At 35.7% G+C, this 57671-nt stretch carries 45 protein-coding genes, 1 pseudogene and 1 riboswitch (2 of these 47 running past the window's edge); of the genes and pseudogenes, 22 read left to right on the top strand and 24 right to left on the bottom strand.

The genetic code is table 11. The features are described from left to right. The 4 genes from FFM71_RS03135 to FFM71_RS03120 all read right to left on the bottom strand — a co-directional run. Window positions 1-1131, bottom strand: the 5' portion of a protein-coding gene (locus tag FFM71_RS03135) for an ABC transporter substrate-binding protein (protein ID WP_137610736.1). Its footprint begins 324 nt before the window's first position; the window shows 1131 of its 1455 coding nt (coding positions 1-1131); it begins with the start codon at window positions 1129-1131; its stop codon lies off the left edge, out of view. 32 nt (window positions 1132-1163) lie between these two features. Beyond that, window positions 1164-2090: a carbohydrate ABC transporter permease gene (locus FFM71_RS03130; protein WP_137610742.1), complete on the bottom strand. Its 927-nt coding sequence runs from the start codon at window positions 2088-2090 to the stop codon at window positions 1164-1166. A gap of 18 nt (window positions 2091-2108) precedes the next feature. Then, window positions 2109-3083 (bottom strand): ABC transporter permease, encoded by a 975-nt coding sequence (locus FFM71_RS03125; RefSeq protein ID WP_137610735.1) that lies wholly within the window; start codon window positions 3081-3083, stop codon window positions 2109-2111. A gap of 912 nt (window positions 3084-3995) precedes the next feature. Beyond that, window positions 3996-6734, bottom strand: a complete 2739-nt coding sequence (locus FFM71_RS03120) for an endo-beta-N-acetylglucosaminidase (protein WP_137610734.1) — start codon at window positions 6732-6734, stop codon at window positions 3996-3998. A 430-nt stretch (window positions 6735-7164) separates the two neighbouring features. Next, window positions 7165-7244, top strand: a riboswitch (ZMP/ZTP riboswitch). Between the two features lie 51 nt (window positions 7245-7295). Here FFM71_RS03120 and FFM71_RS03115 point away from each other — a divergent pair. The 11 genes and pseudogenes from FFM71_RS03115 (at window position 7296) to FFM71_RS13780 (ending at window position 15712) form a co-directional block, all read left to right on the top strand. Further along, window positions 7296-8288 (top strand): ABC transporter ATP-binding protein, encoded by a 993-nt coding sequence (locus tag FFM71_RS03115; RefSeq protein ID WP_137610733.1) that lies wholly within the window; start codon window positions 7296-7298, stop codon window positions 8286-8288. Window positions 8289-8311: 23 nt separating this feature from the next. Next, on the top strand, window positions 8312-9103 hold the full coding sequence (locus FFM71_RS03110) for a hypothetical protein (RefSeq protein WP_137610732.1): 792 nt from the start codon (window positions 8312-8314) through the stop codon (window positions 9101-9103). 18 nt (window positions 9104-9121) lie between these two features. Further along, the gene (locus FFM71_RS03105) at window positions 9122-9883 is read left to right on the top strand and encodes an ABC transporter permease (protein WP_137610731.1); all 762 of its coding nucleotides are present in this window, start codon (window positions 9122-9124) and stop codon (window positions 9881-9883) included. A 9-nt stretch (window positions 9884-9892) separates the two neighbouring features. Then, window positions 9893-10252: a dihydroneopterin aldolase gene (gene folB / locus FFM71_RS03100; RefSeq protein WP_137610730.1), complete on the top strand. Its 360-nt coding sequence runs from the start codon at window positions 9893-9895 to the stop codon at window positions 10250-10252. Continuing rightward, window positions 10249-11309: pseudogene (gene folE / locus FFM71_RS13845) on the top strand (GTP cyclohydrolase I FolE). The gene folB and the pseudogene folE overlap by 4 nt, the downstream one beginning before the upstream one ends. A 19-nt stretch (window positions 11310-11328) precedes the next feature. Continuing rightward, entirely contained in the window at window positions 11329-12627 is a 1299-nt protein-coding gene (locus tag FFM71_RS03085) for a bifunctional folylpolyglutamate synthase/dihydrofolate synthase (RefSeq protein ID WP_137610727.1), read from the top strand. Beyond that, on the top strand, window positions 12628-13728 hold the full coding sequence (gene folP, locus FFM71_RS03080) for a dihydropteroate synthase (RefSeq protein WP_137610726.1): 1101 nt from the start codon (window positions 12628-12630) through the stop codon (window positions 13726-13728). Further along, complete coding sequence (locus FFM71_RS03075) at window positions 13712-14254, top strand: NUDIX domain-containing protein (protein WP_171000454.1); 543 nt, start codon at window positions 13712-13714, stop codon at window positions 14252-14254. Before folP ends, FFM71_RS03075 begins: the two co-directional genes overlap by 17 nt. Before the next feature lie 275 nt (window positions 14255-14529). Next, the gene (tnpB, locus tag FFM71_RS03070) at window positions 14530-14856 is read left to right on the top strand and encodes an IS66 family insertion sequence element accessory protein TnpB (protein ID WP_137610724.1); all 327 of its coding nucleotides are present in this window, start codon (window positions 14530-14532) and stop codon (window positions 14854-14856) included. Beyond that, window positions 14784-15497 carry an IS66 family transposase gene (locus FFM71_RS03065; protein ID WP_137610723.1) on the top strand — a complete coding sequence of 238 codons (714 nt, stop codon included), beginning with the start codon at window positions 14784-14786 and terminating at the stop codon, window positions 15495-15497. The genes tnpB and FFM71_RS03065 overlap by 73 nt, the downstream gene beginning before the upstream one ends. Continuing rightward, entirely contained in the window at window positions 15494-15712 is a 219-nt protein-coding gene (locus FFM71_RS13780; protein WP_137610722.1) for an IS66 family transposase, read from the top strand. The genes FFM71_RS03065 and FFM71_RS13780 overlap by 4 nt, the downstream gene beginning before the upstream one ends. A gap of 916 nt (window positions 15713-16628) precedes the next feature. Here the strand turns inward: FFM71_RS13780 and FFM71_RS03055 are convergent. The 4 genes from FFM71_RS03055 to FFM71_RS03040 all read right to left on the bottom strand — a co-directional run bounded on the left by FFM71_RS03055 (window position 16629) and on the right by FFM71_RS03040 (window position 24058). Further along, complete coding sequence (locus tag FFM71_RS03055) at window positions 16629-17486, bottom strand: helix-turn-helix domain-containing protein (RefSeq protein ID WP_171000453.1); 858 nt, start codon at window positions 17484-17486, stop codon at window positions 16629-16631. 727 nt (window positions 17487-18213) lie between these two features. Next, the gene (locus FFM71_RS03050) at window positions 18214-19323 is read right to left on the bottom strand and encodes an ABC transporter ATP-binding protein (protein WP_137610720.1); all 1110 of its coding nucleotides are present in this window, start codon (window positions 19321-19323) and stop codon (window positions 18214-18216) included. A 737-nt stretch (window positions 19324-20060) separates the two neighbouring features. Then, window positions 20061-22754, bottom strand: coding sequence for an alpha-mannosidase (locus tag FFM71_RS03045; protein ID WP_137610719.1), 2694 nt, complete (start codon window positions 22752-22754; stop codon window positions 20061-20063). A gap of 11 nt (window positions 22755-22765) precedes the next feature. Continuing rightward, entirely contained in the window at window positions 22766-24058 is a 1293-nt protein-coding gene (locus FFM71_RS03040) for a glycoside hydrolase family 125 protein (protein ID WP_373278783.1), read from the bottom strand. 121 nt (window positions 24059-24179) lie between these two features. On the opposite strand from FFM71_RS03040, the gene FFM71_RS03035 reads away from it, so the two are divergent. From FFM71_RS03035 to FFM71_RS13770, 3 genes are read left to right on the top strand one after another with little or no spacing between them, the layout of a single operon-like run. Further along, window positions 24180-25223: a GntR family transcriptional regulator gene (locus FFM71_RS03035; protein ID WP_137610717.1), complete on the top strand. Its 1044-nt coding sequence runs from the start codon at window positions 24180-24182 to the stop codon at window positions 25221-25223. Between the two features lie 2 nt (window positions 25224-25225). Next, a complete protein-coding gene (locus FFM71_RS13775; RefSeq protein ID WP_263390685.1) occupies window positions 25226-26299 on the top strand; it encodes a glycoside hydrolase domain-containing protein in 1074 nt (357 codons plus the stop codon). 10 nt (window positions 26300-26309) lie between these two features. Beyond that, entirely contained in the window at window positions 26310-27383 is a 1074-nt protein-coding gene (locus tag FFM71_RS13770) for a GH92 family glycosyl hydrolase (RefSeq protein ID WP_263390684.1), read from the top strand. A 107-nt stretch (window positions 27384-27490) separates the two neighbouring features. Here FFM71_RS13770 and FFM71_RS03025 read toward each other — a convergent pair whose 3' ends face one another. The 3 genes from FFM71_RS03025 to FFM71_RS03015 all read right to left on the bottom strand — a co-directional run bounded on the left by FFM71_RS03025 (window position 27491) and on the right by FFM71_RS03015 (window position 30775). Then, window positions 27491-28108: a L,D-transpeptidase gene (locus FFM71_RS03025; protein ID WP_137610716.1), complete on the bottom strand. Its 618-nt coding sequence runs from the start codon at window positions 28106-28108 to the stop codon at window positions 27491-27493. Between the two features lie 650 nt (window positions 28109-28758). Then, window positions 28759-30099: a glucose-6-phosphate isomerase gene (locus tag FFM71_RS03020; protein ID WP_137610715.1), complete on the bottom strand. Its 1341-nt coding sequence runs from the start codon at window positions 30097-30099 to the stop codon at window positions 28759-28761. Window positions 30100-30154: 55 nt separating this feature from the next. After that, the gene (locus FFM71_RS03015) at window positions 30155-30775 is read right to left on the bottom strand and encodes a VanZ family protein (RefSeq protein ID WP_171000456.1); all 621 of its coding nucleotides are present in this window, start codon (window positions 30773-30775) and stop codon (window positions 30155-30157) included. Between the two features lie 112 nt (window positions 30776-30887). On the opposite strand from FFM71_RS03015, the gene FFM71_RS03010 reads away from it, so the two are divergent. Continuing rightward, the gene (locus FFM71_RS03010; protein ID WP_137610713.1) at window positions 30888-33038 is read left to right on the top strand and encodes an LTA synthase family protein; all 2151 of its coding nucleotides are present in this window, start codon (window positions 30888-30890) and stop codon (window positions 33036-33038) included. A 637-nt stretch (window positions 33039-33675) separates the two neighbouring features. Then, complete coding sequence (locus FFM71_RS03005; protein WP_137610712.1) at window positions 33676-35817, top strand: LTA synthase family protein; 2142 nt, start codon at window positions 33676-33678, stop codon at window positions 35815-35817. Window positions 35818-36189: 372 nt separating this feature from the next. Here FFM71_RS03005 and FFM71_RS03000 read toward each other — a convergent pair whose 3' ends face one another. From FFM71_RS03000 to FFM71_RS02985, 4 genes are all read right to left on the bottom strand, one after another. Beyond that, entirely contained in the window at window positions 36190-36813 is a 624-nt protein-coding gene (locus tag FFM71_RS03000; protein ID WP_137610711.1) for a GyrI-like domain-containing protein, read from the bottom strand. Window positions 36814-37161: 348 nt separating this feature from the next. Then, window positions 37162-39030 carry a BspA family leucine-rich repeat surface protein gene (locus tag FFM71_RS02995; protein ID WP_137610710.1) on the bottom strand — a complete coding sequence of 623 codons (1869 nt, stop codon included), beginning with the start codon at window positions 39028-39030 and terminating at the stop codon, window positions 37162-37164. 127 nt (window positions 39031-39157) lie between these two features. Continuing rightward, the gene (locus FFM71_RS02990) at window positions 39158-40648 is read right to left on the bottom strand and encodes an ATP-binding protein (RefSeq protein WP_137610709.1); all 1491 of its coding nucleotides are present in this window, start codon (window positions 40646-40648) and stop codon (window positions 39158-39160) included. Next, a complete protein-coding gene (locus tag FFM71_RS02985) occupies window positions 40648-41397 on the bottom strand; it encodes a winged helix-turn-helix domain-containing protein (RefSeq protein ID WP_137610708.1) in 750 nt (249 codons plus the stop codon). Before FFM71_RS02985 ends, FFM71_RS02990 begins: the two co-directional genes overlap by 1 nt. Window positions 41398-41495: 98 nt before the next feature. Here FFM71_RS02985 and FFM71_RS02980 point away from each other — a divergent pair, with 98 nt between their 5' ends. Next, window positions 41496-42272, top strand: a complete 777-nt coding sequence (locus FFM71_RS02980; protein ID WP_137610707.1) for a Cof-type HAD-IIB family hydrolase — start codon at window positions 41496-41498, stop codon at window positions 42270-42272. Between the two features lie 122 nt (window positions 42273-42394). Here the strand turns inward: FFM71_RS02980 and FFM71_RS02975 are convergent, their stop codons facing one another. The 5 genes from FFM71_RS02975 to rpe form a co-directional block, all read right to left on the bottom strand. Next, window positions 42395-43354, bottom strand: a complete 960-nt coding sequence (locus FFM71_RS02975; protein WP_137610706.1) for a 2-hydroxyacid dehydrogenase family protein — start codon at window positions 43352-43354, stop codon at window positions 42395-42397. Between the two features lie 119 nt (window positions 43355-43473). Then, the gene (locus FFM71_RS02970; protein ID WP_137610705.1) at window positions 43474-43785 is read right to left on the bottom strand and encodes a PTS sugar transporter subunit IIB; all 312 of its coding nucleotides are present in this window, start codon (window positions 43783-43785) and stop codon (window positions 43474-43476) included. 17 nt (window positions 43786-43802) lie between these two features. After that, window positions 43803-44774, bottom strand: a complete 972-nt coding sequence (locus tag FFM71_RS02965; protein WP_137610704.1) for a DUF7916 family protein — start codon at window positions 44772-44774, stop codon at window positions 43803-43805. 2 nt (window positions 44775-44776) lie between these two features. Continuing rightward, window positions 44777-45286, bottom strand: coding sequence for a ribose 5-phosphate isomerase B (rpiB, locus tag FFM71_RS02960; RefSeq protein ID WP_137610703.1), 510 nt, complete (start codon window positions 45284-45286; stop codon window positions 44777-44779). Beyond that, window positions 45286-45942, bottom strand: a complete 657-nt coding sequence (gene rpe / locus FFM71_RS02955; protein WP_137610702.1) for a ribulose-phosphate 3-epimerase — start codon at window positions 45940-45942, stop codon at window positions 45286-45288. The genes rpiB and rpe overlap by 1 nt, the downstream gene beginning before the upstream one ends. 277 nt (window positions 45943-46219) lie before the next feature. On the opposite strand from rpe, the gene FFM71_RS02950 reads away from it, so the two are divergent. Next, the gene (locus FFM71_RS02950; RefSeq protein ID WP_137610701.1) at window positions 46220-47539 is read left to right on the top strand and encodes a PTS sugar transporter subunit IIC; all 1320 of its coding nucleotides are present in this window, start codon (window positions 46220-46222) and stop codon (window positions 47537-47539) included. A gap of 18 nt (window positions 47540-47557) precedes the next feature. Then, window positions 47558-48961 carry a glycoside hydrolase family 1 protein gene (locus FFM71_RS02945; RefSeq protein ID WP_223876462.1) on the top strand — a complete coding sequence of 468 codons (1404 nt, stop codon included), beginning with the start codon at window positions 47558-47560 and terminating at the stop codon, window positions 48959-48961. Between the two features lie 81 nt (window positions 48962-49042). Here FFM71_RS02945 and FFM71_RS02940 read toward each other — a convergent pair whose 3' ends face one another. The 3 genes from FFM71_RS02940 to FFM71_RS02930 all read right to left on the bottom strand — a co-directional run bounded on the left by FFM71_RS02940 (window position 49043) and on the right by FFM71_RS02930 (window position 52039). Then, window positions 49043-50062: a LacI family DNA-binding transcriptional regulator gene (locus FFM71_RS02940; RefSeq protein WP_137610699.1), complete on the bottom strand. Its 1020-nt coding sequence runs from the start codon at window positions 50060-50062 to the stop codon at window positions 49043-49045. A gap of 158 nt (window positions 50063-50220) precedes the next feature. Then, entirely contained in the window at window positions 50221-51216 is a 996-nt protein-coding gene (locus FFM71_RS02935) for a zinc-binding alcohol dehydrogenase family protein (protein ID WP_137610698.1), read from the bottom strand. A gap of 70 nt (window positions 51217-51286) precedes the next feature. After that, the gene (locus FFM71_RS02930) at window positions 51287-52039 is read right to left on the bottom strand and encodes a MurR/RpiR family transcriptional regulator (protein WP_137610697.1); all 753 of its coding nucleotides are present in this window, start codon (window positions 52037-52039) and stop codon (window positions 51287-51289) included. Window positions 52040-52208: 169 nt separating this feature from the next. Here FFM71_RS02930 and FFM71_RS02925 point away from each other — a divergent pair, with 169 nt between their 5' ends. Further along, entirely contained in the window at window positions 52209-54059 is a 1851-nt protein-coding gene (locus tag FFM71_RS02925; RefSeq protein ID WP_137610696.1) for a glucose PTS transporter subunit IIA, read from the top strand. 19 nt (window positions 54060-54078) lie between these two features. Then, window positions 54079-55548, top strand: coding sequence for a glycoside hydrolase family 1 protein (locus FFM71_RS02920; RefSeq protein WP_137610695.1), 1470 nt, complete (start codon window positions 54079-54081; stop codon window positions 55546-55548). A gap of 673 nt (window positions 55549-56221) precedes the next feature. Here FFM71_RS02920 and FFM71_RS02915 read toward each other — a convergent pair. Next, complete coding sequence (locus FFM71_RS02915) at window positions 56222-56800, bottom strand: TetR family transcriptional regulator (protein ID WP_137610694.1); 579 nt, start codon at window positions 56798-56800, stop codon at window positions 56222-56224. A 498-nt stretch (window positions 56801-57298) separates the two neighbouring features. Here FFM71_RS02915 and FFM71_RS02910 point away from each other — a divergent pair, with 498 nt between their 5' ends. After that, window positions 57299-57671, top strand: partial view of an ABC transporter ATP-binding protein/permease gene (locus tag FFM71_RS02910; protein WP_137610693.1) — the 5' end (the start) only. Its footprint extends 1538 nt past the window's final position; the window shows 373 of its 1911 coding nt (coding positions 1-373); the start codon lies at window positions 57299-57301; its stop codon lies beyond the right edge, outside the window.

Below are 57671 nucleotides of genomic sequence, written 5' to 3'. Positions count from 1 at the left end.
TGAATGATAATTTTCTTTGTAGCCTTTAAGTAGTTCAACACGTTTGTCGTCTTCAACATACTTCCAAGCCTTACCTTTTTCACCATAAACCAAACCGTTTAGAACTTCAGGGTCACTGTTCATAACACCAAGAACTTTAACAGCTTTTTCTTTATTGTCAGAATTGTTACTTACAACATAGTTGTACATTTGTGCTTGAGCTGTTGACTTGATTGCAGGACTAACTGCTCTTGAAACAATTTCTTGTCCAGCTGTTTGTGATAATTGATGGTCACCGTAATCAAATGGTCCTTGTGTTTCTTGTCTTGCAAACCATGTGTCACCACTCAAAGGACGATCTGTGTTGTCAGTTGCTGCATCTTTAGCAATGTAGCCCTTCTTGTAATATTCGTGGAACTTCTTCAATGTTGCTAGGTAGGCTGGATCATCATAGGGGTTAATGATCTTTTTACCACTATCGACTGCATTAACTGCAAATGGATAGTTTTGGTCGATTGCAAAATCAAGGTTGGAACCGATACGTAAATTAGGTCCAGTTGAGAATGTTAAAACTTTCTTATTTTGAGAATGGAATTGGTTAAATGCGCTCTCTAAATCATCATATGAATTGATGTTATCAACATTAATATTGTATTTGTCTAAGTATTTTTTATTAAATGAGATAACTTGTGTCGAATAGATATTGGAATTGATAGGCATTGTATATAGCTTGCCGTCAATCTTGTTACCTTTGATATAAGCCGGATCTAAATCATCATAAGCTGACTTAGCATACTTAGGTAATAATGAAGTTAAATCTGTATAAGCACCCTTTTGAGCATTAACGGCATAGTTATCAGCTTTGGCAATATCGTACTTTTCACCAGATGAAACGATAACTGACATCTTTTGCTTGTAATCGCCCCAGCCGATATATTGAATCTTCAGTTTAGCTCCAGCTTTCTTTTCAAGGACCTTATTAGTATTAGCAATTAACTTATCATAATTTTTTGGTTTATCACCAATTTGATACATTAACAATGTTGGTGTGCCATTGTCACTAGCTGATTTCTTTGATCCACAAGCCGTTAATCCTACAGCTGTGATAGCTAAAAGTGACAACCCTACGGCACGTTTAACCCATTTTTTCATTTCGTATCCCCCGATACTGATTTTTTATAAAGTTACTCTTTAACACCACCGATGGTTAGACCACGGACGAAGTATTTTTGGAAGAATGGATAGCTGACTGCAATTGGTAATGTAGCAATAACAACCATGGCCATTCTTGTTGCTTCTTTCGGAATTGCTAGTAAACTGCCACCGAATTGTGAACCCATACCAGAACTTGCTGAAAGCATTTCGATATTTGCTTGAATCTTCATCAATAAGTATTGCAATGGAATCAAGTTGTCACTTTGAATATATAGCAAAGCGTTAAACCAGTCATTCCAATAACCTAATGCTGCGAATAAACTGATTGTAGCAATACCAGGTACTGCAAGTGGAATAACGATTTGTGTAAAGATTCTTAACTCACTTGCACCATCAATTCGGGCGGATTCAATAATTGACTCTGAAACCTGTCGTTTGAAAAAGGTCCGCATAACGATGATATTGAATGGACTAACAGCCATTGGCAAAATCAAAGCCCAAAGTGTATCTTTCAAGTGCAAGAAGTTAGTTACAACGATATAGTTAGCAACCATACCTGGTGAGAACAGCATTGTGATCAGACAGAAAACTGTAAAGAAACGACGATACTTAAATGTGTTTCTTGAAATTGCATAGGCATAAGTTGATGTGAATGTTGAATTTATCAACGTACCAACAACCGTAACTAAGATTGAAATCCAAAGTGATCTTAGTAGTTCTCCACCCATAGTTGCAAGATATCTGTAACCGGCAAAACTCCAAACCTTAGGCCAAAGTCTGTAACCATATGTTGCTAAAGCATTTTCATCCGTTAATGAAATGACAACAACGAAGAACAACGGAATCAAACATGATATGGCAAATATTGCTACGACTATGTTGAAGAATAAGTCAGCACCTTTACTAAAGGAGTGAACTGAAACACTATCTATTTTCTTTTTCTTCTTTTTATTAATCAATTTCAATTCTCCTTCCTAAAATAGTGCTGACTCGCCATCAAGTTTTCTAACAAGCGCATTTGTTGAAACTAAGAGGACACATCCTACAACTGATTGGTAAAGACTGGCAGCACTAGACATACCAATATCACCAGTGGATGTTAAACCGTTAAAGATATATGTATCAAGAACTGAGGTTACATTATATAAGGCACCTGAATTCTGTGGGACTTGATAGAACAATCCAAAATCGGCACGGAAGATATTACCAACTGCTAAGATCGACATCAAAGTCATAAGTGGAACTAATTGTGGAATTGTAATGTTCTTAATTTGTTGCCACTTATTCGCGCCATCAACTGTAGCTGCTTCATAGTATGTCGGATCAATTCCCATAACAGTTGCAAAGTATAGAATACTGTTATAGCCAATACCTTTCCACGTTCCGATGAAGAGTAAGATAAATGGCCAATACTTAGGTTCCGCGTACCAGTTAATATCTGTGTGTAGCATCATGTTCAACAAACCTTTATCTGGGTTCAAGAATGCCATTACAAAGTATCCAATGATAACCCATGATAAGAAATAAGGCAGAAGCATCGATGTTTGGTAAACCTTAACCAATCTCTTGTGCCTTAATTCACTCATAATAATAGCGAAGAACACCGAGATGATTAGGTTTAAGGAAATAAATCCTAAGTTATACAATAATGTATTCTTAGTTATCAACCAGGCAGCATCTGATGTAAAAAGGAACTTGAAGTTTTCAAATCCGACCCACTTACTTTGCATCAAACTTGCTAGAAATCCGTCTGGTGAAAAATGAAACTCCTTAAACGCCACTACGTTAGCAAAAACAGGAATATAAAAGAAGAAGATCATCCAAATGGCACCAGGTAAAGCAAACAATAGAAATGGACCATTATGGAATACATTATAGAAGAAACCTTCTTTTGGCTTTTTTGGATGTGAAACCTTTTTGATTTCTTCTGGATTTACGTCATTCTCCATTCTCTTTTTTCCTCCTCCCCTTTTAATTAACTTACAAGCAAAATTATAGCGCTTACATAAGGGGCGGAATAAGTTACATATTCTATATTTGTTATACAAATTCTAGGAAAGTATTAAAAAAAATTAAATTGATATATCATTTTTTTGGCCGCCTCCGGTTGTCAGTAATATAGTCCTGCTGTGGGACCGGCTCGAGCCGAAATGCGGTCTCGACCCTCGATTTTGAGCCGAAAACCGCGTCTCAAAATCGTCCTGTGGTGTAAAGGCTAAAGCCTTAACGCCACTTTCACTGCTGGACTATATTACTGACAACCTCCGGCTAGGGTATTTTTTACTTACTATTTTAGTTAACTGATGAATAACCGTTGTAAAAATCCTAGATGTAGCTTTTACAACAGAACAATCTAAGGTTCCTGATCAACTCTTAGACTCTGGCCGTTCCACTCGGCCTGTGAATATTTTCTAGCTCTGGAGACGGCGTAATTCGCCAAACTTGTAGCCTTTATTTATAAACTGAAGATTGATGTTTGAAAAATAAATATAACCATTGTTATTACATACCTAGAGCTAATTTATATAAATAACCCAGAAGTCTTCGTTTCATTGTCTGATAAAAAATAAACTAGCTGGAAGAGCTGAGAGTATTCATTTGCAGCGAAAGTGGCGTTATTGCTTTAGCAATTACACCACCGGGCGTGTTGAAGACTCGCGGATTTTGCGAGGCTTCAACCGAGGTTCGAGACCGCTTTCTGGCTCGGGCCGTTCCGCGCAGCAATTGAATACTCTCAGCTCTGGAAACGGAATCCCTAACTAAATAATTACAAACCAAAAAAGGCCAAGCCTACATTTCTTCGATGTACGTTTGACCTTTTATTTTAAAAGAATGTCTCAGTCGGATATAATGAAAAAATCTTAAACTCCGGTCTGATCAACACCCATAATTTTAAATCCATAAATTCTGGCAGTATTGCCTGACTGTTCTGCCTTGTGAATAAATAATTTCACATAGCGACCTTCAACTTTTGAAATAGCATCTTTACTAATATCCAAGGTGTTATTTCTATGTTCGACAACGGTCGTCCAGTTTTGCTTGTCATTGCTTACCAAAATATCATAATCTTTGGTATTCCAACTACTATCCTCACCACCGGTAGCTGCATTGTACAGTTCAAAGCCAGTAATTGTCTTAGTATTTCCGAGATCTACAATCATAAATGGATTTTCATGTGAGTTATCACACCACTTGGTTGTTAAATCTCCGTCGATTGCATGTGAGTAGTCTTCATTTTCGTTCGTAAATCCGGACCCTTCAGTTGCACTGACTCCGTCTAACTTAGTCAAATCCTGAACGCTATACCCGGCCGATTCATCATAGACTGTGATGTAATCGTCTTTTTTAACTTCAATAGTTCCGGACGCATTTGTTACTTTACAATTAACAGAATATTGACCGGCCTTAGCGAATTTGACAGTGATCCCTTTTTCACTTTGAGAAACAACTTCTGCGCCTGGTATTTCCCATTCAATATTTTGCGTTGATGGTGAAACCTTAGCACTCAAATTAACCTCTTCGCCAGCCTTCACAAATGTTGAACTGGAGCTAAATGTTGCTTCAGGCTTTTCCAATACATTAAATGTATAGCTAGTTGTGGCTGATTTATAAGCATATTCATTATTGAATATATCCTTTGGTGTGACGATATATTCACTTACACCTTCAGTTCTTTTTTCATTCATTACTGTAAAAGCATTATTGGAGGTTGTTCCAGCTAATGTTGTATGACCGTTTGGTTTTCTTAGATAAATGTTGTACCCAGCCGTATCATCATTAGGTTTATCCCACTGTAAACGAACATTTTCAGTCATGTCATCGGTAACTGTTTTGCCCTGAACTTTTAGACCTGTCACAGAATTTATTCTTTGGGATTGACCATTGCTAAACGTCATGGAACCAATATTTACTTGATTTTCACCTGTCTTTCCATAGACATTTAAACCAATTGACTTAATTGTTTTCCCTGCCAATTTAGACAGACTAAATCCATATTCATGCCAGCCATTAATGTCGCTATATTTATTGGCATCCAAAGTGATTTTTTTATCATTCTCATCAGTCAATACTAATTGAAGGTTCTTTTCACCTTTAACAACAATTTTAGCTGACTCACTTCCTGTTGCCTTCAAGTCTGAAGCATACAATTTGATATAACTTGCCGCATTATTTTTCATATTACCGGATAATTCAACAGAAGATCCTCCATTAAACGCATCCTTGTAACTGAACTTAGCCGAGAGATTATTGCCCTTAGCATTATCAAGTATCCACCTGTATGTAGGTAAAATATCTTGAATACTACGATTGTTATATGTTCCTGGGACCATTAATTGACCATTCTTATAATACTTATCACCATTACCAACATTGAAATTGGTAACAAATGGAAATTGCGTTACGGGCGTTTTCTCGACTACATACTTAGAAATCCCCTGCCATTTTTGCGACTGATCCACTTTTCTTGGGTCATTATTAGCATTGGTCCACATCTTTTGTTCGTTTTCCCAATACTTGTCGACATCGTAATTAGCACCATCTCGTAACGTCCAGTCAGGACAATATAAGCCAATTGACGTTTTTAACTTGCCACTTTCATCCAGCAGCATCTCAGGATTTCTGGAACTATTGATACCGTTTGCCTGCAGATCTATACCTGCGAAGAGGTCATACGGATCACGGCCTAAATCCAAAGCTTCTTTATTTGATGAAGTCAACTTGTCCTTCGTCCAACGAAAATCAATAAACATTTTATCAGCAATACTTTTATCACCTTGTTGGAAGAAAGAACTATTTTTATCATTCAACGCACCCTGCCAAGTAACATCCCCAGAAGGTAACATCGCATCGTACCAGATAACCTGATGATTTGGCTTCTTGTGATCATTTAAATAAACCATCATATCTCTTAAATCATGAGCTGTATGTTCATCAACATCAGTCTCTTCATTGATAAACCAACCGTCAAAACCATAATAATCAGCCATCTCGATTAATTTATCGGCTACAATGAAGTTTCCATTTTCATCCTTTTGAGTAAACTGTTTAACCCACTCGGTTTTGCCTCCATATACTGAAGGTGGGAAAAAGACTGTTCCAACCACTGGCACGCCATTTCTATGCGCCGCATCTGTCAAATCACCACTTGGCGGAACAATAATACCTTCACCTGACGAACCCGCCCAAGCAACCAAGGTGTCTACATATTGCCAATTAGTGAAATTATAGACTGCCTTGTTACTATCACCTTGAGATGGTGTCCCTGCAGTGTGTTGATTCGTAATAGCAATCGACAACACTTTGGCATCTGGATTTTGATAGTCATTAACTTTATTTCCTTGAGAACGCTTTGCCAATTTCACATTCGAAACATTATAATCCGCATCTGGATCCGACTGGGGACTCCATTTCAATAATCCCTCAGGAAATAGTGCCGTTGATTCCTGATTCTTTTCAAAATCAGTAATATTTTGTGACATAGAAACTGTTTCAGTTTTTACCTCAGCATGCACAACTTGATAATCCAAATGATTAGTACAAATAAGTGTTACCGAAGCCATGCCAATCGCCGCAGCAAAAATAAATCCCTTTTTAGACATAAACCAGACCCCTCTACGTTTTTATGTAAGTGTTTTCAAAAGAAATCTTAGCAAGTTCTTTTGACTAAATCCTCTATTTTTTAACTGAAATATTTAGACACTTTAAACTAGATTTACTGTTTTCGGGATTTAGGATAAACTTAACTGCCATCTTCAGAGCTGGGTTAAATAGCAAAAGATCACAATTGGACATGCTTATTATTGAAGAACTAGTTGGAAGATTTGAAAGTATTCATCCATACTCCATCAGGCGTGTCAGAGACTTACCGGTTCTTGATAAGGTTTCAAACGACCTGAGGTTCGGGCCGTTCCGCGCAGCATATGAATACTTTCAGCTCTGGAAACGACATAATTCATCAAACCACTAACCTTTAGTTAAAAAAATCGTTCAAATATTATTGCTGCATATTTTCATATTTGCTATTCTTTAAAAGAACTATATAACTGGCGGATGTAGAATAAACTACAAGGGAATATAGTTTTCAATAGCCGACCGCCTGGGCATCTCTTTTTAGAGTTGCCCTATTTTCGTACCTCAAATACAAGAAAGGATAAAAATAATTGGACATTTTATTTTCAAATATCTCAAAAGAGTATCAAGTAAAAAAGCGACAAGATAATCCTTTTTTAAATTTTTTTAATCGAGAATATGAAAGCAAGCAAGCATTAAAAAATGTTAGTTTTCAGATTAAAAAGGGAGAAATCATTGGATACATTGGACCAAATGGAGCGGGTAAATCAACTACTATTAAAATTATGACTGGGATTTTAAAACCAAGCAGTGGCAAATGTTGCATATTGGGTGTTGATCCGATGGAGAATCGTATTAAGTTTGTAAAAAAAGTTGGTGTGGTTTTCGGAAATCGTTCAAATTTACTGTGGGATTTACCTGTAATTGATTCAATTCATATGATGCAAAAATTATATGACATTCCACAGGAAACATTTTCAACCAACTTTAAAGAGCTGACTGAAATGATGGATATTAAGAACTTATTGCATATGCCAGTTAGGCTTCTTAGTTTAGGACAACGCATGCGCTGCGAAATCATAGTTTCACTTTTACACAATCCTGAAATTCTCTTTCTTGATGAACCTACATTAGGTCTTGATGCCCGTTCCAAGATAGCAGTCCATCAATTTATCAAAAAAATAAACGAGAAACGAAGTATTACTGTCATTCTAACCACGCATGATATGAATGACATTGAGGCGTTAACAAACAGAGTAATCATTATTGGAAAAGGAAGTAAACTGTTTGATGGTCAATTTAAAGCTATAAAAGACAAGTACAAAAAAATAAAAAAAATTCAACTTGAAATTAATCAAGTTGAACAAATAACTAGTATAACTAATCAAATTAAGCAGCAATTTAGTCCTGATTATGTGACCGTAATTGCAAATGAAATTGTTATTGAAATTAGAGACGAAACACATGAATTTGAAGAATTTATTAAATATATTTCCAAAATAAAAGCGATAGGAAATTATCAAATCCAGTCCCTTAATATTGAAGAAATTATTGCCCGCTATTATTCCGAGCTAGATATTTAATAAATAAGAATGTGAGGTCAATTATGTACAGAGGTGTTTTTATTTACCGGATTAAACAATTATGGCAATATAAAATCTCACTGACATCCTCTTTACCCCTATATTTAATAAGAGGTTTTCTGACTATTTCAATTCTACTGGCTTTTAATACATTATCGCTTCAAAATAATCAGGGCAAAGAATTAGTAAATTACATTTGGATACAGACTTGTTTTGCTCCATTCGTTTCCGCTTGGATCATCGACAGTGACTTGAATAACATCATTAAGACAGGAAATATTGCATACGAATATCTGAAACCAATAGATTTGTATTGGGCATGGTTTATACGATTAGTATCGCAACGTTTGTTAACAGGAATTATTTCAAGCATTCCTTTATTATTACTAATAAACTTTCTTCCCGTACCTTATGCATTAAAATTACAGCTATCTCAGGAGAAACTAATACTGTTTATTGTAGCCATTAGTTTGGCATTAATCTTAAATACGGTTTTATCCCTACTTGTTTATATTTCTGTTTTCCACACCTTCTCTATCACTGGTTCCCTACTCATCTTTGGATCAATTATGGAATTTTTGGGTGGTTTAGTTATACCATTTTCATTATTCCCAGAAAATATGAAGAAAGTATTGAACCTATTACCATTCAAGTATGGAGCAGCTTACCCCTTTCAATTGTTAAATGAAAATGAATTGTCCATGGCAAGCTTAATCGGAGTTATAAGCCAATTAATTTGGATAATTATTATTATAGTCATTGGTAAAATATGGCTTGAAAGTAATATAAAACACATTGTTGTACAGGGAGGGTAAATCTTGAGTGTTTATTTAATGCTAGTCAAGAATAATATCAAAGCCCAATTCGAATACAACATTTCCACTTACTTACTTATTCTAGGGCAATTTATTGCTCAGTTCACTTTTATTCTAGGTTTCTTTTTTCTATTTAAATCTCTCGGATCTATTAGGGGCTATGTCTTTTCACAAGCTTTATTAGTATATGCACTGGTAAATATTTCTTATACGTGCGCTGAAATTATTGGTAAAGGAATTAATAACCTATCTGAACTGATTAGACGAGGAAATCTGGATATTTATCTCATGAGACCGCAACCGTTATTGTTGCAGGTAATGGGAAGTGGCGTAGAAATTTCCCGAATTGGTAGATTAATTACTTCAATTTCATTATTAGCATTAGCCATTATAAGAAGTTCTATTCAATGGGATTCTTTTAGAATTATTGCGATGTTTATAATTCCTTTGGGTGGAATTATTCTATTTCTTGGTTTATATATCTTATTTGGATCTTTAACATTCTTCACTGTCAATTCAATAAATATCTCTATTCTACTCATGGGCAGTGGTTCAGACTGCTTGCATTACCCCGTGGATGTTATGAATAAGACGGTGAAAACCATCTTAACTTATATCTTCCCATTTGCTTTAATCAACTATTATCCATTTCTATACATATTTGGTAAATCAACAGTTTCATCGTTAGTTTTCGTCCCATTTTTATCCATTGGATTCTTGTCAATTATTTTACAATTTTGGAAATATGGTGCTATCCATTATTCATCTACTGGTTCCTAGGAGGAAAATATGTACTTTATAAAAATTAATAATATGAAATTTCATTCACATATAGGCAAATATGCCGAAGAGAAAAAAATTGGTCAAAACTTAGAAATTGATTTGAAAGTTGAAATGAATAACTCAATGATCTTGGACAAAATTGAAAATACCATTAGTTATTCTCAATTTTATGAAATTATTTCACAAATAATTTCTAATAGTAAAGTTGATTTAATTGAAACCTTAGCCCAAAATATTATTTTCGAAATAAAAAAAATTGATAAAGAAAAAATCATTGATGTGATTATAAAGGTAAGGAAGTTATCTGTCCCTATTGATGGAATTTTTGATAACGTAGAAATTGAAATGAGAGGATCTAAAATATGAATCAGGTTTACCTAAGTATCGGAAGTAATATGGAAAATAGGAGGAAATATTTAAGTGATGCAATTTTATATCTTAAGAAAGACAGCAACATTCAGGTTGAAAAAATTTCATCAGTATACGAGACTTCACCAGTTGGTAAAATTGAACAATCAAATTTTTTAAACATGGCTTTAAAGATTTCAACAAACTATGACTCCTTAAAATTGCTAAATAAGATTCATCTAATTGAAAAAAGTTTAAATAGAAAACGTAATTTAAGATGGGGACCGAGAACTATTGATATCGACATTTTATACTTCAATGTGGATATTATTCTATTAAATACTTTACAAATTCCACATAAAGAAATCAAAAATCGACTATTCGTTATGGTACCTCTCATAGAAATATGTGAGGTTGATTTCTACGAAAAAAAGCAACTGATAGAATACATTTCGAAATTACAAGATACTAAACAAAAAATCAAAAAAATGGAGTCGATATTATGTCTATAAACAATACAAATAACATTGAAGAATCTGTAAGAAATATTATTAAATTGACTGGTGAAAATCCAGAACGTGAAGGCTTACTAGAAACCCCAAAACGTGTTGCTAAGATGTATCAAGAAATCCTATCTTCACAAGGAAAAACGAAATTTGATGAATATAAAATATTTACAGCAGATGCCACAGATAATTCTCAAATGGTTTTGATTAATGATATTCCATTCTATTCAATGTGTGAACATCATATGTTACCTTTTTTTGGAACAGCTCATGTCGCCTATATCCCCAATAATGGTAATATCATTGGATTAAGTAAAATCCCTCGTCTAGTAGATTTTGTTTCAAAAAAATTAAATGTTCAAGAGAACATCACTAAAGATGTAGCCTTAACCTTAGATGAGATTTTAAATCCTAAAGGTGTTGCAGTTGTATTAGATGCTCGTCACATGTGCGTAGAAATGAGAGGTATAAAAAAGGGAAGCTGTGTTACTCGAACATCGTTTTATAGTGGAAAGTTTGATAAACATCCACAAATGAGATATGAATTTTTACAAACTCTTAGTAAATAGGTGAGGACGGTCTAAAAAAATGAGTGAGATTAATTTCACAAACCAATTGCCACAATTTTTGTACAATAAAAATGATCGTATCAGTCTACTAAAAGATATTCTAAATTCATTGGGTAATCCAGATCAACAATATAAAATCATTCATGTTTGTGGAACAAACGGTAAGGGATCAACAAGTACAATGATTGCAAAATTACTTTCAGCATTAAAATATAAAACCGGATTATTTACAAGTCCGCATATTGAAAATATTACTGAGAGAATCAAAATTGATGGAAAAAATATTAGTGAAAATATTTTCAAAAAATACGAAAAAAAAATTATCCAAAAATTAAAAGAATTGAATATCGACATAACCCAGGATATTTCCTACTTTGAAATGCTATTTTTAATTAGTGTTCTCTATTTCTCAGAACAAGATTGTAACTATGTTGTTTTAGAATGTGGTTTAGGTGGAGAGCTTGATGCCACTAATGCAATCAATGAGAGCAAGTTTACCATTTTTACTAAAATTGGTATGGATCACACAGCAATTTTGGGTAGTACGCTTGGGGAAATTATCGATACAAAAATCAAAATAGTTAGAAAAAATTCCACTGTCGTAATGGCACCTAACCAACGGGAACTTTCAACATTAAAAATTCAAGAGGAATGTGATTTAAAAAAGGTGAAATTACTAAACTCGGAAAAAGAAATAAATTATTTATATTTTAGTAGTGGTAAGGTAATCGCCAAAACTAATACTGGAAAATTTGAATTCTCATTTCCTTTAAATGTGAATTATCAAAAAGAGAATTTGAGAACAGCACTTACCTGGTACCAAGCTTTTTGCACTCAAAACAATTTAAAATTTGACCCAAAGTTATTGAATATTGCTTTCAGTGATCTATCAATTAACGGACGCTTTGAAATATTAAAGAAAAAGCCATTGGTTATAGTTGACGTCGCGCACAATGTTGATGGTGTTCAGATGTTTAAGGAATGCATTAATGATAAATATCTAGATTTTCAAAAAACTATTGTAGTCGGATTCTTGAAAGATAAAGATGTTAGTGGATGTTGTAATATTCTTTCTCAAATTAAGGCAAAATTTATTTTAACTGAACCCATAAATAAATCCAGAGCACTACATACTTCAGATTTATCAATTATTTTTGATAAATCTGGTTCTAAACATTCTTATAAAACGGCTAGAACCCCCTCCATGGCCATAGATATGGCTATAGAAAATAATATTGGTACGAAAAAAGTGATATTTGTTGTAGGTTCATTTTACCTCGTAAACAAAGTAAGAACTCACCTAAGGAAGGTTGATTAGATGATTATAGACGAGGTTGGTGGTGGAAATTATGAAAAAATTATTTTACAATTTTCACAAACAAATGAAAAAGAAATTGAAAGCTTATTGTATATTACAAATAAATTATTATGTCGATTGGATAAATTTAGTAATGGTTGGCTGTTACAGTTAAATATATATCAATTAAACCGTTTCCTGAATGAATGCCGAAAACAAAATTTCACTAGACATGAAATAAATAGTTTAAACAAAATCATGGACAGTAAAAAAATTATTTGGTCAGGTAAAAATTTCAATTTTAATTTAACTTATGATCCAATTATTTGTTCAATTGTAAATTGCACGCCTGATTCCTTTTTTGATTCAGAAAAATTTAATACAAATTCTGAAATTCTTAATAAAATAGAATCTGATCTTTCTGAAGGGGCCTCCTTAATTGAACTTGGTGGAAAATCAACACGACCTCATCATGTGGAAGTATCTGCTTCCGAGGAATGGCGAAGATTAGAACCAATTATTAAGAACATAAAGAATAATTTTTCAAGAACAGTCTTATCAATTGACACAAACAGTTCTTTTGTTATGAGGAATGCACTTGATAAATATGATGTTGATATTATAAATGACATCGATGGTTTTGAGAACAAAGATAAATTAAGAATCGTGAATGAATATCGTCCAAGTATAGTTTTAATGAACAATGGACGAGACGGAACGAAAAGAGTGCCAGATCAATTCAAATATTTTAATTCAAAATTAGCACAACTATCGTCGTTTGGCTTAAAAAAGTCGAGAATAGTAATTGATCCCGGAATAGGCTTTTCATTAAATGGTAATCCAGCCGAAGATATGATTCGCATTAAATCTATTTCTAAATTAAATCAATTACATCTTCCTACTATGATTGCTATTTCAAGAAAAAGTTTTATGGGTAAACTTTTTGACCTAGATTTAAATAGTCGTTTAATTTCGTCTATAGTTCTTGAAAATCTCATGATGCAATCCGGAGGAAGAATATTACGTGTTCATGATGTTAAAGAAACAAAAAAATTAATTGATGTTGTGGATTCTTATGAAAATACTATTTTGGAGGATAACAATATTGTCCTTAAAAAATAGTATACTAAATGACTTGACGCTACTTAAAAAAGTTACATTCAGTCAAAGAGATTTAAGAAAAATAAATGAAATAGAATTATTAATTGATTTGAATAAAAATCTATTGAGAAAAAACAATCCAGATATTCACATATCCGCCAGTGCTGTTGCTTTCGTTGAAAAAAAAATAATTTTAGTGCGACATCCCTATCTAAAAATAAATCTTTTGCCTGCTGGTCATGTAGAATCATCTGAAAATCCATTAGAAACCGCTATCAGAGAGCTTTACGAAGAAACAGGATATATTGAAAAAAAAACAGATTCGTTCTCACTAATTGATGTTAACTTAATTAGTATTCCACCTAATTCAAAAAAAAATGAAAAAGAACATTTTCACATAGATTTCAGATATCATCTTAAAGTCGAATACAAAAAAAAGTCATTGGCCGAACTGCCAGTATATTTAATTGACAAAAAAAAGACTCCTACTGAATTTAAAAAATATTTCATTCATAATCAACCCTTTGATTTACAAAATAACGAATAAATGATGACATCAAAGTAAACGCCGGATTACTTGGTACCTACAAAAGCATGACCTCTTTCAGTAAACTTGAGTATATCAAGTAATTGGAGGAGGTCATTTTTTTGGAAGACATCGACAATAATACAATAGATAAAACAACGATGCCCGTCGTAGCAACGTTGCGTTACGCGACGTGATTTTAGAGATCCATAATGGCATTGATAAATATGGTGCTGTACATTCTTATGAAGGAGCTTCAGGAACATGTTGATTGATTATACCAGGGTCAGTCATATATATATATTGTTTGTGGTAAGACTGATTTACGTCGTGGCATCGATGGTCTGGCAGGAATAATTCAAAGTCAGTATCAGCTTAATGTTTACGAAGATGCACTTTTTCTTTTCTGTGGAGGACGGTCTGATAGATTTAAGATGTTATATTGGGATGGCGACGGGTTCCTGCTACTTTATAAACGTTTAGAGAATGGCAAGTTACATTGGCCTCGTCATCGTGAAGAAGTTAAGTTACTTTCACAGCAACATCTTCGCTGGCTGTTCGAAGGTCTAAAAATAAATCAGAAATCATCAGTCCACGGAGCTGCCAAGGAATCACATCAATAACCCCCCCTGTTCCTAAACCATTAATATCAAACAGTTTAGACTCGAGTTCAATCGTAACTGAAACCATTATTCAAAAGTTTCAACAGAAGGTTCCCGCCTATAGGCGGGAAAAATATTGGAAGTCATTAGGACTTGATATTAACCGAGATAATATCTGTAATTGGCAAGTAATCAGCAGTAAACAAGTTCTTCAATTAATATATGATGTATTACATGAAAAACTTGTTAAACAGGATATTATTCACGCTGATGAAACCAGCTATCAGGTTATTAAAAGTAACAAAGCCAAAACTTATTACTGGCTGTTTTGTTCGGGAAAGATGGAAAAACGACAAGTCGTTTTATACTATCACGCTGAATCACGGGAACATGAAGTTCCATTGAAATTCTTAGACGGTTTCACAGGATATCTGAATTGTGATGGTTGGGGAGCATACTCTCTTCTACCAGACGTGACACTGGTTGCTTGCGCCGCACATATTCGGCGTAAGTTTTATGAGGCTAACCATAGCAAAAAGAAACCTAGTAAATCCAGTCCAGCATACATCGGTTACTCATATTGGCAAAAGATGCTTCAATTGGAAAAGAAATGGCGAGACCTGCTCCAGAGGAGCGGTTGGCTCACTGAGAAAATGAATTGAAACCGGTAATGGATGAGTTCTGGGAATGGCTAAATAATTTGGATGCAATGCAAAATTCAAAACTAGGTCTAGCTGCGAATTATGCAGCAAAACAACGTTCAGGAATCATGGAAGTTTTAAAAGATGGACGTTTAGAATTTTCGAACAATAAAGCTGAACGAATGATTAAAGAGTTAGTTATGGGACGTAAAAATGGGCTTTTTCAAAAAGTTTGAAAGGAGCCCATTCTAATGGCGTGATTCTAAGTATCATGAAAACAGCAGAACTACAGGGCTTGGATACTCGAAAATATCTTAATTATTTGTTCACTGAAATCCCCAACTTGACGTTCGTAGATCACCAAACGTTGATGGATTACATACCGTGGTCACCCACGGTCCAATTAAATTGCAAATAAAAAGGCAACCAACCGGAAATATCAACGATGGTTGTCTTTTTGTCGTTCCATTTATCAGTACTTCATAATCCGGCGCTTACGACTATGGCTTATAATTCATCAATGGTTGGTAATATACTATCAATTCTTGCATAATATTTGATAAATACACATATTCATTACAGAATTTTGTTTTTATATTCGCTATTTTTTCAATAAATAAAATAAAATTCCCTATTAACTTGAATACTCATAAAGTCAAACTTGAGAAAGAATCATTTTTCATACTACCATAATCAATACTTTATCATGCATTTTGGCCTATTATTCAACAACTCATAAGTCCATCATCGTTTCTAGTTCATATTATATCGTTATTTATTTTTTTACATTTTCATTTGCTAGTACTCCCTTTTGAATACGGTTATACATTTCAGTTATTCAGGACGCCTTCATAATTCCATATACTACTGATTTTAATTTGCTTGACGACAGAACAAACTCTACTTTTTTCAATTAATACATCTTTTACACGTTATGAACAAATGATATATTCTGAATCACTTAATTAGTTTTTTCCCCAATGTAATCCATTTCACGTAAAAGGTCTTCGGAATGGTCAGGAGGGTGTTATCTTGACCATAATTGATAACAATGAATGGCTCTTAACCCAAAGTGTAAAAAGTAATAATTTAGTAAGATTTTATTTAAAAATAAATCAGCAAATTTACTTGATAGAAATGAATCTAAATGTATTACTTCAACAATAGAAAACATAAAACCAAATCGTCACGGTCTTTTAAATCAAATCCTGTCTGTTCATAAAACTTTTCAATTCTATAAAGTAACGTATTACGATGTAAGAACAACATTTTTGAGGTCTTTGCCAAATTGGAATCGCACCGATATAAGGCATCAATCATTTGTGTCGACCGATGATCAATTTCAATTTTTTCTCGTAAACTTTCAAATAAATCAGTGTTTTTTAGATTTTGTTCAACTAAAAAATCTAAAACAACCGTTGAAAGATTATTAACTCGTTCCCGCATCTCAACCGATTTATTAAAGAGACGTCTTTCAACTTTAAAAATATTGGGGAGCTTTTCATCAACAGACCAAAACTGACCGATGTAGACATTACTATTTGTGTAAAAATCTGAATCTAGCAACTGAACCATTTGTTGGACATTCTCTTTGTCCATACAACTAGCTGATTCCTTTTCAATCAATATGCCGGAATTATTACTGATCAGAAAACTGTCCACTACATCATCAAAAGTTTCTCGAAAGACTTTTAACCATTCAAAAGAATCCTTCTTAGTTTCATTTTTTTGAATTTCAAACTGTATAATTCGCACGTTTTTATTCATTGTGGGATGGTCATCGGATTTTCCAGTCAAAAATTGCCACCAATTATTTTGAACTGCTTTCGAAGCATCACCCTGGCTCATCAATGACAATAGAAATCTTTCTGGTTCGGTCAAACTACTTTTATCAACATTGATCCATTGACCAGCAATCAAACAATTAAAGCTAGTCGCATTTGATACTGGCTCTGTAGTCAGTTTGGCACTTGGATATAGTTCTAAAAATTTTGCTACGCTTCCTACCATAAAACCCACCACCATTCATAATGATTATGCTCTGTCTTTGTATTTACTAAATCATCTCAATAATATTTTCTTAACAGTTAAAATTGTAACGCTTACATAAATAGTAAATTAAGTTACAAATTCTAGTTTTATTGTCTAAATTCTAGATAACAAAAAGAAGTCATTTCTCACTTTCAAATTTCCGGGGCTAAAAGTGAAAAACAGACTTCTTTTTAATTCTAACTAAAGGCTGATGAGCTATGCCGTTTCCAGAGCTGAAAGCATTCATATGCTGCGCGGTACGATCCGAGCCAAAAAACGGTCTCGAATCTCGGTTGAAGCCTTACCAAAAAACGGTAAGTCTCCAACACGCCCGGTGGTGTAATTGCTGAAGCAATAACGCCACTTTCGCTGCAAATGAATACTTTCAGCTCTTCCAACTAGTTTTTTAATAATACGAATGTCTAATTGTTTTCTTTTGCTATTTAAATAAATTTACTTTAGGACTATCAGAGCACTGTTTATATCACTTTTTCACCTTTCAACCTTCAGATTCTAATCAATCAACAAATCGAATTACTCGTCTACTTGCCTTAATGCCTGAAGGCTGAAAGGTAAAAGATTTGTTGTTATAGTCCTTAAACTAATTTATCTAAATAATCAGAGGTCTTCAGTTTATTGTTCCCGACACAAAATGATAAATTAGTCGGAAGGGCTGAGAATATTTACCTTAATTCATCTTCAATTACTAACGGATTGCTTCTTCCGTTTCATCATCAAAGAAATGTGCCTTGTTTAAATCGAATGTCAAATCTACATTATCACCTGGTTTGTGATAGTCACGAGCGTCAACAATGGCCACGAATTCCGTACCATCAATTTTTGAATATAGCATTGACGTTGCACCTAACAATTCCGATACGACAACTTCACAATTAACTGTTGATTCGGGCCAAACTTCCTCAACGGCAACTTCGGCATGAATATCTTCTGGACGCAATCCCAAAGTAATACGTTTACCATCGTAGCCTTTTTCATCCAAAACTTTGGCTCGTCCTTCAGGAACTTTCAACTTCAAGCCTTGTCCATCAGCAATCATGCCATCTTTATATTCAACTTCAAAGAAATTCATAGCTGGTGATCCGATAAATCCGGCCACAAACTTGTTCTTAGGTGTTGCATAAACTTCATGGGGAGTTCCGATTTGTTGAACCTCACCCATTGACATAACAACGATTCGATCAGCCATCGTCATAGCTTCAGTTTGATCATGAGTAACATAGATTGTTGTTGTGTTGAGTCTTTGATGCAGACGAGCAATTTCAGCACGCATGTTAACACGTAACTTGGCATCCAAGTTAGATAATGGTTCATCCATTAGAAAAATTGGCGCATCACGCACGATAGCTCTACCTAAAGCAACACGTTGTCTTTGACCACCTGATAAAGCGGCGGGCTTTCGATCAAGGTATTCTTCTAGTCCTAATACTTCAGCAGCGTAATTAACTTTTTTCTCAATCTTATCTTTATCGTATTTACGCAACTTTAATCCAAAAGCCATATTATTAAATACTGTCATATGTGGGTACAATGCGTAGTTTTGGAAAACCATGGCAATATCACGGTCTTTTGGTGCCGTATTGTTTTCATACTTACCGTCGATGATCAATTCACCTTCAGAAATATCTTCCAAACCAGCAATCATTCGAAGCGTCGTTGATTTACCACATCCTGATGGACCAACGAAAACGATGAATTCTTTGTCCTTAATATGTAAGTCAAAATCTGAAACGGCATAAGCGTCTTCTTCAGCGTTAGCATATTTCTTATAAATATGATTTAAGTCAATTTCTACCATAATTTGGGCCTCTCACAATTTATTTATATTTGTTTGTCTTTAATTGATATACCCATTTTATTCAAAAAACGCTTACATTAAAAATACAAAACAACTAAAATCATCTGCTATTTTTGTACACTATTACTAAATAACTAAAGGTTGAAAGTTTAGTTAAATATGCCGTCTCCAGAGCTGGGAAATATTTACTAGCTGTGCGGAACGGTTCGAGTCTGGGAAGCGGTCTCGAGCCTCGGTTTGAAGCCTTGACATAGTTCGTCAAGTCTCCAAACACGCCCGGTATTGTAATGGCTAAAGCCATAACAACACTTCCACGGCACACAAATATTTCCCAGCTCTTCCGACTAATTAATCGTCATTAATTGAATGTATAAATATTCAATTGCTTTTATATCTGGAATATTTTAAATTCCAAAATACAATGGATGTGAATATTTGTAATTAATTATCGACTAACGCCATGTATATTAAATATTAATATTACCAAAAATCTGAATTCATCAAAAATTATCATGTCTAATAAAACGGACAAACTGGTCGTAAGGACTGAGAATATTTACCTGCTGTGAGTGTGGCGTTAGGACAGCGACATTTGCCGTTCTTACACCACCGGGCGTGTTTGGAGACTTTCCGGTCTGTGGAAGGTCTCCAAGCCGAGATTCGAGACCGCTTCTCAGGCTCGGATCGGTCCGCATAGCAGGTGAATATTCTCAGCCCTGGAGACGGAATAGTAAACACTAAAACTTATAAGTTCTGATTTCAACTGGGCCTAATATTTTAACATCCCTGTCAGCGATACTTTCTTCTAAGAAGTTGACTGTATCAGCATTTGGTAACATATTAGATTCAACGTTTGATTCCTTATTCGTCAAATTGTAGCCACGTAAAATATTATTTTTACCATCTTCTGACTGTTTCAAACTTGTTATGGCTAAGTTTTCAGCAATCAAAGTAATAAAAGCATCAACTGGTTTTCTATTTCCAGAGTGAATTCCTGTTTGAATTGATTGAATGTCGACTTGATTATTTCGAGCTTTTTGATATGAATCAATCTGACTTCCCTCGGATCCATCTTGAAATGTCAGACTATATTCACCAGAGTATTCGCCTAAGCACTGTGCCTCTGGAGTTTCAAAATAACCCCAATCACCCATTTCGCCGGTACAACGTAATAATGTGATTGCAATTGTATTATCATCAGGGAGAATTTCGTATTCATTCAAACCAAAGTTTCCTACTGTCACTCCGTTATTATCATCATGAACATTAACAAATGCCTGTTCATGCTGGGGATTAGTTGGATTTTTCCATGTATCGTTAACGTTATTAAGGCGTTCAACCACCTCATAAATTGACTCTGCTACGTGATTGTCGGTTTTCAAGTTAGTCTTAAACAATACTCGCACACGATGATCTTTAACTTGATTATTAAACGACGTCTTAAAGTTCAACTGATCTGAATCCTTTGACATTGTAATAGTCGTTGTAAAAGTAACTGGCACAGTTCTCTCCGAACGATTAGCAATACGTTTGGTAATATCAATCACTGCTTGTTGTTCGTATGCTAAGCGTTCATCGGCCGAAACTGGTAGGTTCATCGTTTGAATTAATTCAATCTCAGCACCCAAACTATTGTTGCTAATAATTTTGACAGCTGCTGGACTATCAGCTGAAAGAATAGTCTTCTGGTCAGCTGATTGACGATAAATATATTCATTTCCAATGTCACCAGTATCTTCAAGAATCAATTGATCATTATATTGATGATTCGTTTTCTTATCTAAAATGTCTAAACTGCCATCATGTTTCAATACCACTTGCAGATAATCATTTTCTAACACACTGTTGGTTTGATTGAATAAAGGTGATTCATTACTAGACAACGGCTCACTATCAGCCTTGACCAACGCCAAAGTTTCCCAAGCAAACGCTGGCATTGCCGACATATTGACTTGAACTGTCACATACAGTGCCATATACGGAATTCTAAATTGTGTCTTTGGCAAGTCATAACCAAATCTCACCTGTGTACCAACAAAGTTAAACGGAATGATTTCACCTTTAGCATTAATAACCTTCAATGCTGGTAATTCTTGTTCTAGCATCTTCATCTTTTCAAATTGAGCATCGGGTCGACCATCTGCAAATAGTGCGCGCTCCCATTCAATCTCAACTGTCTTCAATTCAGATTTTTCATAGCCATTAGTATTTATCAAGACAAACGGCTTACTGTCTTCTGGGAAAATCGTGGTATCAATTTGTGATGAAATTTTGTCTAATGCTTCTTTAGCAACAAATTGTCCCACTTCTTGTGACTTTTCAAATCTTGTCATCATTTCGCGATGGACTTCATCAACTGAGCAGCCACAAATACTATCGTGCGGATTATTTTGTAATAAAGTCTTCCAAGCATAACGCAATTGGTCATGTGGATAGTCAACTTTTTTTGAGTCATAGGCTATCGTTGCCAATGGTTCAGCAATATTTTCCAATTGACGTTCAACTTTAGTATTAGCCTGTTTCAAATAAACTCGAGAAGATGCTGTGTTAGCCAACGTATACCATCCATCTGTTTCTTGGCTAGTAAGTTCTCCATCAACTGAACCTAAATCTGCGGGAACGCTTTTGGATACAGCAGTTAAGTAATCGTCAAAATTAGAATGAATAAATTCATAATCGGGATAAAGTTCTTGTGCTACTTGCAGTGCCTCAATGACGTCTTGTTGCACTGGTTGGTGATCAACGCCATTCATCATCAAGAGATTATCTGTTGAAGCATACTTTTCAACATCAGCCAGTTTTTCATCCCAATACTTTTTAGCTGTGACTTTGTCAACGGGAATTTCGTTACCATTGCTATACCAATTAGCAAATAAAATGCTCAAGACCTTAGAGTCATCTGGTCCTTTCCACCACATTTCAGAATATTGAGAAGTATATTTTTCATTGTCAAAAACTTGGTTATTCAGACCCGTTGGTTTAACACCACGTCCAAAGGCAGCATATTTCAAATCGGCCAATTTCAACATTTGAGCGGTCTGACCCATATTTCCAAAAGTATCGGGGAAATAACCTAAATCAACTGGTTTGCCCCACTTCTTAGAATCCTGATTACCAATCAACATATCGCGGGCATTGGCTTCACCACTGATCAAGAAATCATCCTGCAAGATATAAAATGGACCAATTTGCAATTTGCCTTGCTTGACTAATGCTTTAATTTCAGCCTCTTTTTCTGGTCTAACTTGCAAATAATCGTCCAAAATAATTGTTTGACCGTCTAAATGAAAACTGTTAAAGTCTGGCTCTCTTTTAAACAAATCTAACAAGTCATCCATCAATTTAACTAAACGCATATGATGATGTTCGTATCCCATATACCATTCACGATCCCAGTGACTGTGTGAAACGACGAATACTTTCTTCTTCATGTTTTTTACCATTATTCCTTAATTTTGTAGTCTAAATAGTTTAAAAATAGTTCACAGTACATCATATTGGCCCAAGAGAACCATTCACGTGTATATTCTTTGGGGTTATCAACATTGAATCCTTCATGCATCATATTAGTGCCGGCTGTTGTTTGGACCATATTTTCCAATAAACGGGCCTTTTCTGTTTGGTCATTAGACGTCAAGCCTTGAATTGCCAAAGCTATGTGCCAAATATAATTCTTAGGCGTGTGGGGACTACCTAATCCCTTTCCATATTTACCAGCATAATAATAAGGATTTTCAAAACTTAAAATAGTTTTCCTAGTGTTTATATACGTGGCATCGTCTAAATCTACGTAATGTAAATATGGAGCACTCAATAAATTAGGAACATTTCCATCATCCATAATCAAATAATTTCCTAAACCATCAGTCTCATAGGCGTAAATTCTTTCACCAGCAGCATTGGTTGTGGTCCCATATTTTTCAATCCCAGCTCGAATCTCTTCCTGAAGTTTTTTGGCACGTTTAACAATTTCAGTATTATTCAAAACACTGCCAAAAATTTCTTGGACATAATCCAAAACTAAAACAGCAAACATATTGGCTGGTACTAAATATCCATACACACAAGCGTCATCACTAGGACGAAAGGCAGACCAAATCATTCCTGTTTCTTTAACTGGTGACCCCAAACCATTATTTGTCAGTGTATCTTCAGGTCGATCGTAATCTCTTTCAAATTGATATTTTGACTTAGTCATATGATGTTGTTCAATTTCAAAAACATTTAACATTTTTTTGATACCACTAACAAAACTTGCATCAAAATGATCAATTCGACCAGTATTCTTAAATAATAGATATGCCAATTGGACTGGGAAACAGAGCGAATCAATTTCAAATTTACGTTCCCAGATCCATGGTGTCATTTCTGTGTGATCCTTCTGATGCCCTGCATTATTAGGCTCACTATTGAATGCATTTGCATATGGATCATGATTCATATTGAAAAATTGACGCTTAATGACTCCACGTATAAAGTCAGATACCTCTGGAAGGTGTTGTGCCATAATTAAATATGGTCGTACTTGGCAAGTCGAATCACGTTGCCACATCGCCGGAATATCTCCTGTTAAGATGAAATTATCATCATCGGCAAGCTTTTTTACTGTCGTCTCCAGTGTGTTGGCATAGGTAACATTGAATACCTTTGACCAGTCAGCATGCTCTACACCGGCCTTTTTTGTAACTTGTGACATGAATTGTTTAATCTCTGGTGAAATCATCTGCTTTGTCAATTTCCAATCCTCCAATTGATATATCATTTGCTCAATTAGTATAATGCATACGTTTACAAAAAACTAGTTCTTTTTTCAAAATTATGTGCTATATTATAAGCATTAGAAAGGATTTGGACATATGGAACCGAAATATAAGCTGATATATCAAAGTTTAAAAGATGACATAATTAATAAAAAGTATTCAATTGGAGATAAACTTCCAAGTGAAATTCAACTAGCTGCCGATTATCAAGTTAGTCGAATCACATCCAAACGTGCTTTAACTGAATTAGAAAATGACGGTTTGGTAACACGACAGGCTGGAGTTGGAACAATTGTTCAGAAAGCAGAACTAGAAAGCGCACAAAAAAAAGAGATTATTTTCGTAATCCCTTTTGCTAATAATAATGAATTTGGTGACTACACCAATGGTTTGTTGCAAGTCCTAGGTGACAAATATCAATTAACTACCATCACAAATGAAGTCTTTCGAAAATTACCGATTGATCGGATAAAATCTGCCGAAGGAGTCATCTATTATATTGAAACGTTGGATAACGAGATTGAAACCATCACTAATTTATATCTGCATAACGTCCCTATCGTCATATTAGATAAGTTCTTCGAGGATTTGCCAATTCCTGCTGTGACTTCAGATAATTTCAACGGTGGTTACTTAGCAACTAAGGAGCTCTTGAAAAATAAACATCAGAATATCTCATATTTGATGGTCACACCCAAGTTATCCGAAGCTTCTGTCAGATCACGATTCTTTGGATATCTTTCAGCATTAAATGAGAAACAGGTCGTTCCTTCCGTTTTGGAAATCAATCTTGAACAAGATGAAGACTTAACCATTTTGGTCCAACAAATTAAAGCTAACAATATCACTGCCTTAGTCATCGAAAATGATGTCGTAGCGATTAAGATAATGAATGAACTACGTGACTTCGATATCAAAATACCACAAGATCTTTCTATTGTTGGCTTTGATAATATTCAGGCCTCAAAACTTAGTTATCCCGCCCTAACGACAATTGATCAAAACTTTGTTTCGTTAGGTCAACATTCTGCTAAGATTTTACTAAAAATCATCAATGATCCGTCCTATATTGCTCCAGAACGAACAGTTATTCCGGTTACTTTAATCAAACGTCAATCAATTCAAAAGCTAGGAGACTAATAATGAAAGTTTCACAAATCGACACTCGACAAGGTACTAATAACACTGCTGATTTTTCACACGGGAACACACTTCCTTATACAGGCGTTCCCTTTGGAATGAATTATTTCGTTCCGCAAACAACTTTTGAAGATACATCTTGGTACTTCTCACCGACTTCACATCAATTTGCTGGTATTAAAATTACCCACCAACCCAGTCCATGGATTGGCGATTTTTCTGCCTTCACTTTATCCAGTGCTACTGGAAGAATTGATTTATGCAGCAAATCCTTTGATCAAGTTGGTTCTTATCGACCTGACGAAGCAATTTTTAACCCTCATCAAATTTCAATCTATGACCAAAGATATGAGGTCCGGACACAAGTTGCTCCAACTGAATACGGTGCTATTTTCAAATACAGCTTCGATCGAGACGAACCTAAGATAATTGTTCACATCCCCAAGAAAGGTAAATTCACATTAAATGATGACCAAAATGAATTGGATTTACTTGTGCAAAACTTTGATGCCCATTTCAACGATGACTTTAAATTCTACGCCAAATTAAAATTTGACCGTAAGATCCAATCGACTGTGACGTTGCATCAAACTAATCCAGATTATGATTTAATGATCCTATCTTTTACAGATACAGATGAAATCAACGTTCACTTGGCAACATCATTTATCAGCTTCGAACAAACTAGCGTTGCATTGAGTCGTTTGAGCAACACTAGTTTTGAAGACATTAAAAACCTTGCCCAAGATAGTTGGCAACAATACTTAGATTTGGTCGATATTACCGACAGAGATCATACTAAGGTTTCTACTTTCTATCACTGTTTATACCGCATTTTTCTATTTCCACAAAAATGTTATGAAATTGACGAAAACGACGAACCTATTCATTACGACCTTTACAACAATCAAGTAAAATCAGGTTATTTATACATGAATAATGGTTTTTGGGATACAAGCAAGAGTGTCTACCCACTATTCTCACTGTTAGCTAAGAACGAGTATCATCAAATGCTCTTAGGATTCTACAACAGCTTCTTAGAGAGCGGTTACCTACCTAAATGGCTTGCTCCCTGAGGAACGTGGAATGATGCCTGGTACCTTGATTGATGCTGTTATTGCTGATGCGTCAATTAAAGAAATTTTGACGCCTGAAGAAATGTCGCAATTTTTAGATGCTATGCTCAAAAGCGCTAACGTTGAGAGTTCTGATGAACGTTTGGGAAGAGTCGGTATGGGTGACTTCAATTCTTATGGTTATCTTCCATTCGACAAATATAAAGAGTCGGTCAATCAAACTCTCGATTATACTTTTAGCGATTTTTGTATCTCACAAGTAGCCAAGTTAGTTGGCAATGATGAATTAGCAACTAAATATGGAAAATCGGCTTTAAATTACCAAAATATTTTTGACCCTAAAACGGGATTGATGCATCCCAAGGATTCCAAGGGAAACTTCAAAGCTAACTTTGACGCTATCAGTTGGGGCGACGATTACACTGAAGGCAGTTCTTGGCAAAACAGTTTTGCAGTTTACCACGATATTAACGGTCTCAAGAACCTGTACAGCAAAGATTTGACCTTCGAACAGACATTAATTAAATTAGCTAATCAAAAACCCAGCTTTAACGTTGGTGGTTACGGTTTTCAAATTCATGAAATGACCGAAATGTCCGCAATCGATTTTGGCCAAATTGCAATTTCAAACCAACCAAGTTTCCATCTTCCCTATTTGTTCGCATACACCAACCATCCCGAATACACACAATTACTTGTTAAACAATTATCAAATCAATTCAATGATTCAATTGATGGCTATCCTGGAGATGAAGATAACGGTTCCATGTCAGCTTGGTACGTTTTCTCATGTCTTGGCTTCTACCCTGTTTGCCCAGGAACTGACGAATACGTCTTTGGAATCTCACAGTTTGATAAAATTGTGTTGAACATTCACGGCGACAAAAAGTTTACAATTCGATCAAAACGCAACTATCCACAAAATCAATTTGTTGAATCACGAATTTTAAATGGTGAAAAATTATCTCAACGATTTATCAAACAATCTCAATTGACCGCTGGTGGAGAACTAGTTTCAAACTTATGCTTGTTACCCGCAAATGCAAGCAATGAAAAATTGCCATTCTCATTAAGCGACAATTAACCCAAAATTGAGACTGAATATTAAGAAAAAAGACACTGCAATCCTATTTTGGACTATAGTGTCTCTTTGTTTTATGCAAAAAAATACGTCTTACCACATATTCTCAATTATTTAACGATAACCTTCATCCCGTCAGGAACAGTCGAATTGATCCATTTAGCATCAGGAATGGTTAATCTAACACAGCCGTGACTTGAACGCTTTCCAAGTTTGTGAGCTTCATCTTCAACATACTTACCATCTTTATCAGTAGGTACTGAATGGAATAAATAAACACCCCAGTCCTTGAAGGAAGTCCAATAGTTGGCACCCTCTTTGGATTCAGCGTTGTAGAATGAATCACCACGATTTTGAATTTGGAAAGTTCCCTTTGGAGTTGGTGATTTTTTCTCTCCCGTAGCAGCCTTCATTGTGTATAAAATATCTTTATTTTCTTTGATATAAACTCTTTGTTTAGGAATTGATACTTCAATATAAGCATCCTTATGTTTGTCCAAGTCCGGATACTTTTTAGACTCAGAGGGATGTTTCCACGCGTCCAAAGCCTTCTTGTTAGCAGCAGCCTTCTTAGCCACAATTTTAGTAGATTTCGAAACTTTAGTTGTTTTAGATTCAGCCTCAACTGAGTTTGCACTATTAGCATTAACAGCAAAAGCTACTATAGCAATCGCCAATACCCCTATAATGGCAATTATTGCCGTAATAATCCGCTTATTTTTAATCATAAAATACCCCGTGATTTAATGATATTACACTTATTCATTAGGTACAACGGATTTTTACATTAAACTAGGATAATTATAGGATAGGGGTAAAAAAACATGTAATCCTTCAAATATCCAGAATTACATGTTTTTATATTATTTAATTTAGTGTAATATCCTTTGATTCAACCCATTCATTCAATCCAACACGATACATATTTTCACCCTTAACGGATGCAACCAAGTCCGTTTTATATAAGTTATTAGCGGGTAAAGTAATGGGAGCTTTAACTCCCCGTTATTAAGACCGAAAGTTAAGCGATAAGAATGTGATATAACCTTACCGTATCAGTTCCAAATGTAATTTTTAAAAATAATCAGAGATTGACACTTGATTATTCCAACCAGAAAAAATTAGTTGGAAGAGTTGAGAGTATTCATATGCCGCGAAAGTAGCGTTATGGCTTTAGCCATTACACTACCGGGCGTGTTGAAGACTTACCCGACCTTGGTAAGGCTTCAACCGAGGTTCGAGACCGCATTTTGGCTCGAACCGTACCGCGCAGCATATGAATACTATCAACTCTGGAAACGGCACACTTTAATAAACTTTGAACCCTAAAAAAAAAGGCAGTAGCCAATTAGACTACTACCCAATTAATTATTATAAATTATAGACGCTTGTTTAATTCTTTACCAAGTTCTTCATAGCCAGGACGACCAAGAAGACCAAACATATTTCTCTTGTATGCTTCAACACCTGGTTGGTTGAATGGGTTAATACCGTTCAAGTAACCAGAGATACCAACAGCAATTTCAAAGAAGTACATCAAGTAACCTAAGTTAAAGGCATCTTGTTTTTCAATGTGAACTGACATAACAGGAACGCCACCGTCAGTATGTGCAAGAACAACACCTTCGTAAGCCTTCTTGTTAACGAAGTCCATTGACTTGTTTTCTAGATACTTCAAACCATCAAGGTTATCCTTTTCAGCAGGAATCTTAACATCATGTCTTGGTGTGTCGATTAGAACAACAGTTTCCATAAGGTTACGACGACCTTCTTGGATATATTGACCTAATGAGTGCAAGTCAGTTGAGAAGTTAGCTGATGATGGGTAGATACCCTTTTGATCTTTACCTTCAGATTCACCCATCAATTGCTTCCACCATTCGCCAAAGTATTGAACGTTTGGTTCGTAGTTTTCTAGTAATTCAGTTGTGTAACCTTTACGGTACAAAATATTTCTCAAAGCAGCATACTTATAAGCATCGTTCTTTGAAAGATCAGCTGATGTATAGTCAGCACGTGATTGTGCAGCACCTTCCATCAATTTGTCGATGTCGATACCAGCAACGGCGATTGGCAATAAACCAACAGCTGTAAGTACTGAGAAACGACCACCGATATCATCAGGAACAACAAATTCTTCGTAGCCTTCAGCGTCTGATTCTGTCTTCAAAGCACCCTTAGCACGGTCAGTTGTAGCATAGATACGACCCTTAGCACCATCAACACCATACTTTTCAATCAACTTAGCTTTTAAGATACGGAAAGCGATTGAAGGTTCTGTAGTTGTACCAGATTTTGAAATAACGTTGATACTGAAGTCACGGTCACCGATAACTTCTAGTAAATCAGCAATGTAGTTTGGAGAAATTGAGTTACCACAGAAGTAAACTTCTGGGACATCTTTTTCATTCTTAACGTTATAGAATGATGAGCTTAGGAAGTCAATTGCAGCACGGGCACCTAAGTATGATCCACCAATACCGATTCCGATAAATACTTCTGAATCAGATTGGATCTTTTTAGCAGCTTTCTTAATGCGAGCGAATTCATCCTTGTCATAATCAACAGGCAAGTCGATGAAACCACGGAAGTCAGCACCGGCACCGGTACCCTTACGTAATTCGTCGTCAGCAGCAGTAACAAGTGCTTGCATTTCGCCAAGTTCATTATCTTGAATAAACTTGCTTAATTTTGAATCATCAAATTTAATTTGTGACATTTTCTCTCCTCCATATATATCGTCAAAACTAGATTAATCATTTTCGCAGAAAATTTCAAATTTTTATTAATCCTTTTATCCATTTTCCAACAAAATATAATAAATATCCGACCGCAGCTCCAAGAGTATTGAAGATCACATCATCAATATCAGTGACTCCTGTGTTCAAAATGAACTGTAAAGTCTCAATTGACGTTGAAATCAAGGCACCAATCAGGACAACTTGTAAAAAATTAAGATGTCTCTTAGTTAGTGCTGGGATAAATACTCCCATTGGTACGAACCACACAATATTACCATATAAATTATAAAAAAAGTCAACTAACGATTGACCTTTTGATAATTTAAATGTTTCAACGAGCGGAATTATATTTATTTGGGATAATGGTCGATGGAAATAAAATTTGAGTTGCCATATGAAATAGCTATCCCGAAAGACTGTCAAAGCAAAAAGTAGGAAAACATAAAATACAAAAACGACCAACCCGAGTTCTCGGCCAAAGTTCGTCTTTTTATTCTTAATTTTTATCCACAGAAACCTTAAAACAATAAAAAACAAGGTATACAGTATTGCTTTGTCAACAGCGTAAAAGGAAAGCCGAATCAATGGAAAATGATTTATTTTCATTGCATATAGTTTGTATATGTAATCATATAACGGTCCTAAAAATATCATTTTACTCATTCTTTCCCACTTTTTACCTATATCGTATTATACTAACAATTAAGCATTTTATTTAGACTTTAAATAGATTTAATAAAGAAATTTTACAAGCAAGGAATTATCAATGAATAAATTAAAAAATATCCTGAATAAAAGACTGGGCTTCATGGGGCTCCTAATCTTTTTCCTTTGGCTTAAAACGGTCATTGCTTATTATGTTGACTTCTCGTTAGGCGTTTCAGATCCGTTACAACACTTGATTCTGATCATAAACCCGATTGCAACAGCCGTTATCTTACTCAGTATAGCGTTATACATAACTCGGCCCAAGGCATCTTATATCGTTATGGGCGTTATATATGTCTTAGAATCTGCCCTATTATACGGGAATATTCTATACTATCGTGAGTTTAGTGATTTTCTATCATTTAATACGATTGCCGGTGTCTCTAAGGTCTCCAAAGGACTCGGTGGCAGTGCTGCTAACATGATGCAGTCACATGATTTTATTTATGGTTTAGATTTCATTATTATCGTTATATTATTACTTACCCATTATATCAAAATTGACGCCAGACCAATGAGAAAATTAACAGCAATTGCAACAACTTTTTTGGGAATATTTTTATTCTCATTTAATCTAACCATTGCCGAAAGTAATCGTCCCCAATTACTTGGTCGAACCTTTGATCGAGCCTATATTGTTAAGTACCTGGGATTCAATACTTTCTTAGCTTACGATTCAATCAAAGCAGTTCAAAATAACCAAGTACGTTCAGAAGCGGTTGGAACCGATATGGATGATGTTCTTTCATATACCAAACAGAATTATGCTGCACCAAATCCGACATATTTCGGCAAAGCAAAAGGTAAGAATATCATCATTATTCATCTTGAGAGTTTCCAACAATTTCTAATCAATGATAAAGTTAATGGTCAAGAAGTCACGCCGTTTTTAAATAGTCTTTATAATGATAAAAACACCATGTCCTTTGATAATTTCTATCATGAAGTTGGTCAAGGTAAAACGAGTGATGCCGAGAACATGCTTGAAACAGGACTCTTTGGACTACCAGAAGGATCACTTTTCTCAAAACTTGGCAGTGACAATACTTTCCAAGCTGCACCTGCGATTCTTAGTCAAAAAGAAGGCTATACCAGTGCTGTATTCCACGGTAATGTCGGTAGTTTTTGGAACCGTGACAACGTTTATAAAAACATGGGTTATAATTATTTCTTTGATTCCAGTTACTACAATAAAACTGAAGACTCCAGTATGCAATATGGTATGAAAGATAAATTGATGCTTTCGGAAAGTGCCAAATATCTCGAGCAATTGCAGCAACCGTTCTACGCCAAATTTATTACCGTTACAAACCACTATCCATTTGATTTGCCAGATGAGGATAATGACGGATTTCAAGCTCCAAATACTGATAATAGTGCTGTTAATAATTATTTCGTAACAGCTCATTACCTTGATAATGCCTTGAAAGAATTCTTCGATTATTTGAAATCAAGCGGTATTTATGACAACTCTATGATTGTTCTATATGGTGATCATTACGGACTCTCAAACAGCCAGAATACTGCCCTAGCACCGTTAGTTGGTGTCGACAGTAATAGTTGGACCGAATTCAACGATTCGCAGATGCAAAAAGTTCCATTCATGATTCACATGAAAGGACTTAAAGGTGGCATCAATCATACCTATGGTGGTGAAATTGACGTCTTGCCAACCATTTTGCACTTAGCCGGTATCAACACCAAACAATACGTTCAACTCGGAACCGATCTGTTATCTAAAAATCACAGTCAAATCGTAGCTTTCCGAAATAAAAACTTTATTACGCCGAACTACACTGTACTAAAAGATAGTGACGGTAATCCTGAGGTCTTTAAAAATAGTACTGGTGAACAAGTTGATCTTGACCAGAATCCGGCTTTGAAACAAAAAGTTACTAAATGGCAAGAAGCGGTCAATACTAAATTGAAATTATCAGACACAGTTAATAACAAAAACCTCTTACGTTTTTACACACCAACTGGCTTTACACCAGTCGATTCTAAGGATTACAATTACCAAAACGAAATCCAGAAGTTGGTTAAAACACGTGATGACCTTGGCTTGAAATCAACCAGCGTCTACTCTAAAAATGGTAATAAAACTACTACTAATCTGTACAATACTGACGCTCCAGAATTAAATGGAGATCGAACCGTCATTGACAGTTGGTCCAGTATTCTTAAAGGTAATAATGATTCAACAAAATAAGTCAGCGTATGCTGGCTTTTTTTATTGGCGGAAATAACGTATTATTAACCGGTGGGTCTTTTGAGACTGGTTCCGATATCACAAATATTCGCATCAAATATATTTTAGAATTTAAAATAAGCTGAATACAGAAGCAATTGAATATTTTAAAATTCAATTAAGTATGCCGTTTCCAGAGCCGAGAGTATTCAATTGCTGCGCGGAACGGCCCGAGCCAAAGAGCGGTCTCGGAACCTCGGTTGAAGCCTCGCAAAACCCGCGAGTCTTCAACACGCCCGGTGGTGTAATTGCTGAAGCAATAACGCCACTTTTGCTGCAAATGAATACTCTCAGCTCTTCCAACTAGTTGGTTTTTTAATGAAAGGAATAGTAAAACAAAACTCCTGATTATTTATATAAATTAACTCGACAAATTAAATTAACTCTAGGCAAGTAACAACAATGGTTATATTAGTTTTTTACCTTTCAACCTTTAGTAAAGATTAATTAGTCGGAAGAGCTGGGACTATTTTCCAGATCCGTAGACGGAATATTTAACTAGCACCACACATATATCTATATAAAAAAAGTAAAATTATTGGTTACCATCAATAAATAACCAATACATCAGTCTCTGAGTTAAGTTACGAGGAAAAATATGAAAAAAATTCAATCCATTTTAAACACGAGATTAGGTTTTCTAACCTTATTAGCTCTCTGTTTATGGTACAAATCAGTTCTTGCGTATTTCATGGGATTTTCACTTGCCATCAATAATCTTTGGCAATACTTCTTTATAGTCGTAAATCCCTTCGCAACAACTGTTATATTGTTGAGCTTAGCTCTTTATCTCAATCGTCCCAAACTCTCCTACATCGTTATGGGCATTATTCATATCGCAGATACCATCTTTATTTATGCAAATATTTTGTATTATCGTGAAAACGGTGACTTTCTATCTGTCAGTACTATCACAGGTGTTGCCAAAGTCGCCAAAGGTCTTGGAAAAAGTACTGCTAGTTCCATGCAATTCAGTGATATTTTCTATTTTATCGACTTTATTATAATTATTATTTTATTTGCCACTAAATTTATAAAAATTGATAAACGACCCTTCCGAAAAATCACTGCTCTAGCAACAACTTGCTTAGGTATTGCACTATTCTCAGCCGATTTGGCAGGTTCTGAAGCCAATCGTCCTCAGTTGTTAGGAAAAACCTTTGATCACTCTTATATCGTCAAATATTTGGGTATTAACAGCTTTTTAGCATATGACTCGGTCCGCTCGATTCAAAATGATCAAGTTCGTTCTAGCGCGACGGAAACTGAAATTGATACTGTACTCGACTATACCAAAGATCACTACGCCGCTCCTAACGCTCAGTATTTTGGCAAGGCCAATGGAAAAAATATTATTGTCATTCATTTGGAAAGTTTTGAACAATTCCTAATCGGCATGAAGGTCAACGGTCAAGAAGTTACACCATTTTTGAACAGCCTCTATAACGACCAAAATACGCTCTCCTATGATAATTTCTTTAATCAAGTGGGTGGCGGTCGAACTAGTGATGCCGAAACAATGCTTGAATCTGACCTCTTCGGATTGCCTGAGGGATCTTTCTTCCAAAAACTTGGTGGTGACAATACTTTCCAATCTGCCCCGGCCATTCTCCAGCAACAAAAGAATTATACGAGTGCTGTTTTCCACGGTAATATCGGTAGTTTTTGGGGACGGAATGTAACCTATAAAAATATGGGATATAACTATTTCTTTGACGAGACTTATTATGATACTAAAGACCCAGACACCTTGTCATTAAACGGTTATGGTGTCAAAGATAAAATTTTATTTGCGGAAGGCGCTAAGTATCTCGAACAAATGCAACAACCTTTCTATACCAAATTTTTAACCATTACTAATCATGTTGGCTATCAATTCTCAGATGAAGATAACGCTGATTTTCAAACCTCTGACAATGCTAATCCAACTGTCAATAGCTATTTCAAAACAGCGCACTATTTAGACAAGTCAGTTGAGGAATTCTTCAATTATCTTAAAGCTTCCGGCTTGGACAAAAATACTATGGTTGTCTTATACGGTGATCATTATGGTTTGAACGACACACAACACAAGGCACTTTCCACTATGGTCGGAAAAACACCAGACACTTGGACAAAATTCAATGATACACAAATGCAGCGAGTGCCATTTATGATTCATATGGATGGCCTAAAAGGTGGTATCAAACACACTTATGGTGGTGAAATTGACATTCTACCTACCATTCTGCATTTGGCTGGAGTCAATACTAAACAATACATCCAGCTTGGAACTGACTTGCTTTCGAAACATCACAGTCAAATCGTGGCCTTTAGAAATAAAGATTTCATTACACCTGAATACACCGTTTATCGTAATGGTGGCGCAAGTACACAAGTTTATTCCAATGCCACGGGTGAACAGATCGATATGCGAGATAACCCCGACCTTTTGGCAAAAGTTGATCGATGGGAATATGAAGTTGATTTGCAGTTAAAGACCTCCGATAATATCAATAATAAGAATCTCTTGCGTTTCTATACGCCAGCGGGTTTTGACCCTGTCAATCCAACTAATTATTCATATCAAAATCAGGTTCAACAGATGGAAAAATTGCGGAATGATCTAGGTAATAAATCAACTAGCCTTTATTCAAAAAATGGCAATAAGTCGACCACTGACCTCTATGATACTGATTCTGTTCAATTGCAAAATGATCGAACGCCAATTGATAGTTGGTCATATTTGAATAAGAAATAACAAACAGTTTGGTTGAAAGTTGCCCGTCTCCAGGGCCAAGAATATTCACCTGCTATGCGGACCGATTCGAGCCTGAGAAGCGGTCTCAAATCTCGGTTTGAAGACTTTCCACAGACCGGAAAGTCTCCAAACACGTCCGGTGGTGTAACGGCTAAAGCCGTAACGCCACACCCACAGCGGGTGAATATTCTCGGCCCTTCCGACTAATTTGTCTGTTTTACTAGATAGAATGATTTCTGATTAATTCAGATTTTTAATTATATGAAAATTACATAAAACAGAGTCGCAAATAAAATGAGTTGTATCACACTTAAAGAACCAAATAATTAGGTGTGATACAACTCATTTTTCTATCTTTTGTACTTTTTAATACTATTCAATTTCATATCGTAAAATAGTTTTCAGTTTCTCCGGTGCAACACGTCGGGCATCTGACAAATATATCTCACGATGAATCTTTGATGTACGCTTTTTTTGAATCTCTGCCACCAATTCATCGATCTTTTGAAAACTTGCTGGTTCGTCATCGTACTTTCCAACATGCAAAATTTGAGCAACTTCTTTAGCAGGGTATTCTTTAATTTCAATGTCGGAAATATCTGGCAGATTCTTCTTATCCTGAACATTCTTTAAAGTATTTAGAATCAAATCATTCGGTACAAACGTAGGTACTCGAATCATAATGTCGTAACTGAACTCACTTTTATCTAAGTGATCCAATTGTTGTCCTCTTTTAGTTAGTGACCAAACACCCTCCAAAGGGAACACCACATAATCATCATAGTTGACTACTTTATCAGCACAATATTTTTTATATGCGCTTTTGATTCCATAAGCTGCCGGATAAAGTGTTTGAATTTTTTGATTAAATTCAAGTCCATTGGGATCTCCCAATCCATGCATAGAAATAAACCTTTGCTGTGGAATTGTCTGAATCAAGGCTTGCTTTTTCGTTGAATAAAAATCTTTCTCTTGTTTTCGCCATTCGTATTTCATGTGTTCGTCCTCACTAAATCAATCTTCAAATTTGATTTTAACTTAATTTCTAAAGATTGAAAATTGTTCTTGACATTAAAAAGATAAATTAGTTGGAAGAGCTGAGAGTATTCATTTGCAGCGAAAGTGGCGTTATTGCTTCAGCAATTACACCACCGGGCGCGTTGAAGACTCGCGGGTTTTGCGAAGCTTCAACCGAGGCTCGAGACCGCTCTTTGGCTCGGGCCGTTCCGCGCAGCAATTGAATACTCTCAGCTCTGGAAACGGCATCTAATTAAACTTTCAACCTTTAGTTAATTAAAAAAAGCAGGTAATCCTAACATTCTGGAAATACCTGCTTTATTTAATCTACAATAAAGAAACTTTATCAGCACTGACAAATTCATTTGTAGCTACGCGATAATACTTTTGACCGTTGATCACTGTATATCTGTCCGTAAACCACTCACTAGAAGGACTTAAAGCCCGATCAGTAACTGTGTTGCCTTTCGAATCAACTAGCTCAGCAATGGCACTATTAACTCGCACAATATTGTCCTGAGCCGTATAAACGTAAACATCACTGGCTTTAACATATTCGTCAGTTGCTACTCGATAATAGAGCGTGCCGTCTAATGTATGAGTCTGATCACTAAACCATCCCGAATCTTTATCCAAAACTCGATCTGTTATCAACTTACCCTTTTGATTGTACAAGTTAACTGTCTTAGTAGTTGTAGCAACCTTTTGAGTTACATTATTTGTTGTTCCCGTATTATTGTTATTGTTACCGCCTGTATTTTTCTTAGTGTAAACAGCATTTACGGTTATTAAATTGGTATTAGCATTATCACCGATGACCTTGTTAGAATCCAATTGGCTATCAATTGCTGCGGTCAAAATTGAATTTAAATCCGTCGCTGATGAATAATCTGCAAATGAAGTGACTTCACCATCACCAATTTGAATCGTTGATTTAGTTAAATCAATTGTTCCATTTGAAGGTTCGGTAATATCAGTATATTTATAATTAATGTCATTCTTCTTTATATAAAACGAGTCATCCGTTGGTTTATCAGTACCAACCGTCTGTGTCACTGTAACTTTAACTGGATCGGCCTTCAAAACCTTAGCCTTTACGACATAACCACCATTACCATCATCTTCAATAGTACCAGAAGTTGCATTTTCAATTGAATTTAGCCCTGATAAATAACCCGCTTGTAATTGCCCAATTTTTGAAAGAGTATACTCGGATAAATTCACAGTATCACTCTGTAACCCACTAAATACTTGATCAGATTTAACTGGTAACACCGCACCTGTGGCGCTATCAACGTATTGAATATGGTAATTGATATTCTTTACTGAATCTTTTGGTACCCATGTTGTCTGGGTTCTAGTATCACTTTGAGGAGCATACGTGGACATTAAATCTTTTGTCGATAAAAACTTGGTATTGTCATTTACATTAACCCAGCCGTTGGCAGTATAAAAGGTACTACCATCCTCTGTATAAGTATACGGATCAGCCGCCATTGCAGCTTGATTAATAACTGAATTGGTACCTAATGTTAATGATGATAACCCGGTACCGTTCAACATATTAGTCGTAACACTCGCCTTAGACATGTCAATTTTTGATAAATCAAGAGTTGTTAAGCTACTATCGCCATCGAACATGGAGGTAAAGTCAGTTACTGAGGAAGTATCAAGCCCTGATAAATCTACTGTTTTAAGCTTACTATCACCATTAAACATATTTGAAAGATTAGTTGTCTTAGAAGTTTGTAATAAATTCAATCCTGAAATTATCTGTAAATTTGGCATACTAGCAAATAATGACTGTAACCTTGTAGAAGTATTAATATTACCTACTATTTCTACAGAAGATATATCTTCCAAATATGTACTCCAACCCAAAGAACTAGTCCCGGTAGAACTACCAGCATTTTCTGTAGAGGCATCATTTCCCAATCGTAGTTGTAAATTATTTTTATCGCCATTTATTGCATAAACTGCCCACGAAATTTGAATTGGATTATCAAATGAATCATCTGCCGTTCCACTGTCAATCGGAGTCTCATCATCAGCTGACTGTTGAGCCGCACTAGTTGAAACTTGACTGCCAGTACCACTATCTGCATGCACAATCGTCCCACCATTAATTCCAAACAAAATAGCGCCACTCAATACTGCCACACATGACATCGTTACCTTATTCATCGTAAATTTCATCGTCTAATCCCCCTAACAAGTAACATCATATTTTGAAAACAAAAAAAGAGCCTTTAAAATAAAGACTCTCAGATTGATTTGAATTTAATTCAAGTTAAAATGTAAGCCTTTACAACTACATTTTAACTCAATTCTCCTCATTTTGCTTGTGTTCATATCCTTCGTCAAACAAAGTAATAATAAAGGTTGTCCCTTCATTGACCTTACTCTTAACTTCGATTTCACCACCATGATTTTCAACCAGTTGGTGAACAATTGACAGACCTAATCCAGACTCACCGTACTTACGATTTTTCCGAGATGGATCAGCTTTGTAGTAACGATCCCAGATGTTCTTAACTTGATCATCAGACATCCCAATACCAGTATCTGACACGGTAAAGACTGAGGCATGACGCTCTTCGTTACGAATACCACTGATGAAGATTTTACCATTGTTAGTAAACTGAATCGCATTTTGCATAACGTTAAAGATAACTTGAACAAAACGGTCATAGTCAGCATATGTTTGCAATGCACCATCATATGGTTTGAGGATTAACTCATCCCCAGAAGTCTTAGCCTTCTTCTCCAATTGTGAAGTGATATCTTGCAATGGTTTATTTGCATCAAAAATACGTTTAGCCATCGTAATTTGGTTAGTACGAATCTTTTCATAATCCAAGTTTTCATTAACCAAACGAATCAAACGTTTTGTCTCGTTACGCATCAGTTGAATACTTTGACCCTTTGACTCCTCAGGAATAGCATCATAAGCCAGTCCCTCCAAAAGCCCATTAATAGTCGTCAAAGGCGTTCTCATTTCGTGTGATGCATCAGCCATGAATTCCTTACGACGTTGCTCCTGACGCTTGATTTCCGTATCTGAAGCCTCCAGTGACTTAACCATTTGGTTGAAATCATCTGCTAGGTCATCAAGTTCATCGCGGCCTTTACTCTCAATTTGAACTGAGAAATCATTGTTGGCAACTTTCTTCGTCGCACTACGTAATCGATTGATTCGATTGACTTGGTATCTTGAAAGTAAAAAGCTCAAAATAATTGCTGCTAACAAGGAAATCAATAAGGCAAAATACAACCGTCGATTGATCTCACCGATATTTGTCTGCAATTCAGAAACATCTGAACCCGCCCAAACGGCAGCAATCAACTTACCATTTTGGAACCACGGCGTTAGCACATAGACGTAACTTCGATTGTCATCTTTTCGAAGTCGTGGATTTCCTTCGGTATTTTGTGGCTTTTGAATATTTCTGATTGTCTTACCTTGTTTCAATTTCGTCCAGTAAGACTGTTTCAAATGTAATTTAACGTTCGTTGGCGGTGTTGGATAAACTTGATTATTATTATAATCAAATACCGCAAATTGAACATTTCTTTCTGATAGAACCTGCTCAACAGTTCGAATATTGTCGCCAGTAATATTATGGATTTGCCCAGTTTTGGGATCTGTTTTTAATGCAATTTTCTCGAGATTACCAGCATAACTTTCCAAGCTCTTATATGTCCGGTTATACTCCCAACTAGTTGAAGCACTAGTTACAGAATACAAAATAATCCCAAGTGTCGTTAAAATAACGATCAAAAAACTCAGCATATTTTGATAAATTAGTTTCATTATGCCTTAGCCTTTGCTCCTGAATCATCGAATTTATAGCCAACTCCCCAAACAGTTTCAATAACTTGTGGGCCAACCTTCTCTATTTTTTGACGTAATTTCTTAATATGAGCATCGACAGTTCTTTCTTCACCAAAGTAATCGTAATCCCATACTTGTTCAAGTAATTGTTCACGAGAAAAAACCTGCTTTGGCTTGCTAGCTAGAGTTTTCAACAAATCAAATTCTTTAGGTGTTAAATCTGGGATTTCTTTATCAGCCAAGTATGCTTCACGTGTATTAGAATTCAACTTAAAGTAACCAGTGTTGATATCGAAACCATCGTCAGCTTCTTCAACTTCAGCATTAACTGGCGTGCTTTCAGCTAATTTTTCAGCCAAGTTTTCATCACGTCTATGAATGGCTTTCATTCTGGCAATCAAAGTGATTGGACTGAATGGTTTCGTAACGTAATCGTCGGCACCAAATTCTAGTCCAAGGACTTGATCACTCTCAGTATCACGGGCTGTCAACATAATAATAGGAACAGTTTTAGAAACCTTGCGAATTTCTTTGGCAACTTCCATTCCGTCCTTACCAGGAAGATTAAGATCCAGCGTAATCATATCCCATTTGTCAGCATCCTCATTGAACATGTCAACTGCTTCGTTACCATCATAAGCGAAACTTGCATCCCACTTCTCTTTTTGGAAAAACATCCCCATCATCTCAGAGACGGATTTGTTATCCTCTATCATTAAAATTTTCATAAAAATCACTCCGTATTTTTCAAAATTAGACTATCTCATTACAGAAAAAATTGTTACCATATTGCTAGTATACAAAATAAATTTAAGTTGGTGATCTTTTGCAAAGAAATTATCGTGGAGCCGTCTTTTTTGATTTAGACGGGACCCTTTTGAACGCTGAATCTCAAGTTGATGAAACAGTAGCTAATGCTGTCCATCAACTTGAAGAAAACAACTACCTGCCAGTCATCTGTACTGGTCGCTCACCAATTGAAATTGAAGCTGCCACTAGTGCAACCGGTATTGATACCTATGTTACTTTAAATGGCGCATTTGTCCAATCACAGGACAAAATTATTTATCATAATGATATTAAACCAGAATTAATCAAAGATATAATGGGTAAAGCTCACAAATCGGGTGACGCCCTCTTTATGCACACTCCTGACAGAACATTTTTAAGTGGTAAAACACCGTTCATCAAAGAATTTTTCCAAAAGTTACGTCTTGATATTCCTGAAATTGACCCTGATTTTTATCAAAAAGACGATATTCAAATGTTTGTTATCTTAACCGATAGCGATGGTTCCAGTTATCAAGAACAATATCCCGAATTACAGTTTTACAATACGGGATATCATTCCCTCGATACAGTTGCTAAGGGTGTTTCAAAAATGAGTGGAATTAAAGAAGTGCTCAAAGCCTTTGATTTAACCGATAAACCGGTTTATGCTTTCGGTGATGGTACGAATGATTTACCAATGATTCAATTTGCTGATTATAGTGTTGCCATGGGCAATGGTATAGATGCAGTTAAAGAGGCTGCTACTTATATTACCACTGAAAACGTTAACGGTGGTATTGTTAACGGTCTAAAACACTTCAATTTAATTTAGGAAGTTTTGGTACGTATGCCGTTTCCAGTAACAACAATGGTTATATCGATTTTTCAACTTTTAGTAATTTAACTCAAAAAAAACGTAATCTTTGGTCAGGCAATGACTAAGATTACGTTTTTTTAATTGATTACATATAGTGGTTCCTTATTTTCATTTGCTAAAGCAATATTATTGGCAACGATATTCGCCATCGCATCACGGGCTTCAATTGTGGCGTTACCGATATGCGGTGTCAAAATAACATTGTCCAATTTCTTAAATCCGTCAGCTACTTGAGGTTCATTTTCATAAACATCTAATGCAGCTCCAGCTAATTCATGTTTTTGCAAAGCTGATAGTAATGCAGATTCATCGATAACTGGACCACGAGAAGCATTGATCAAATAGGCCGAATTTTTCATTTGTTTGAACTGTTTGGATCCTAAAATATGCTTTGTCTGTGGCGTTAATGGTGCATGCAATGTTAAAACATCACTCTGAGAAATCAGCTCATCCATCGAGACAAACTTAGCATTTAGCTGTTGTTCAATTTCAGGGGGTAATTGATGGCGTTGAGTATAAATGATTTTCATATCAAAGGCAGCCATTCTCTTAGCAACTGCTTGACCAATCTGTCCCATACCAAAGATTCCCAGCGTTTTACCAGCTAATTCATGACCTAAAAAGAATAGTGGCGCCCAACCAGCGAAACCTTTTGTACGCATTAATTTGTCCCCTTCAACTACTCGATGAGCTAAGGAAATAATTAAGGCAGTAGTTACTTCAGCTGTCGAAGTTGTAGAAACCTTTGGAGTATTAGTAACGGGAATATTTTTCTGACGCGCATATTTAACATCGATATTATTGAAACCAGCACCAAAATTAGCAATCAATTTTAACTGTGGATCAGCATCAATCACATCCTGATCAACTTGCGTAGATAATGGCGTAATTAAGTAATCTTTACCAACAATTCGTTTCAGTAATTCGGCTTTTGTTATCAAATCATCGCTATCAAAACTTTCCACATTTAACCCTGACTTTTGTAGGATTTCTAAAGCGGCTTGTGGAATCGCTGCTGTTATGAGCACATTTGACATAATTTTTCTCCCTTGTTCGTTCAACTAATTAATTGTAGCTAGTTATTTATTGGTTGTCACGTGTGGAGATTACCTTGAGCAAATAAAAAAAAGATGCGCGCATCTTTTTTTTATATAAATTATGCTGTCACTTTATTCATAGCAAACTTCAAAACATTGGTACCATTCATTTGACCATAATCCCTCATATCAATAACATCAACTGGAATATTTAGCTTCTTTTTAAAATCACTTAATAAATATCTTACTTGTGGTCCAATTAACAGAACATCAGGATTCTTTTCACTAATTTTTTCATCAACATCTGTTGCTGAGGTCGCAAAGATTTCAGCATCAATTTTTTGGTCCTCTGCAGATTTTTGCATTTTTGTTACCAACAAGCTTGTCGACATCCCTGCAGCACAGGCTAACATAATAGTATATTTTGCCATTTTAACGTCCTCTTCCGTTATCTATTTCCTGAAGCCATTTTAAGCCAACCCAGACGACGCCCTTTAACGGTAATTGTCATTTGATAAATGTCTTCTGGTTGGGATACTCCATGCAGTCCTGCATCACCGATAGCATGGATATCAGCTCCAGTCTGTTTACTCATTAATGTGCATTCTCTAACTGTATCTGTATCTGAACCCTCGACGGATGCATCCAAAAAAGTCATTGCCAATGCCTTTCCATCTCCATATGAATGAGTATAATTCACCAATTCTCTAATATCCGAGACTACTACACCTTGACGGGAACCAGGCATTGGTAAACAAATCACATCTGCTCCAGCATCAATCAATTCACCAATTTTTTCCTTGCTATCTTTTCTTAATGGGTCACCAAGAACCTTTTCATTAACCCCATCTTCCCATTTTCCTGCCCAAATCATTGCTTTATCACCAATAATTTTTTTTGCATTACGAGTTGCTTCAATAATTGTATCAAGTGACGTTCCAGTTCCAGGATTGCCACCTAAAACAATAAAATCGACGCCTTCCTTTACTGCAAGTTCCAGATTTTCTTTAGATGCAATTCTATCAGGACGTACTAATGATGCACCAATAGAGGTTGATGTATTTTTGTCATCGCCTACACCACATTCAAGATAAATACCAACCGGCATATGACTCATCTTTTTTACATCATTAACTCTTAGATTCTTCTCTGTAACAGATCCATCCGCATTTACAAACTTGGTATGAAGTCCGGGTAAATTGCTATTAGAATCCATAGAATATCCATTTAAAAAGACCATATCAGCACCGAATGCACTAGCAACTTCGAAGTTCAAAGTATTTTCAACTAATGGTTCAACACCAACATAATTTTGGGAAAGAATCACCCTACCCTCACTTGCACGAATACTATCTTTCAATTCTTTAGTACTCATTGCGTCAATTTCAGTTTTTGTTGCGCTAATTAAACGATGTGCCATAATTAATTTTCTCCTTTTTTGTTTGCAGCTTTACCTTGCTTCACTAATTCATTGAATTTACTATCATCCCGTTGATCTTCTGCTGCTAATTCCTCAACTCGCCTCTGATGTCTTCCACCTTGAAACTTAGCGTCCAACCAAGCATTAACAATCATTTTTGCTAATTCAGATCCAATTACACGTGATCCAAAACACAAAACATTAGAATTATTATGTTGTCTTGAAAGACTAGCTGAATATGGCTCACTAACACAGGCAGCACGAACACCTGCTACCTTATTAGCAGCAAGCGAGATTCCTACACCCGTTCCACAAATTGCAATTCCTAATGGGAATTCTCCACTTGCAACTTTCTGTCCAACCATTCTTCCAAAAATTGGATAATCAGTTCTATCTTTACTATTTGTTCCGACATCAGTAACTTCATATCCCAATTCTTTTAAATGATTTATAATGGATGGTTTTAATTCTAGTCCGACATGATCTGATCCAATGACAATCTTTTTTAACATTATTCATCCAATCCTTTCAATTCTGAAACGATTTCTTTATATGAACGTTTTTTACCAAATAAAGATGACGTTCCAACAATAAACCCATCTACTCCAAATCCAGATAATTGTTTAATTCTATCTGGAGAAATGGCCCCATCAACCATCAATTTAAAATTATACTTAGCTTTCAAATTAGATATAATTTCAATTTTTGGAAGTGTATAATCCAAAAACTTCTGACCTGCAAATCCGGGGTTCACAGTCATAACTAAAACGTAATCAACTAGTGGTAGCAATTCTTCTATTTGTGCTATAGATAATGAAGGGTTTACAGCTATCCCTGGATGAATACCCAGTTTTCTAATATTATCTAATGTCCTCGTTATCATTGGTGAGGTGTCCGGATGAACATAGATAATATTTGCACCTAATGGCGCAAATATATTCACATATGCATCTGGATTTTGAACCATTAAATGTACATCCATAGGTGTTTTCGTTAATTTACGAACTGCTTTATAATCCTCAACTCCTAATGCAACGTTTGGAACATAATTTCCATCCATTACATCCATATGAAAAATATCCACTTTTGCATCATCCAAATCATTTACTTCTTGTTTAATTTTTGTAAAATCCGCACACATTAATGACGGAGCAATAATTGTTGCCATAAGATCCACCTTCATATATTTTATTAAAAGCTTCGTTGGGAAAACGTTTACTCTTTACGACAACAATATTAAGTGATTGTTTTATTATTGTCAATACATTTTCAAAAGGTATTTATCAATTTATGAGCGTAATTAAGCTATTAATATGAAACATTTTTTTAAAATTAAAATTATTCGCTTTCATCATTGACAGCGCTATCATTATGAGTTATCTTAGCACGTGAGAAAACGTTTACCCATATAAAAATAATATAATTACAAAAAGGAGTTAAATATCATGAGTCAAAATGATGACAAAAAATCATTCATGGATAAAATCACAGATTTCACTAATCGGCTATCTGGCCCTTTGGCTAAGTTCGCCAATTTGAAATCTATTTCATCCATTGTTAATGGGCTAATTACAATTATGCCGATCATTATGGTCGGTGCTGTTTTTATGATCTTATATGTTCTGGGCTCTCCCAGTGTTGGTACTTCCGGACACGCCTTAATACCATTTTTATCGCCACTGTCATCAAAATTTCTTTGGATGAACAGTATCACACTTGGATTCATGTCACTCTACGCTGTAATCGTTATGTCTCAAAGCTATGGTGAAAAACTAAAACTTGATACAAAGAGTTCTGGCTTAATCGGTTTAGGAACATTTTTAACCTTTACACTTGCCGGATTAGATAAATCTGGTGGCATTGACATCACAGCATTCAGCTCAAGTGGACTATTTATTGGGATCCTATCCAGTTTAGTCAGCGTTAGAATCTATTGGTTCTTTATTAAAAAGAATATTACCATCAAAATGCCAGATTCAGTTCCACCTAATATTGGTAATTCATTTGCAGCAATCTTTCCATATGCAGCATCTTTCACACTGGCATGGTTAATTCGCACAATTTTGAATTTCGATATGTTGAATTGGTTAAACGGACTACTTGAACCAATTGTTAATGGTAGTCAAAGTGTTTGGACTGCCATGATTGTTTCCTTCATTACTTTATTGTTATGGAGTGTTGGATTACACGGTGATAATATGTTTCTAACTTTATTTACACCTTTTGGAGTTTCATGGCTATCCGAAAATGCCAAAGCATTATCTAATGGTACACCTTCAAACCATTTACCAAATATTCTTGCCGGATTGGGTCAAACTGGCCTACTTCGTATGACAATTTGGACGGCAGCAGTCTGGCCAGTCATTTTCTTAATGATTATCTCAAAAAACAAATTTTTAAAAACTCTTGGTTGGACGACCATTTGGCCTGGGATCTTTACAATCGTAGAACCAGTCGTCTTTGGTCTTCCACTTGCTTTAAATCCATACTTAATGATTCCATTCATTTTAAGTGGCACAATTTCTACTGGAATTGGTTACATGCTTATGGCAACACCGTTCTTTGGTAAATTTTTTGCCATGATTCCATGGGCTACTCCGCCATTCTTACTTGGACCCTTAGGTACAGGTGACTGGAAGACGGTTATTATTCCGTTCATATCATTCTTCATCGGATTGGTTCTATACATCCCATTTTGGAAAGGCTATGTACAGTCTCTAGATAAAGAGGCTGAAGAAGCTGAAGGAAAAACTGAATTACAATAAGAATAGGAGATAATTATTTTGAAAAAAATTCTTTGGGGAAGTTCAACAAATGCTCAACAATATGAAGGCGGCTGGGATGAAGACGGAAAAGGAAAAAGTATCTCAGATGTACGGACACTCTTACACAACTATAGTAATTTCCATGTGGCAAGTGATGGCTATCACCGGTATAAAGAGGATATTGAATTATTTCATCAAATGGGATTCTCAATTTACAGATTTTCAATTTCTTGGACTCGCATATTTCCAAATGGAGATGACAAGGCTCCCAATCCAAAAGGTCTCGCATACTATGACCATGTTGTAGATCAATTAATTGCTGACGGAATTGCCCCAGTGGCAACTTTGTATGCTTACGATCTTCCACTTAGTCTACTCGAAAGATTTGGCGGATGGACCTCACGACAAACTGTAGCTGCCTATAAAAATTATGTTGATACCATTTTTGAGCATTTCAAAGGCCGTATTAAATTTTATGTACCTTTCAACGAACCTAATTTATATCATGTCGATTCCGAATATATTGCTGGTAATAAAAACTTATCAACTCAAGAGCTATGGCAAGGTGAACATCATTTAGCAATTGCCTACGCTCATGCATGCAATGATCTACATAATATTGATTCAACAGCAAAGATTGGTCCAAACTGTGCTTTCATGGTCAACTATCCCCTAACACCGGATCCTAAGGTTGTTGCAGGCGCTCAAAAATCAATGTATTTAACAAATTACGCATATCTTGATATTTATGTTCATGGATATTATCCTAAATTTTTCCTAAATCACTTAAAAGAATTGGGCGTTTCATTGGATATTAGACCTGGCGATATGCAACTATTAAAAAACGCTAAACCAGATTTTATTTCGTCAACATACTATGCAACTTACGTATCTGATATATCTAAGCAATTGGCAAATAATAATGAGACCAAGAATAATGATTTTGAATTTCAAGGCGGATTGGTGCAAAGAAATAATGGCACACCTAATCCTTATACCAAGGAAACTGAATGGGGATGGATTATTGACCCATTAGGATTCTACTATCAATTAATGGATATCTCTGAAAGATACCACTTGCCCATTTTGATTCTTGAAAATGGCATTGCTCATACTGAAAAATTGAATGAAAACCATAAAATCGTCGATGACTACCGAATTTCATACTTACGAGATCATATTGAACAATTAAAACATGCCATTAATGATGGTGTTGACGTCATTGGATACTTGACGTGGTCTGCAATTGATCTTCATTCAACTCGTGAAGGTTTCATTAAACGATATGGATTTATTTATGTAGATCGTGATGAACATGATCTTAAAACATTAAAGCGTTATAAGAAGAAATCATTCTACTGGTACAAACAAGTTATTGAATCGAATGGTGATGACCTAACAGATAATAAAATAGATTACTAATAAATTTCAAAAGGGACTCATAATCTTTTAAAAGATTACGAGTCCCTTTAATATTTCATTAGAAAAATTAATTAAAATATATTAAACCGTATTCCGTTTAACTAGAGATACATCCACCAATTTGACTGAATCAGTATGCACCTTGTCCCCTTGGATAGCTGAAATCAAATACGTACTAGCATCTTGCGCAATTGTATCGGTATCTTGATGAATTGTTGTAAGTTCTGGATAACAATACCGAGCTATCGGTGAATCATCAAATCCAATTACTTTTAAGTCATTAGGAATACTAACATACAGACTATGTGCCGCAAATAAAATATCTGCGGCTAGAGTATCACTTACGGCAAAAATTCCAAGTGGGGAGATACCGCTCATCATCTTATTTCGCAATAATTGTCTAATTGCGGTACGCCTTCCATCAATAGTTTCATCTTGTTGGTTGGTCAATTGAAAAATTGAGCCACTATCAAAGTTTAGTCCATTTTCAATTAGCGTATCTTTAAATCCCTTTAAACGATCCCTCGATGATGTTGATTCTCTCGAACCCATTAGGATTACAGGATTAGTACCTGATTTTATTAATTCCTCAGTAGCAAGCTTTGCACCCTTATAATGATTAGATCCTATAAAGAAAATATCCTTTGCATTGGGCTTTCTATCAATACAAACTATCGGTATCCTTCTTGACAATTGTTTAGAATCAAATTCACTCAAACCAGAAATAACAACAATTCCATCAACTAACTTTGATTCAAGCATTTTTAAATATATAGATTCCTTATGTGCATCACGAGCTGTATCACAAATAATTGTTGAGTAACCAGCTGTAAAAAATTGACTCTCAATTTTCTCTACCAAATCAGAAAAAAAGCTATTATTTAAATCAGGTACGACTATTCCAATTGTATTTGTTTTCTGCATACGGAGACCTTTTGCAATAGCATTAGTTTCATAGCCTTGCTCATGGATGACATTCAATACCCGTTGACGTGTCTCCTCTGAGAAGCGACCATTATTATTAATAACCCGAGATACGGTCGCCACAGAAACCCCACTCAACTTGGCAATCTCACGAATTGAGATTTTCTTCTGTCCCATAATTAATCCTCCGTTCTATACCATTATTACCATTATAAATTTAATAGCTTAAAAAGTCTTAAATGAATAAGTTTAAATCATGGAATTAAAAAAAATCATAGAATATCAGATTATAACCCAATAGATTCTATGATCATTTAATACCTTACTTAAATTAATTATGCTTTAATAACAACTTTACCCATCATATGGCCAGCTTCAACCAACTCGGTAGCTGCCTTGATATTCTCTAAGTCAAAACCGTTGAAAACCTTTGTAACAGTGGATTTAATCATTCCACTATCCAAACCATCAGCAAGTTTTTCCAAATAAGCACCCTGATCTGACATGGAGTCCAACTTGAACTTAGCCTTAGTGAACATCCATTCCCAAGCAAAGTTAACTGACTTCGACTTCAAATCACCAATTTGTGATTCACGTAGATTGGTAATTGTTGCAAAAGTTCCAAATGGCTTGATAAGCTCAACAATTTCATTCCAATGTGGGTCATTATCACTTAGTCCAACAATGTAATCGACATTTTCAATGCCCAAGTCATGAACTTGTTTGATTAGATTCTGATGATGATTGACTACCAAGTCTGCTCCAAGGTTTTTGACCCACTGTACTTTCTCTGGTGTGGAAGCTGTAGCAATCACTCTTAGACCGGCTAAATGGGCCAATTGAGTAGCAATTGAACCGACACCTCCAGCACCGTTGATAATCAAAATTGTTTTATCACGGTTATCGGCAACTGGATTGATATTTAGTTTTTCAAAGAGTAGCTCACTGGCTGTCAAAGTCACTAAGGGCATTGCAACACTCTTTTCAACTGAAGTTTCCTTAGGTGCATGAGCAACGATACGCTCATCAATAATTTCGTACTCTTGGTTTGAACCATCCCTCGTATAATCACCGGCAAAGAATACTTTATCGCCTACTTTGAAATTCGTAACTTCTGCACCAACGGCATCAACGATCCCATAACCGTCATAGCCTAAAATCTTCGGATTGTCCAATTCACCAACGATATTCTTTCTGGTGGCAATATCAACTGGATTAACTGATACGGCCTTAATTTTTACCAATAAATCACGTCCAGTAGGAGTTTCCTTAGTTTTATCAAATTCAACAAAACTATTTATCTTGTTATCAGTTACACCAAATGCTCTCATTTATCTGACCTTCTTTTCACGTTACTTCAATTCTACAATAAAAGCTGATTTGATAAAATTTTTATCCACTTTAATTCTTGCCGTAAATTAGATTTAGTAATAATTCAACAAATACCATTGGTATTGATTGAGTATCGACAACTGACTTGCTTGAAAATGTTCGTTCCGGCAAAACAATCGTATGGGGAAAATCAGCTGCCAACTCTGCCTTAGGATTCATCGTGATCAAAAAGGAATTTTTAGGCATGCTAGTTGCAAGATCCGCTAAATAATTCTTAAAGTTGCCTTTCTTACCGTCAATTGAAAATAATACTACTGTCGAATCGTCATTGACCGGCCTAGTAATGTGTTCAGAAATCATATAATCATTGGCAAACATTGAAGCTTTTCCCAAGTCATTTAATCCCAAATATAGCTCTCTAGCTGGCAAAGATGAATAAAAGATTCCCAAAATATAATTCAAATTATCATTTGTTAGCGCATCAATTAACTTATTCATATTTTTTGAATCAATATCTCTCATTTGGTTGATACTCTTCATATATCCATCAATCAAATTATCAATTAGACTGTTGGGTTTAATTTCTTTCTTTTCTTCATGAATAAAGTTCATCATTTCAAAGCGAAAATCCTTATAGCCATTAAATCCCAATGTTTGACAAAACCTCAGCACTGCTGACGTAGAGGTTCCAGCTTCAGTAGCCAATTTAGTAATTGTGATCACTTCCACCCGTTCAGGTGTCTTAACTATGTAGTCTGCCACTTTTAATTCTGATTTGGAAAAATCAGCATAGTGGTTTTTAATACTTTCTACTATATTCATCGGTATACTCCAATATTTGCTTTTGATTTCAGAATATGCGTATTTGACAAAATTGTCAAATGATTATGACAATTTGTTGACAGTGCTTTCATCCGGTGCTATTATTTGCTTATGATAAATTTGTCAAACAAATATGACAATATTTTCAATAATTAAAAGAGGTGCCAACATGGATTACAAAAAATTGGCTGCTGATATTGTAAAAAATGTCGGTGGTGTCGATAACATCAAAGTCGTAAATCACTGTATGACACGTTTAAGATTCAGTTTGGTTGATGTTTCTAAAGCTAATAAAGAAGCTTTGGAAGATCTCGATGGAGTCTTGGGTGTCGTTTATGCAGGCGAACAATATATGGTGGTTTTAGGTCAAAATCTTATCCCTACATATGAAGCCGTGGTTAAAGACTTCAATGTCTCTGCTGGTAAAAATATCGATGAAAATCTTGATAATTTAGACCAGAAAAAAGAACCATTAACTTGGAAAAACGTTGGGACAAAAGTAATCGGCTTTATCTCTGCTTCTGTTACGCCATTACTTCCCGGACTAATTGCCGGTGGTATGTTAAAGGTTGCTTTATTATTAGTTGTCTCATTCATAGATCCTCATTATGCTACTGCAACCTCATACCTATTATTATCTGCCATCGCCGATGCACCATTCTACTTCATGCCAATAATTGTGGCCTATGGTGCTGCAACAAAACTTGGTGGAACGCCAGTCTATGCGATGGTTGCTACTGCCGCACTTCTACACGGAAATTACACAACTCTGGTAACAGCTGCCAAAACAGCCACTCTTTTTGGATTACCAGTTAAGATGCTCAATTATGGAACCACACTATTACCAGCCTTATTAATTGCTATCGTTGCTTATTATGCTGAAAAATTTTTCAATAAGATTGTTCCAGGTATCTTCCGTTCGGTATTCGTCGGTATGAGTACAATTTTTGTTGCCGGATCATTAGGATTCATCGTATTAGGACCTTTAGGTAATATCTTAGGTCAAGGTATTGCTGATGTATTCATGTTCCTCAATAGTACCGTTGGACCACTAGCTGTCGGTTTACTAGCAGCCGTGCTTCCATGGATGGTTATGGCAGGTATGCATACCGCTTTGACACCTTTCATGCCCCAACTATTATCAAATCCCGGATATGATGCCATTTTACGTCCAGCCTTTTTGATTCATAATATGGCTGAAGGTGGCGCAAACCTCGGTGTTGCTGCTAGAACTAAAAATAAAGAATTTAGAAGTGAATGTCTTTCTCTAGCAATTGGTTGTATCGTTGCCGGTGTTACTGAACCTGCTATTTACGGTGTTAACTTGAAGTATCGCCGACCAATGTATGGTGTTATGGCCGGTGGTTTCGTTGGTGGATTTCTGGCAAGTTTGTTGGGTGCTAAAGCTTACGTTATGGGTTATTCCAATATTTTAGCCTTACCGATCTTCCAAAAAACTGCTATGGCCATGGTTATTGCAATTATTGCTGCAATCGCTACTTCTGCAATTGTTACTTTCATTCTCGGAATTGATGAGAAACAAGCTCCCAAAGTTACTGAACCAGTTCAAGAAACACACGCTGATGATGAAATTGTTTCTGTCAGTGATGGTGAGTTAGTAAATCTTGAGGATGTTAATGATGATGTATTTTCACAAAAAATGATGGGTGACGGTATTGCAATCAAACTTGAAAATGATTTCGTCTGTGCCCCAGCAAACGGTACACTTGAAACAGTTTTTCCAACTGGTCATGCTTTTGGAATTTTAACAAATGAAGGCGTTGAAATATTAATCCACATTGGACTCGATACTGTACAACTAAAAGGTGAAGGTTTTGATGTACTTGTTAAACAAGGTGAAAAGGTTCGTGCTGGACAACCAATAGTCCGTGTTGATCGTGATGCCATCACTAAAAAGGGTTACGATTTAACAACTATGTTGATCATCACAAATACTAATGACAAGACGATCCATTTCAATTCAAGTGGTACTGTCAAAATTGGAACAAAATTAAATTAAATTTTTAGAGGAGTAAATCATGACTAAAAAATTACCAGAAGGATTTCTATGGGGCGGCGCTACCGCTGATTTTCAATATGAAGGTGGCTTCAACGAAGGAGGACGTGGGATTCTGTCGCACGATTATGAAACTGATGGTTCTCAAGACAATCCACGTCACCACACATTAAAAACTGCTGATGGTTCAATCATCAATCCTAAGAGTTCATTTATCCTAGCAGATGACGTTCCCGAAGATGCCAAACCAGTCTTTTTAGACGATCAATACTACCCTAGTCACAATGCTGTTGATTTTTATCACCATTACAAAGAAGATATCAAATTAATGGCAGGTATGGGCTTCAATGTCTTCCGTTTTTCAGTTTGCTGGAGTCGAATTTTTCCAAACGGTGAAGAAGAACAACCTAATGCTGAAGGTTTAAAGTTTTACGATGATGTTATCAATGAAATGGCTAAATACAATATGGAACCCCTCATCACCATTTGCCACGACGAGATGCCCATGGATTTAGCTCTCAAGTACAATGGCTGGACTTCCCGTAAAGTCATTGAGGCTTATGTTAAATACGCCCAGACCCTCTTTGAACACTTTGGAGACCGTTGTCGTTACTGGCTAACATTCAATGAAATCAATGCCGTTCGTGGATTCGGTCCAACTGGAGTTAGAAAAGCTACCGGACAAGATCGTTATCAGGCTGCTCACAATATGTTTGTTGCTTCGGCTAAAGCAGTCCAATTAGGCCACAAATTAGTTCCTGGCAGCCAATTTGGGACAATGTACGCTATGAGTGAAGTTTACCCTGCTACATGTAAACCAGAAGACATGTTCCATCACCTTCAAGAACACCGTGAAAACTGGTATTTTATCGACATCATGGGCCGCGGCTACTATCCTAGTTATTCCAGAGAACTCTGGGACCGTCACGACGTCAAAGATATCAAAATGGATCCTGACGATAAAGAAACTTTAATGAAAGGTCAACTAGATTTTATTGCATTTAGCTATTATCGTTCGAACACTACTAAAGCCGGCGATAACTGGTTCAATGTTGGTGGCAATAAAAATCCTTATCTAAAAGAAACTCCATGGGGTTGGCCTGTTGATCCATTAGGATTGCGTTATTGCATGAATGAGATTTACGACCGGATTCAAAAACCACTATTCATCGTTGAAAATGGTATGGGCGCAGTCGATAAAGCTGATAAGAATGATTATGTCGAAGATGATTATCGAATCGACTACTTACAAGATCACCTTTCAGCAATGGCCGACGCAATTAATATCGATAAAATTCCCTGTTTAGGTTATACAATGTGGGCTCCAATCGATCTAGTTTCCCTATCAACTGGTGAAATGAAAAAACGTTATGGATTCGTTTATGTCGATATGGATGATAAAGGTAACGGCTCATTGAAACGCACTCCTAAGAAATCATACAATTGGATGAAACATATTATCGAGACCAATGGTGCAGCATTAAATAACTAAAGGTTGAAAGTTTAGGTAAATATGTCGTTTCCAGAGTTGAGAGTATTTTTTTAATGACAGGAGCAATAAAACGAAGACTTTTAACTATTTAAATAAATTAACTTTAGGTCTGTAACAACAACAGTTATATTAATTTTTCACCTTTCAATCTTTAATTAAAGAATTAAAGAACTAACTAAAAAAAATTTTTACCATTAGGTGCCTTTGGAATAATTTATTTGTTACTTAATAAGGGAGTAATAATTGCTGATATTGCTGTTATTAGTATTCTAGGTGCATGGGTCGGTATTTTTTAAGCAACTTTCTTCAAAAATGAAATTGTCTATAATGACCACATGATATCTAAGGTGATTCTTTTAACGTAATGACTAATTTAAATTATTAATCAATAAAATGCCTCTCACTTGATGTGTGGGAGGCATTTTTTAGTTGGTGGACAAAATATATGTTATTAAAATTGATTACTTTTAAGTGGATAGTGGATTAATCGAACAGAAGAATCCCCTAGTTTAGTCGATATAGAAGGCTCATTTTTTAAAGCGGTATTGTTAATCAAGATTTAAAAATACAAGACCAATGCCTATCGCCTTCTCTATTTGTGACATTCCGAAGTATTCCTTTGACATCTTCATAGAAATTTGAACCATTGCTGATTGAAATTTCGTAATACCAACTACTTGGCGGTCGCTTGCAGGCCATGAATAAAGACATTCAGTCCATAGTCGAAGGCCTCATCTGGGTTGGCTAAGTCAATTGGTGAGGTAAATTGTGCAGCAAACTCGGAAGGCATCTGTCGCTCAGTGTCCCGTGCAAAGTACTGTTCGTCAGCTACATAAGACAGAACAAAATTATTACCCATGTTTCCCGCGACTGTCAAATGCTGCTTGTCCACCCCTAGGTCCTGCATCAATTTCATGCCCAGCATAATTAATTTCGTCCTGTTAGGTGTAAAGGGATAGGTACTTTCAAAAATCTTAGGTGAGTCATTAACCCGTTTCAATTCTTCTCGCAAAATGTGAGCCAATTGGTAAAAATCACAGTCTTTGACCTTAACCAAGCGCTGACAGATACGGCCAGAAATTAGTTCAGCAATACCTTCCATCAATGCATTTCTATTTTTAAAATGGAAATAAAGTGATGCAGCCTTTACATCCAGTGCCTTTGCCAATGATCGCATGGAAAGAGCCTCTAAGCCATTTTCATTCAATAGCGTAATTGCAGCTAATTGAATTGTCTGTTGATCCAGTTTCACGTCATCATCTCCACTCTAACATTGTTAGGTTATGTCATCAGTATACCACGCTTTTTTTGGTTAAAGGGCTTGACAGTCAACCTAACGGTGTTAGAATGTATTTGTTAATCTAACATCGTTAGGTTGACCTATTAATTTTAAATTGGAGGAATTAAACATGGTTGTAATTATTACGGTTTCTATTGTTATGGTAGGTATTTTCTTAACAGCGGTAACGTTAAAGGGCATGGATGCCACTTTCAAACAAGCTCGTCATGATCGGAAATAAATTTTTTGCGATTAATCTAACATTGTTAGGTTAACTTATTAATTTTAAATTGGAGGAATTAAACATGGTTGTAATTATTACAGTTTCTATTGTTATGGTAGGTATTTTCTTAACAGCAGTAACGTTAAAAGGCATGGATGCCACTTTCAAACAAGTTCGTCATGATCGGAAATAAATTTTTTTGCGATTAATCTAACATCGTTAGGTCAATCTGCTTCTGGAGGCATTTAATGAATGTTTTAGAGATTAACAATATTCATAAATCGTATCACTTAGCGGACGGTACTGTTTTACCCGTACTTAACGGAATCAATGCAACATTTGTACCTGGCGAGTTCGTATCCATTGTCGGTGAGTCTGGCGGCGGTAAGTCAACACTGATGAACATCATTGCTGGTTTGGATAGCGATTATTTGGGTGATGTCAGCGTTAACGGACATTCACTCAAACAGATGAACGAACGCGACCTCGATCAGTATCGCCGCGAAAATATCGGTTTTATTTTCCAATCTTTCAATCTAATTAGTCACCTGACTATTCTAGAAAATGTTTTGATTGGTCTGGAAATGACCACTCTCACTCACTCTGATCAGGTCGAAAAAG

The organism is Companilactobacillus huachuanensis, assembly GCF_005404815.1.
GTDB lineage: Bacteria > Bacillota > Bacilli > Lactobacillales > Lactobacillaceae > Companilactobacillus > Companilactobacillus huachuanensis.
Note: the sequence above shows the minus strand (reverse complement) of the source record. Positions and strands in the feature narration are given on the sequence as shown.

Coding starts and splice junctions, on each gene's coding strand:
- FFM71_RS03125 (WP_137610735.1), bottom strand. CDS start 3,083: ATGGAGAATGACGTAAATCCAGAAGAAATCAAAAAGGTTTCACATCCA.
- FFM71_RS03120 (WP_137610734.1), bottom strand. CDS start 6,734: ATGTCTAAAAAGGGATTTATTTTTGCTGCGGCGATTGGCATGGCTTCG.
- FFM71_RS03110 (WP_137610732.1), top strand. CDS start 8,312: ATGTACAGAGGTGTTTTTATTTACCGGATTAAACAATTATGGCAATAT.
- FFM71_RS03105 (WP_137610731.1), top strand. CDS start 9,122: ATGCTAGTCAAGAATAATATCAAAGCCCAATTCGAATACAACATTTCC.
- folB (WP_137610730.1), top strand. CDS start 9,893: ATGTACTTTATAAAAATTAATAATATGAAATTTCATTCACATATAGGC.
- FFM71_RS03085 (WP_137610727.1), top strand. CDS start 11,329: ATGAGTGAGATTAATTTCACAAACCAATTGCCACAATTTTTGTACAAT.
- folP (WP_137610726.1), top strand. CDS start 12,628: ATGATTATAGACGAGGTTGGTGGTGGAAATTATGAAAAAATTATTTTA.
- FFM71_RS03055 (WP_171000453.1), bottom strand. CDS start 17,486: ATGGTAGGAAGCGTAGCAAAATTTTTAGAACTATATCCAAGTGCCAAA.
- FFM71_RS03050 (WP_137610720.1), bottom strand. CDS start 19,323: ATGGTAGAAATTGACTTAAATCATATTTATAAGAAATATGCTAACGCT.
- FFM71_RS03045 (WP_137610719.1), bottom strand. CDS start 22,754: ATGAAGAAGAAAGTATTCGTCGTTTCACACAGTCACTGGGATCGTGAA.
- FFM71_RS03035 (WP_137610717.1), top strand. CDS start 24,180: ATGGAACCGAAATATAAGCTGATATATCAAAGTTTAAAAGATGACATA.
- FFM71_RS13775 (WP_263390685.1), top strand. CDS start 25,226: ATGAAAGTTTCACAAATCGACACTCGACAAGGTACTAATAACACTGCT.
- FFM71_RS13770 (WP_263390684.1), top strand. CDS start 26,310: ATGATGCCTGGTACCTTGATTGATGCTGTTATTGCTGATGCGTCAATT.
- FFM71_RS03025 (WP_137610716.1), bottom strand. CDS start 28,108: ATGATTAAAAATAAGCGGATTATTACGGCAATAATTGCCATTATAGGG.
- FFM71_RS03020 (WP_137610715.1), bottom strand. CDS start 30,099: ATGTCACAAATTAAATTTGATGATTCAAAATTAAGCAAGTTTATTCAA.
- FFM71_RS03015 (WP_171000456.1), bottom strand. CDS start 30,775: ATGATATTTTTAGGACCGTTATATGATTACATATACAAACTATATGCA.
- FFM71_RS03010 (WP_137610713.1), top strand. CDS start 30,888: ATGAATAAATTAAAAAATATCCTGAATAAAAGACTGGGCTTCATGGGG.
- FFM71_RS03005 (WP_137610712.1), top strand. CDS start 33,676: ATGAAAAAAATTCAATCCATTTTAAACACGAGATTAGGTTTTCTAACC.
- FFM71_RS03000 (WP_137610711.1), bottom strand. CDS start 36,813: ATGAAATACGAATGGCGAAAACAAGAGAAAGATTTTTATTCAACGAAA.
- FFM71_RS02995 (WP_137610710.1), bottom strand. CDS start 39,030: ATGAAATTTACGATGAATAAGGTAACGATGTCATGTGTGGCAGTATTG.
- FFM71_RS02990 (WP_137610709.1), bottom strand. CDS start 40,648: ATGAAACTAATTTATCAAAATATGCTGAGTTTTTTGATCGTTATTTTA.
- FFM71_RS02985 (WP_137610708.1), bottom strand. CDS start 41,397: ATGAAAATTTTAATGATAGAGGATAACAAATCCGTCTCTGAGATGATG.
- FFM71_RS02975 (WP_137610706.1), bottom strand. CDS start 43,354: ATGTCAAATGTGCTCATAACAGCAGCGATTCCACAAGCCGCTTTAGAA.
- FFM71_RS02970 (WP_137610705.1), bottom strand. CDS start 43,785: ATGGCAAAATATACTATTATGTTAGCCTGTGCTGCAGGGATGTCGACA.
- FFM71_RS02965 (WP_137610704.1), bottom strand. CDS start 44,774: ATGGCACATCGTTTAATTAGCGCAACAAAAACTGAAATTGACGCAATG.
- rpiB (WP_137610703.1), bottom strand. CDS start 45,286: ATGTTAAAAAAGATTGTCATTGGATCAGATCATGTCGGACTAGAATTA.
- rpe (WP_137610702.1), bottom strand. CDS start 45,942: ATGGCAACAATTATTGCTCCGTCATTAATGTGTGCGGATTTTACAAAA.
- FFM71_RS02950 (WP_137610701.1), top strand. CDS start 46,220: ATGAGTCAAAATGATGACAAAAAATCATTCATGGATAAAATCACAGAT.
- FFM71_RS02940 (WP_137610699.1), bottom strand. CDS start 50,062: ATGGGACAGAAGAAAATCTCAATTCGTGAGATTGCCAAGTTGAGTGGG.
- FFM71_RS02935 (WP_137610698.1), bottom strand. CDS start 51,216: ATGAGAGCATTTGGTGTAACTGATAACAAGATAAATAGTTTTGTTGAA.
- FFM71_RS02930 (WP_137610697.1), bottom strand. CDS start 52,039: ATGAATATAGTAGAAAGTATTAAAAACCACTATGCTGATTTTTCCAAA.
- FFM71_RS02925 (WP_137610696.1), top strand. CDS start 52,209: ATGGATTACAAAAAATTGGCTGCTGATATTGTAAAAAATGTCGGTGGT.
- FFM71_RS02920 (WP_137610695.1), top strand. CDS start 54,079: ATGACTAAAAAATTACCAGAAGGATTTCTATGGGGCGGCGCTACCGCT.